The 57,671-nt window shown below is 71.6% G+C and carries 44 protein-coding genes and 1 riboswitch (1 of these 45 running past the window's edge); of the genes, 10 read left to right on the top strand and 34 right to left on the bottom strand.

The features are described from left to right. From UK12_RS12485 to UK12_RS12475, 3 genes are all read left to right on the top strand, one after another. Positions 1-2,448, top strand: partial view of a YfhO family protein gene (locus tag UK12_RS12485; RefSeq protein ID WP_197084793.1) — the 3' portion only. It extends 87 nt beyond the left edge of the window; 2,448 of the gene's 2,535 nt are visible here — the last part of the coding sequence; its start codon lies beyond the left edge, outside the window; its stop codon occupies positions 2,446-2,448. Between the two features lie 63 nt (positions 2,449-2,511). After that, the gene (locus UK12_RS12480) at positions 2,512-3,495 is read left to right on the top strand and encodes a glycosyltransferase family 2 protein (RefSeq protein ID WP_045302940.1); all 984 of its coding nucleotides are present in this window, start codon (positions 2,512-2,514) and stop codon (positions 3,493-3,495) included. Continuing rightward, the gene (locus tag UK12_RS12475) at positions 3,492-3,953 is read left to right on the top strand and encodes a GtrA family protein (protein WP_045302938.1); all 462 of its coding nucleotides are present in this window, start codon (positions 3,492-3,494) and stop codon (positions 3,951-3,953) included. The genes UK12_RS12480 and UK12_RS12475 overlap by 4 nt, the downstream gene beginning before the upstream one ends. Here UK12_RS12475 and UK12_RS12470 read toward each other — a convergent pair. The 21 genes from UK12_RS12470 to UK12_RS12375 all read right to left on the bottom strand — a co-directional run bounded on the left by UK12_RS12470 (position 3,894) and on the right by UK12_RS12375 (position 34,894). Continuing rightward, positions 3,894-7,268 (bottom strand): S8 family serine peptidase, encoded by a 3,375-nt coding sequence (locus UK12_RS12470; RefSeq protein ID WP_052681828.1) that lies wholly within the window; start codon positions 7,266-7,268, stop codon positions 3,894-3,896. The genes UK12_RS12475 and UK12_RS12470 overlap by 60 nt on opposite strands. Positions 7,269-7,471: 203 nt before the next feature. Beyond that, complete coding sequence (locus UK12_RS39615; RefSeq protein WP_156178684.1) at positions 7,472-7,624, bottom strand: hypothetical protein; 153 nt, start codon at positions 7,622-7,624, stop codon at positions 7,472-7,474. Positions 7,625-7,975: 351 nt separating this feature from the next. Continuing rightward, positions 7,976-8,599 carry an LURP-one-related/scramblase family protein gene (locus tag UK12_RS12465; RefSeq protein WP_052681827.1) on the bottom strand — a complete coding sequence of 208 codons (624 nt, stop codon included), beginning with the start codon at positions 8,597-8,599 and terminating at the stop codon, positions 7,976-7,978. 143 nt (positions 8,600-8,742) lie between these two features. After that, positions 8,743-10,338 (bottom strand): phosphoglycerate dehydrogenase, encoded by a 1,596-nt coding sequence (gene serA / locus UK12_RS12460; protein WP_197084792.1) that lies wholly within the window; start codon positions 10,336-10,338, stop codon positions 8,743-8,745. A gap of 201 nt (positions 10,339-10,539) precedes the next feature. Next, complete coding sequence (gene ilvC / locus UK12_RS12455) at positions 10,540-11,538, bottom strand: ketol-acid reductoisomerase (protein WP_045302936.1); 999 nt, start codon at positions 11,536-11,538, stop codon at positions 10,540-10,542. Positions 11,539-11,691: 153 nt separating this feature from the next. Then, positions 11,692-12,216 (bottom strand): acetolactate synthase small subunit, encoded by a 525-nt coding sequence (ilvN, locus tag UK12_RS12450; RefSeq protein ID WP_045302966.1) that lies wholly within the window; start codon positions 12,214-12,216, stop codon positions 11,692-11,694. A gap of 90 nt (positions 12,217-12,306) precedes the next feature. Further along, positions 12,307-14,079, bottom strand: coding sequence for an acetolactate synthase large subunit (locus UK12_RS12445; RefSeq protein ID WP_231591167.1), 1,773 nt, complete (start codon positions 14,077-14,079; stop codon positions 12,307-12,309). A gap of 387 nt (positions 14,080-14,466) precedes the next feature. Then, entirely contained in the window at positions 14,467-17,553 is a 3,087-nt protein-coding gene (locus UK12_RS12440; RefSeq protein WP_197084791.1) for a putative bifunctional diguanylate cyclase/phosphodiesterase, read from the bottom strand. Between the two features lie 310 nt (positions 17,554-17,863). Next, entirely contained in the window at positions 17,864-20,983 is a 3,120-nt protein-coding gene (locus UK12_RS12435) for a helix-turn-helix transcriptional regulator (protein WP_197084790.1), read from the bottom strand. A gap of 164 nt (positions 20,984-21,147) precedes the next feature. After that, the gene (locus UK12_RS12430) at positions 21,148-21,336 is read right to left on the bottom strand and encodes a hypothetical protein (protein ID WP_045302930.1); all 189 of its coding nucleotides are present in this window, start codon (positions 21,334-21,336) and stop codon (positions 21,148-21,150) included. A 213-nt stretch (positions 21,337-21,549) separates the two neighbouring features. Further along, a complete protein-coding gene (gene gatB, locus UK12_RS12425) occupies positions 21,550-23,058 on the bottom strand; it encodes an Asp-tRNA(Asn)/Glu-tRNA(Gln) amidotransferase subunit GatB (RefSeq protein WP_045302929.1) in 1,509 nt (502 codons plus the stop codon). A 38-nt stretch (positions 23,059-23,096) separates the two neighbouring features. Continuing rightward, the gene (locus tag UK12_RS12420; RefSeq protein ID WP_045302927.1) at positions 23,097-23,354 is read right to left on the bottom strand and encodes a hypothetical protein; all 258 of its coding nucleotides are present in this window, start codon (positions 23,352-23,354) and stop codon (positions 23,097-23,099) included. Further along, the gene (gene gatA / locus UK12_RS12415) at positions 23,351-24,844 is read right to left on the bottom strand and encodes an Asp-tRNA(Asn)/Glu-tRNA(Gln) amidotransferase subunit GatA (RefSeq protein WP_045302925.1); all 1,494 of its coding nucleotides are present in this window, start codon (positions 24,842-24,844) and stop codon (positions 23,351-23,353) included. The genes UK12_RS12420 and gatA overlap by 4 nt, the downstream gene beginning before the upstream one ends. Before the next feature lie 5 nt (positions 24,845-24,849). Next, entirely contained in the window at positions 24,850-25,146 is a 297-nt protein-coding gene (gene gatC, locus UK12_RS12410) for an Asp-tRNA(Asn)/Glu-tRNA(Gln) amidotransferase subunit GatC (RefSeq protein ID WP_045302923.1), read from the bottom strand. 281 nt (positions 25,147-25,427) lie between these two features. After that, positions 25,428-27,092 carry a putative bifunctional diguanylate cyclase/phosphodiesterase gene (locus UK12_RS12405; RefSeq protein ID WP_052681826.1) on the bottom strand — a complete coding sequence of 555 codons (1,665 nt, stop codon included), beginning with the start codon at positions 27,090-27,092 and terminating at the stop codon, positions 25,428-25,430. A 322-nt stretch (positions 27,093-27,414) separates the two neighbouring features. After that, positions 27,415-29,652: an NAD-dependent DNA ligase LigA gene (ligA, locus tag UK12_RS12400; protein ID WP_045302963.1), complete on the bottom strand. Its 2,238-nt coding sequence runs from the start codon at positions 29,650-29,652 to the stop codon at positions 27,415-27,417. A 31-nt stretch (positions 29,653-29,683) separates the two neighbouring features. Then, positions 29,684-30,694, bottom strand: a complete 1,011-nt coding sequence (locus UK12_RS12395; protein ID WP_231591166.1) for a methionine synthase — start codon at positions 30,692-30,694, stop codon at positions 29,684-29,686. Between the two features lie 250 nt (positions 30,695-30,944). Further along, entirely contained in the window at positions 30,945-31,634 is a 690-nt protein-coding gene (locus UK12_RS12390) for an SDR family oxidoreductase (protein WP_045302921.1), read from the bottom strand. 59 nt (positions 31,635-31,693) lie between these two features. Next, a complete protein-coding gene (locus UK12_RS12385; protein WP_045302919.1) occupies positions 31,694-32,218 on the bottom strand; it encodes a TIGR00730 family Rossman fold protein in 525 nt (174 codons plus the stop codon). 76 nt (positions 32,219-32,294) lie between these two features. Further along, positions 32,295-33,386 (bottom strand): tRNA 2-thiouridine(34) synthase MnmA, encoded by a 1,092-nt coding sequence (gene mnmA, locus UK12_RS12380; RefSeq protein WP_197084795.1) that lies wholly within the window; start codon positions 33,384-33,386, stop codon positions 32,295-32,297. Positions 33,387-33,709: 323 nt separating this feature from the next. Beyond that, on the bottom strand, positions 33,710-34,894 hold the full coding sequence (locus UK12_RS12375; RefSeq protein WP_045302915.1) for a cysteine desulfurase family protein: 1,185 nt from the start codon (positions 34,892-34,894) through the stop codon (positions 33,710-33,712). Between the two features lie 133 nt (positions 34,895-35,027). Between UK12_RS12375 and UK12_RS12370 the strand changes: the two genes are divergently transcribed. Then, on the top strand, positions 35,028-35,849 hold the full coding sequence (locus UK12_RS12370; protein WP_045302913.1) for an IclR family transcriptional regulator: 822 nt from the start codon (positions 35,028-35,030) through the stop codon (positions 35,847-35,849). Here the strand turns inward: UK12_RS12370 and UK12_RS12365 are convergent. The 8 genes from UK12_RS12365 to UK12_RS12330 all read right to left on the bottom strand — a co-directional run bounded on the left by UK12_RS12365 (position 35,785) and on the right by UK12_RS12330 (position 45,263). Beyond that, positions 35,785-36,444 carry a trimeric intracellular cation channel family protein gene (locus UK12_RS12365; RefSeq protein WP_045302911.1) on the bottom strand — a complete coding sequence of 220 codons (660 nt, stop codon included), beginning with the start codon at positions 36,442-36,444 and terminating at the stop codon, positions 35,785-35,787. The two genes, UK12_RS12370 and UK12_RS12365, sit on opposite strands and share 65 nt — an antisense overlap. Positions 36,445-36,533: 89 nt before the next feature. Then, positions 36,534-37,658, bottom strand: a complete 1,125-nt coding sequence (locus tag UK12_RS12360; protein ID WP_045302909.1) for an ABC transporter ATP-binding protein — start codon at positions 37,656-37,658, stop codon at positions 36,534-36,536. Between the two features lie 29 nt (positions 37,659-37,687). Continuing rightward, the gene (locus tag UK12_RS12355; protein WP_045302907.1) at positions 37,688-38,773 is read right to left on the bottom strand and encodes an ABC transporter ATP-binding protein; all 1,086 of its coding nucleotides are present in this window, start codon (positions 38,771-38,773) and stop codon (positions 37,688-37,690) included. Beyond that, positions 38,770-39,762, bottom strand: coding sequence for an ABC transporter permease (locus tag UK12_RS12350; RefSeq protein WP_231591165.1), 993 nt, complete (start codon positions 39,760-39,762; stop codon positions 38,770-38,772). Before UK12_RS12350 ends, UK12_RS12355 begins: the two co-directional genes overlap by 4 nt. A 122-nt stretch (positions 39,763-39,884) precedes the next feature. After that, positions 39,885-41,651, bottom strand: coding sequence for an ABC transporter substrate-binding protein (locus tag UK12_RS12345; RefSeq protein ID WP_045302903.1), 1,767 nt, complete (start codon positions 41,649-41,651; stop codon positions 39,885-39,887). Between the two features lie 119 nt (positions 41,652-41,770). Next, positions 41,771-42,757, bottom strand: a complete 987-nt coding sequence (locus UK12_RS12340; protein WP_045302901.1) for an ABC transporter permease — start codon at positions 42,755-42,757, stop codon at positions 41,771-41,773. Between the two features lie 565 nt (positions 42,758-43,322). Then, entirely contained in the window at positions 43,323-44,120 is a 798-nt protein-coding gene (locus UK12_RS12335; protein ID WP_045302899.1) for an enhanced serine sensitivity protein SseB C-terminal domain-containing protein, read from the bottom strand. Between the two features lie 354 nt (positions 44,121-44,474). After that, positions 44,475-45,263 carry an enhanced serine sensitivity protein SseB C-terminal domain-containing protein gene (locus UK12_RS12330; RefSeq protein ID WP_045302897.1) on the bottom strand — a complete coding sequence of 263 codons (789 nt, stop codon included), beginning with the start codon at positions 45,261-45,263 and terminating at the stop codon, positions 44,475-44,477. Between the two features lie 228 nt (positions 45,264-45,491). Next, positions 45,492-45,596, top strand: a riboswitch (glycine riboswitch). Positions 45,597-45,766: 170 nt separating this feature from the next. On the opposite strand from UK12_RS12330, the gene gcvT reads away from it, so the two are divergent. From gcvT to UK12_RS12310, 4 genes are all read left to right on the top strand, one after another. After that, positions 45,767-46,885 (top strand): glycine cleavage system aminomethyltransferase GcvT, encoded by a 1,119-nt coding sequence (gcvT, locus tag UK12_RS12325; protein ID WP_156178683.1) that lies wholly within the window; start codon positions 45,767-45,769, stop codon positions 46,883-46,885. Positions 46,886-46,981: 96 nt separating this feature from the next. Continuing rightward, entirely contained in the window at positions 46,982-47,356 is a 375-nt protein-coding gene (gene gcvH, locus UK12_RS12320; RefSeq protein WP_045302895.1) for a glycine cleavage system protein GcvH, read from the top strand. An 85-nt stretch (positions 47,357-47,441) separates the two neighbouring features. Then, positions 47,442-48,710: a serine hydroxymethyltransferase gene (gene glyA, locus UK12_RS12315; protein WP_045302893.1), complete on the top strand. Its 1,269-nt coding sequence runs from the start codon at positions 47,442-47,444 to the stop codon at positions 48,708-48,710. 152 nt (positions 48,711-48,862) lie between these two features. After that, a complete protein-coding gene (locus tag UK12_RS12310; RefSeq protein ID WP_045302890.1) occupies positions 48,863-50,230 on the top strand; it encodes an L-serine ammonia-lyase in 1,368 nt (455 codons plus the stop codon). A 187-nt stretch (positions 50,231-50,417) separates the two neighbouring features. Here the strand turns inward: UK12_RS12310 and UK12_RS12305 are convergent, their stop codons facing one another. After that, the gene (locus UK12_RS12305; RefSeq protein WP_063838247.1) at positions 50,418-50,909 is read right to left on the bottom strand and encodes an Lrp/AsnC family transcriptional regulator; all 492 of its coding nucleotides are present in this window, start codon (positions 50,907-50,909) and stop codon (positions 50,418-50,420) included. Between the two features lie 187 nt (positions 50,910-51,096). Between UK12_RS12305 and UK12_RS12300 the strand changes: the two genes are divergently transcribed. Then, positions 51,097-52,815 carry a hypothetical protein gene (locus UK12_RS12300; protein WP_052681825.1) on the top strand — a complete coding sequence of 573 codons (1,719 nt, stop codon included), beginning with the start codon at positions 51,097-51,099 and terminating at the stop codon, positions 52,813-52,815. Positions 52,816-52,941: 126 nt separating this feature from the next. Here the strand turns inward: UK12_RS12300 and UK12_RS12295 are convergent, their stop codons facing one another. After that, entirely contained in the window at positions 52,942-54,411 is a 1,470-nt protein-coding gene (locus tag UK12_RS12295; RefSeq protein WP_197084787.1) for a non-ribosomal peptide synthetase, read from the bottom strand. 61 nt (positions 54,412-54,472) lie between these two features. On the opposite strand from UK12_RS12295, the gene UK12_RS12290 reads away from it, so the two are divergent. Then, a complete protein-coding gene (locus UK12_RS12290; protein ID WP_045302886.1) occupies positions 54,473-54,796 on the top strand; it encodes a TetR/AcrR family transcriptional regulator in 324 nt (107 codons plus the stop codon). A gap of 279 nt (positions 54,797-55,075) precedes the next feature. Here UK12_RS12290 and UK12_RS12285 read toward each other — a convergent pair whose 3' ends face one another. From UK12_RS12285 to UK12_RS12275, 3 genes are all read right to left on the bottom strand, one after another. Then, positions 55,076-55,621, bottom strand: a complete 546-nt coding sequence (locus UK12_RS12285; RefSeq protein WP_082119545.1) for an ATP-binding protein — start codon at positions 55,619-55,621, stop codon at positions 55,076-55,078. A gap of 126 nt (positions 55,622-55,747) precedes the next feature. Continuing rightward, positions 55,748-56,638 carry a L,D-transpeptidase gene (locus UK12_RS12280; RefSeq protein WP_052681824.1) on the bottom strand — a complete coding sequence of 297 codons (891 nt, stop codon included), beginning with the start codon at positions 56,636-56,638 and terminating at the stop codon, positions 55,748-55,750. Between the two features lie 41 nt (positions 56,639-56,679). Further along, the coding region (locus UK12_RS12275) for a L,D-transpeptidase (RefSeq protein ID WP_045302884.1) at positions 56,680-57,671 on the bottom strand (992 nt) is incomplete at its 5' end.

The raw sequence follows: 57,671 nt of genomic DNA, 5'->3' as shown, positions 1-57,671 counted from the left end.
TACTGCCTGGCGATGGCGATCCGCGGGACGTATCCGTTCGGCGCCCGCTCGCGGGCCGTGAACGACCTGGGCAACCAGTTCGTCCCCTTCCACGCCCACCTGTGGGACCTCCAGCACGGGAACACCACCGGTGACCTGGTCTTCAACTGGAACAGCGGCTTCGGCGCGCCGTTCCTGGCGGACTTCTTCACCTACCTGATGAACCCGTTCTCCTGGCTGGTCGGGCTCTTCCCGCGCGACGCGGTGAACTTCCCGGTCTTCCTGGTCACCCTGCTCAGCATCGGCCTCGGTGCGGCCGTGATGACGTACTTCCTGGGACGCCTGCACCCCGGTTCGCCGTGGCTGCGCGCGCTGCTCGGCGTCGGGTACGGGGTCTGCGCCTGGGTGCTGAACGACGGCTCCCCCGACCCGATGTGGATGTGGGGCCTGGTCTCGCTGCCGCTGGTCGGGATCGCCTGCGACTGGTGTCTGGCCGGCCGCCGGTGGGTGCTGGGCACGCTCTTCGTGGCCGTCGCCTGGGCCGGGAACTTCTACACCGGTGCGATGGCCACCATCGGCGCCGGACTGGTGCTGCTGGTGCGGGTGGTACTGGCCGCCGACCGCCCGGTGCGGGCCAGGCTGCTGGTGCTCGGCCGGGCGGCGGGCATGGTCGTGACCGGGGTGCTGCTGATCGCGCCGGTCATGTTCGTCGGCCTCAAGGCCAGCAAGTCCTCCCAGCCCGCGCCACTGGCCACCTACGGCGGCCCGCCCGGACTCACCGACTACCTCGCCCAGCTGCTGCCCGGCGGACGCTCCGGCCTGAGCGTGCCGAACATCTTCATCGGCGTGCTCGGACTGCTGCTGGTCGCCTCGCTGCCGTTCAACCGGCGGGTGGGCGTGCGCGAGCGGGTGGTCTGGTACGCGCTGCTCCTGCTGGTCGCGCTCAGCTTCGTCTGGGAGCCGACCATCCTGCTCTGGCACGGTCTGGCGATCCCCAACGGCAGCCCCTACCGGGCCGCCTTCGTGCTCAGCGGGATGCTGACGATGGCCGCCTGGGTCTCGCTCTCCCGCCGCCCCGACCTGTTCGCCCTGCTCGGCGGTGCCGGAGTGGTCGCGCTGGTCGCCCTGGTCGGGCACGACCGGAGCTCGGTCCACTCGACGACCTGGGTGCTGGTCGGCGCGGGCGGCGCCCTCGCCCTCGCCGTCCTCTGGGCACTCGACCGGTGGCACGGCGACCGCCGGGTGGGTCGGCTCGCCGTCCTGGTGCTCGCCTTCGGGGTGGTGGCCGGGACCACCCTGTCCACCTACTCGGCCACGGTGATCCGCGACCGGCTGCCGTTCTTCGTCCCCCGGCCCACCATCAGCGGGCCGAGCCTGGCCGCGTACGACGTGCTCCGGCAGCACGACGACTGGCCCGCGACCCGGACCGACCCGGGCCCGCACGAGTTCGCCTCCAACGACCCGATGCTGCTGGCCGGCGAGGGCGGCTCGTACTACAGCAGCTACCTCCCGGCCACCACCGCCGAGCTGCTGCACGACCTCGGCGCGGGCTGGTTCATCCAGGGCCGGCACACTCTCAGCCCGGCCGACCCGGTCGGCCGGGCGCTGTTCGGGGTCACCACCTACCTGGACAGCAGCTCGGACCCGGACGGCTTCACCGCCAAGCACGCCGCCGCCGCGCCGCTGGTCACCGTGCACCCCTCGGCCAAGCCGGACACCGGCTCGGTCTGGTCCCGCCAGGAGTCGCTGCTCGGCGCCAAGGTCTACGAGATCCCGCAGCTGACCCCGACCGCCGGGCCCCGGCCGACCTCGCACGGCAGCAGCGGCTGGTCCGTCCCGGCCACGCCCAGGGGCAGCGCCTGGACCACCTTCACCGGCAGCTGCACCCCCGGCACCACCGCGTTCTTCTACGGGCCCTGGTTCGGCGGCACGGTGATGGGCATGGGCGCCAAGTACGAGAGCTACGGCAGGCAGTCGATGACCGCCATGCCGATCAGGGCGCTCGGCCCGGTCGGCGCGGACGGCAGGGTCCAGGTGCAGCTGCGCGCCCCGGCCGCCGCCCAGATCCCGGCCGCACCCGTCGGCTGCTTCGACCAGGCCGCGCTCACCAGGGCACTCGGCGGGCTCAAGGGCGCCACCGCGGTCAGCTCGGGCGGGCACACCCTGAGTGCCGAGCTGCCCGCCGGGTCGAGCGGTACCGCGCTGGTCGCGGTGCCCGCCGTCACCGGCTGGCAGTGCTCGGTGGACGGCGGCGCCGAGCACCCCGTGCAGTCCGTCCTCGGGATGATCGGGGTGCCGCTCGGCAGCGGCGCCTCGCGCATCTCCTGCACCTACCGCACGCCCGGCCTGACCGCCGGCCTGGCGGTCGGCGGGGTCGGCCTTGCGGTCCTGGCCGGGGTGGCCGTCACCGCTAGGCTGCGGCGCAGGCACCACGCGGAAGAGCCGGTCACCCCGGTACCATCTACGTGATTATCGGGACAAATATGGTCGTGCGATCAGCCGCCCTGTGTGCCCACTACCGGAGGTGAGCCCGTGCGACTGTCGGTCGTTGTCCCCTGCTACAACGAAGAAGACGTGATCGATCTCTTCGACAGGTCGATCCGTGCCAACCTGGACGAACTGTCGATCGACTACGAGCTCTGCTACGTGGACGACGGCAGCAGCGACCACACCCTGGAGCACCTGCGCAGGCTGGCCGCCGAGCACCCGGGCAGCACCCGGTACGTGTCCTTCAGCCGCAACTTCGGCAAGGAGGCCGGCATGCTGGCCGGCCTCCGCGAGGCCACCGGCGACGCCGTGGTGCTGATGGACGCCGACCTCCAGCACCCGCCGGAGCTGATCGAGCGGATGCTGGAGCTCTACGACCGCGGCCACGACCAGGTGATCGCCCGCCGCACCCGCGAGGGCGACAAGGCCGTCCGCAGCGCCGCCAGCCGGCTCTACTACCAGCTGATCAACAAGTGGGTGGACGTCGAGATCGAGGACGGCGTCGGCGACTTCCGGCTGCTCTCCCGCAAGGCCGTGGACGCGCTGCTCTCGCTGCCGGAGTACAACCGCTTCTCCAAGGGCCTGTTCTCCTGGATCGGCTTCGACACCGTCACCTTCGACTACAACAACGTGGCCCGCGAGGCCGGCGAGACCAAGTGGCGGTTCGGCGCCCTGCTGAACTACGGCATGGACGGCCTGATCTCCTTCAACAACCGCCCGCTGCGGATCGCCATCTACCTCGGCCTCGTCCTGGTCGGCCTGGCCGTGCTGTACGCGGCGTGGATCACCGGAGTGGCCCTGGTCGACGGCATCGACTCCCCCGGCTACGTCACCCTGATCGTGGCCATAGTCGGCCTCGGCGGTCTGCAGATGGTGATGCTCGGACTGATCGGCGAGTACATCGGCCGGATCTACTACGAGACCAAGCGCCGCCCGCACTTCCTGGTCAAGGAGACCAACGCGCCCCGGGCGACCTTCAAGGCCGAGGGCTACCGGGGCTCCCAGGGCTCCCCGGAGGAGGAGCGGTGAAGCCCCAGCTCTGGCAGATCGTCAGGTTCGGCCTGGTCGGCGCCGCCAACACCGCGACCTTCTACCTGCTCTACCTCGCGCTCCATCCCTTCATGCCGTACTTCGCGGCGTTCACCGCGGCCTTCCTGCTCAGCATGGTCGGGTCGTTCTTCCTGCACACCTACTTCACCTACCGGACCAGGCCGACCTGGAAGAAGTTCCTGCTCTTCCCGCTGCCCAACATCACCAACTACCTGGTGCAGAGCTTCGGGGTGGTCGCCCTGGTCCAGTGGCTGCACCTGGACAGCAGGATCGCGCCACTGGTGGCTTCGGTGGTCGCGATCCCGATCACCTTCGTGCTGTCGAAGATCATCCTGACCGGGCGGGCCGGGGAGCCCGCCCCGGCCGGGCGGGACGGCTCAGTGCGGGTCGACCAGCTGAACGCGGCTGCCGTCCCGGTTGAGGTGGTGGACAAGTAGCAGCCTGGAGCGGTCGCCCGCGGTGCGGCGCAGCTCCAGGACGCTGCCCGGCTGCTCCTGCGCCAGGACCGCGGCAGGGCCGCCGACCCCGCTGCGGACGTCCAGGGCCGGGTGCAGCACGTCGATGCCCAGGGTCGGCTTCTCGCCGTCCATGCCGATCGAGGAGAGCGCGTCCAGCGCACTGGGCAGGCCGCCGGTGGCGAAGCCGGTCCACAGTCCGTAGCGGATCCCCGCGGCGCTCTGCTTCAGCCGGGGCAGCGTCGCCAGCCGGACCGGCAGCACCACCGCGTCGCTGTCCAGCAGGCCGGTGTCGGTGTCGCCCCAACGGGCGTTCAGTGGCTGGACGTCCAGCTCCTTGCCGGTCCTGGCATCCAGGGTGCGGGCCACCAGGACGTCGCTGCCGGGCAGCCGGTCGGCGACCACGACCGCATCGGTGACGCCGTCCCCGTCGGTGTCCAGCGAGGCCCGGACCGCGAAGTTGCCGACCGGGGTGGCCGCCGGGGCCCAGAAGGCCGCGGCCAGGTAGAGCGTGCCGCCGGAGGCCGCGGCGTCGGTGGCCGCACCGGCGTACCGCAGGTCGGCCGCCCGGTCGCCGTCGCTGGTGACGCACGGCCCCGTGTCCTTGGCACCCGGCGTCTGCTCGCCCTCCTGGTGCAGGGCATCGGTGGCCCCGTCCGGGCAGGTGGGCCAGCGGGTGCCCGCCCCGCCGAAGGTGAAGGCGCTGACCAGCCCGCCGCCGCCCTCGACCGGGGCGGCGGCGCCGTTCAGGGCCAGCAGGGTGCTGGACTGCGAGGCGCGGACCTGCGCCCCGGCGGACAGTTCGGAGGCCGGGCGCGGCGCGGCGAACAGCGGCACCCGCAGCGCGGGCAGCTGCCCGTCGGCGGGTGTGAGCAGCAGCCGCCCGGAGAGCTCGGCCCGGTAGCTGCGGGCCCGCCCCGCCTGGAGCAGGTCGATGGTCGGGTCGGGCGTCCGCCCGAGCTGTCCGGGAACGTGCAGCGTGACGGTGACCCTGGTGCTCCCCTCGGCCGGCACCGTGACCTGATCAGGCGTCATCTCGAAGGAGGCGCCGGGGACTTCGGTGGACGACTGGTAGCCGGTGGCGTAGTCGACCGGCCGGGACGAGAAGTTGCGGATCTCCACCTCCCGGCGGAGCGAGGTCGGGCCGGTCACGGGCACCGGACCGAAGGAGACGCCGACCGCGCCCTCCACCGCCCCCTCCCCCGCCGCGTACGCCACCGCGGGCGTCCGCACGGCCTGGTCCGCCCGGACCCGTCCGGCGCCCGCGCGCTCGGGCCCGTACACCGGGCCGGTGTGGTTGTCGCCGAGCCAGGTGTCGCCCGCGGTGTTCATCAGCGCCGCTTTGACCTCGGCCGCCGTCCAGCCGGGGTGGGCGGCGCGGACCAGGGCGGCGAGCCCGGCGATGTGCGGGGTGGCCATCGAGGTGCCGTCCTCGCGCATACCGCCGCTGCCGCTCCCCGCCTTGGCCGACCAGATGGTCTCGCCGGGCGCCGCGAGGTCCGGCTTCACCAGGCCCGGCAGGCCGATGCCGCGCGAGGTGAAGGAGGTGAGGGTGTCGGCGCGCTGCGGCTGGTCCTGGGCCACCGCGCCGTGCAACGGGTTTCCCTTGGTGGCCAGTTGGACCCTGACCGGACCGGCGCCCATGGCCCGGACCAGCCGGTCGCCGTCCTCCTTCGCCAGGATCGCGACGGGGATCCGGTCGTCACCGGCGAGTTCGCCGAGGTGGTCGCCGTCGGCGGCGAAGAGCGCACCGACCGCGCCGGCCGCCGCCGCGTGGTCCGCCCGCAGCGCGGAGCCGCAGGCCCGGTCGGCGTCCTTGGTCCGCCAGGACAGCACGGCGACCTTGCCGCGCAGCCGTTCGGCGTCGGCCGCACCGAACGGTGTGCAGCCGTCCGACTGGTCGGCGGGCAGGGCGAGTTCGGCGTCGACCTCCTGGGTGGACCAGCCGAGGTACTTGGCGCTCCAGTGCGCCGGGACCAGCCCGGCCAGGGCCTGCGGGGCGAGCACCCGGACACCGTCCGCGTCACCGTGCGGATCCACCGCGGCGGCCACCGCGACGGCGCGCGCGGCGGTGCCGGGGCTGCCGCCGATGCCGTACACGTCGCCCTCGTTGCCGATCGCGGCGACCACCACGGTCCCGAGCCCGGCCAGCCGGTCGGCGGCGATCGCGTCGGCGTCGTCCGGGCCGCCGAAGCGGTCGCCGAGGGAGAGGTTGACCACGTCCAGCCGGTCCGTCAGGTCCCCGTTCCCGTCGGGGTCGGCGGCGAGGTCGAGGGCCTGGGCGAGCTGGTCGGTGGAGCCCTCGCAGCCGAAGACCCGGATCGCGTACAGCTTGGCGCCGGGGGCCGCGCCGGGCCCGACCTTGAAGCCGGCCGGGTCGAGGCCCGGCCGGTAGGGACCGGGGTAGGTCCGCCCTGCCGAGGTGACGCCGAGGCCTGCGGCGGTGCCCGCGACATGGGTGCCGTGGCCGTTGGCGATGCAGTCGATCGGGTTGTCGTCGGGGTGCGGCACGGGCTGCGGGTGCTCGGCGGAGGGGTCGGGGTCGTAGTCGTCGCCGACCAGGTCCTTGCCGCCGACCACCTTGGCGCTGGGGAAGAGCCCGGCGGGGGCGGGCTTGGCACCGTCCACCGAGCGGAACGCCTGCTCGGTGCCGGGACCGCCGAAGTCCGCGTGGGTGTAGTCGATCCCGGAGTCGATGATGCCGATCCTCACCCCCTCGCCGGTGTTGCCCGGCAGCCCGGCGGTGCCCGACCAGAGGGCGGGCGCGCCGGTGAGCGGGACGGAGTACCCGTTGGAGCGCTGCTTGAGGGTGATCGGATGGACCGCCCTGACCCCGGGCAGCCGCCGCAGCGCGGCCAGTTGGGCGGGCGGCGCGGTCACCGCGATGCCGGTGAGCAGGGTGTGCGTGCGGTAGAGCTCGCGGGCGCCGGGGGCGGCCCGGCGGACGGCACCGCCCACCCGGTCCAGCGCCCGGTCGGCGCGGCGGCGCTGCCCGGCCCCGGCCTCGGCGGCGGCCCGGCGGACCTCGGCCGGCGAGCGCTCGGCCCGCCGCGCCGAGCTCTCGGCCCGGCGCCAGGCGGCGGCCGCGGGTTCGGTGTCGAGCTCCAGCAGGACGCGCTGCGGCGGTTCGGCCCGGCCGGCCGCCCGCCCGGGCCCGGCGGCCGTACCGGCGGGCGGCGCGGCGACGAGCCCGGCGCAGCCCGCCAGGACGGCGAGGGCGACTCCCAGCCCGGTCAGCCCCCTGGGGTGCGGGTTCCGGGCAGAGGGGTGTCGGCGGGAGGCTGGTGGGGTGCGCACAGATCCGTCCTTCCCCGGCAGGGGCGGACAGATCTCGCTGCCGCCCGCGCCGTGCGGACGTCGATCACCCCTCCGGAGCGCTCAAATTACGATCATGGCGCCGGCAGGAGCGAGCGAACTCCCTCGTTCGGGGAGGGAGTGCACTCCTGTGAGTGATGCACCGTCAGGCTTTCGGCCCAACCTCGGGGCCGGGTCGGCGTGTCTCAGAGGTGGCCGGTGGCCCCGCCGTTGTCGCGGCGGTCCAGGGCGCGCTGGAGCGCGGCGGCGGCGTGCGGGTCGGGCTCCGCGCGGCGCCGGCGGCGCGGCGGGCGGACGGCGTCGGTCGGGGCGGCGTGGCGGTCTGCGGTGGGGGGCATACCGGACTCCTTGGGCGGGGGGCACGCGCACCGGCGCGCCGGGGATTCAGGAGGACTCAGGGGAGGCCCGCGCGCGGCACGCCGCTGGAGGGGTGGCGGCGGGCGGCGGGACGGCACACGCCGGACAGGGATCGCCTGCCGGTCTGCGTACGGCGCGCACGGGCCCAGCTCCCCGCTTGTCGGGGGCGGCCGATCGTGCGGCTCTTTCACGGTACGACGCCGGCGGGGCGCTGTCTGCACGAATAGTTGGATTTCCTAGTATCTGAGACGACGTTCACCTGGGACGCGCACCCAGAACGCGCACAAGGGGCCGGACCGTGGCGGTCCGACCCCTTGCCGACGGGCGGAGGATCAGTCGTCCAGCACCATGGCCTCGGCGCAGGCCGCGATGGTGAGCAGCAGCGCGTCGTCCTGGCCGGGGACGATGGTGACGCCGTAGTGCTCGCTCAGCAGCGACCACTTGCGGTCGATGTGCGCGACCTCCTGCTCGCCGTAGGTGATGGCGTACTGGTGGTCGGTGATGTTGCCGGTGACGTGCAGCTCGGCACCGTTCTCGAAGGTCACGGTGAACTTGTAGACCAGCGGCGAGAACAGGGCCTTCTTGACGGTCGCGATCCGCTGCTCACCACGCTGGATGTAGCGGATGTCACGGAGCGTCATGATCTTCTCGGAGATCCGGTACAGCTCGTTGCCGTCCACGTCCTGCAGGGCGATGACACCGCTGAAGCTGAACATCCGCTCGTCCACCTGGAAGACGCGCTCACCGCCGCGCTTGATCCAGAAGTCGTGGGTGGGCGAGAAGAACTTCTCGTCGATCTCGTAGGTCACACCGTTCTGCACCGGCTCGTGACCGTCCAGCAGCCGCTGGCTCAGGCCCTGCAGGAAGTTGTCGTGCTGCTCCCCGTGGCCCTGCTGCGGTGCGCCGCCGAGCAGCTGCTGGGCGATGCCGAACAGGCCACCGAAACCGTCGCTCATGTGGGATTCCCCTCTGGGTGGTGCGATCGTTCGACATGACTGTAGAGGGCGTCCCTGAGAAGCCGACAGCCCTCCCCGGTCCTGTTGCACAATCAGCACAACAGGCGGAGAGGGCTGTCGAAAAGGAATCAGCCGAACGGGTGTCAGCCGAGGTTGACCGACCGCGCGAACCGGGCGCCGATCGCACCGGAGATCTCGGCCAGCACCTCCTGGGACACCTCGGTGTCCACGGTGATCGAGGCCAGCGCGCAGCCGCCGTCCCGGGCGACCTGCATGCCCGCGATGTTGATCCCGGCGTCGCCGAGGATCCGGCCGAGGGTGCCGACCACGCCGGGGCGGTCCTCGTACTTGAAGAAGGCCATGTGGTCGGTGAGCGCCACGTCCACGTCGAAGGCGTCCACGCCGACGATCTTCTGGGTCTGCTTCGGACCGGAGAGGGTGCCGGAGATGGCGGTCTCGCTGCCGTCGGCCAGGGTGCCGCGCACGGTGATCACATTGCGGTGCTCGGGGCTCTCGCTGGAGGTGGTCAGCCGGACCTCCACACCGCGCTCCTGGGCGAACAGCGGGGCGTTGACGTAGGACACCGTCTCAGCCACGACGTCCTCGAACACGCCCTTCAGCGCGGAGAGTTCGAGCACCTTGACGTCGTGCTGGGTGATCTCGCCGCGCACCTCGACGTCGAGCCGGACGGCCACCTCGCCGGCCAGTGCGGTGAAGATCCGGCCCAGCTTCTCGGCCAGCGGCAGACCCGGGCGGACGTCCTCGGCGATCACGCCGCCCTGGACGTTGACCGCGTCCGGCACCAGCTCGCCGGCCAGCGCGAGGCGGACCGACTTGGCCACCGCGATACCGGCCTTCTCCTGCGCCTCGTCGGTGGAGGCACCGAGGTGCGGGGTGGCCACCACGTTGTCGAAGGCGAACAGCGGCGAGTCGGTGCACGGCTCCTTGGCGTAGACGTCCAGGCCCGCACCGGCCACCCGGCCGTCACGCAGCGCGCTGACCAGCGCGGCCTCGTCCACGATGCCGCCGCGCGCGGCGTTGACGATGCGGACGGTCGGCTTGACCTTGTGCAGCGCCTCGTCGCCGATCAGGCCGATGGTCTCCGGGGTCTTGGGCAGGTGGACCGTGATGAAGTCCGAGACCTGGAGCAGCTCTTCGAGGGTGACCAGCTTGACGCCCATCTGGGCGGCGCGGGCGGCCTGGATGTAGGGGTCGTACGCGACGATCTTCATCCCGAAGGCGGACATCCGCTGGGCGACCAGCACGCCGATCCGGCCGAGGCCGACCACGCCGAGCACCTTCTCGGAGAGCTCGACGCCGGTGTACTTGTTGCGCTTCCACTCGCCCTGCTTCAGCGCGGCGTTGGCCGGCGCGATGTTGCGGGCGACGGAGATCAGCAGGCCGCAGGCGAGTTCGGCGGCGGTGACGATGTTGGAGGTCGGGGCGTTGACGACCATCACGCCGGCCTTGGTGGCGGCGGAGACGTCCACGTTGTCCAGGCCGACCCCGGCGCGGGCGACGACCTTGAGCTTCTTCGCGGCGGCCAGCGCCTCGGCGTCCACCCTGGTGGCGCTGCGGATCAGGATGGCGTCCACGTCCGTGATGGCGGTCAGCAGTTCGGTGCGGTCCCCGCCGTTGCAGTGGCGGATCTCGAAGTCCGGGCCCAGTGCGTCGACGGTGGCCGGGGACAGCTCTTCGGCGATCAGTACGACAGCGCTCTTAGATGTCACAGTGCTCACGACAGTGTGTGTCCTTAACTGTCCGGTTCCCCCGGCACGGAGGTGGCGTGCCCGGTCGAGGGGAAGGTGGCATGCCGCGTAGCTAGACGCACGACGCTGTGGGCCTGACGCGCACTCCGAAGTCTATCGACGGCCTGGGTGCCGGGCTGCTCCCGTCCGGCGAAATCACCCGGACGGGAGCAGCCTGGTTGTACAAGGCAGTTACGCCTCCTCGTCGACCCAGCTCATCAGCTTGCGCAGCTTCTTGCCGGTGGTCTCCAGCAGGTGCTCGGAGTCCGCGTTCTTGTACTCGTTGTACTTCGGCAGGCCCGCCTTGTACTCGGCGATCCAGGTGTTGGCGAAGGTGCCGTCCTGGATCTCCGCGAGGACCTTCTTCATCTCGGCCTTGGTGACGTCGGTGATGATGCGGGGGCCGGTGACGTAGTCGCCCCACTCGGCGGTCTCGGAGACCGACCAGCGCATCTTCTCCAGGCCGCCCTCGTACATCAGGTCGACGATGAGCTTCAGCTCGTGCAGGCACTCGAAGTAGGCGATCTCCGGCTGGTAGCCGGCCTCGACCAGGGTCTCGAAACCGGCCTTGACCAGGGCGGCGGTGCCACCGCAGAGGACGGCCTGCTCACCGAACAGGTCGGTCTCGGTCTCCTCGGTGAAGGTGGTCTTGATGACGCCGGCCTTGGTGCCGCCGATGCCCTTGGCGTACGACAGGGCCAGGTCGAAGCCGCCACCGGTGGAGTCCTGCTCGACGGCCACGATGCACGGAACGCCGCGGCCCTCCTCGTACTGGCGGCGGACCAGGTGGCCCGGGCCCTTCGGGGCGACCATGCAGACGTCGACGTCGGCCGGGGGCTTGATGAAGCCGAAGCGGATGTTCAGGCCGTGGCCGAAGAAGAGGGCGTCGCCCGCCTTCAGGTTCGGCTCGATGGCCTCCTTGTAGACGTCGGCCTGGATCGGGTCCGGCACCAGGATCATGATGACGTCGGCCTCGGCCGCGGCCTCGGACGGGGTGGTGACGCGCAGGCCCGCCTGCTCCGCCTTGGCACGGGACTTGGAGCCCTCCAGCAGACCGACGCGGACGTCCACGCCCGAGTCGCGCAGGGACAGCGCGTGGGCGTGGCCCTGGCTGCCGTAGCCGATGACCGCGACCTTGCGGCCCTGGATGATGGACAGGTCGGCGTCGTCTTCGTAGAACAGCTCGGCCACGGGGGCACATCTCCTTGCGTGGTGGTGGTGCCGGGTACTGCGATTCCTACCGTAGTTGGACCCGGCGGGGTGTGGGGCAGTGCTTCAGGGGGTGAGACAGCGGACGGCGTCGCGCGCCGGGGGTCCCCCCGGCCGGAGGCCGGGGAGGCCGTCCTACGCGGAGCGGTCCAGGGCGCGCAGCGAGCGGTCGGTGATCGACCGGGCACCGCGCCCGATCGCCACCAGGCCGGACTGCACGAGCTCCTTGATGCCGTACGGCTCCAGCATCTTGAGCATCGCCTCCAGCTTGTCGGAGCTGCCGGTGGCCTCGATGGTCACCGCGTCCGGCGAGACGTCGACGGTCTTGGCCCGGAACAGCTGCACGATCTCGACGATCTGCGAGCGGGTCTCGGCATCCGCGCGGACCTTGACCAGGACCAACTCCCGCTGGACGGCCTGGGTCTGGTCCAGCTCGACGATCTTTATCACGTTGATCAGCTTGTTCAGCTGCTTGGTGACCTGCTCCAGCGGAAGGTCCTCGACGTTGACCACGATGGTCATCCGGGAGATGTCCGGGTGCTCGGTCGGGCCGACGGCGAGGGAGTCGATGTTGAAACCCCGACGGGAGAACAGGGCGGCGATGCGGGCCAGCACGCCGGGCTTGTTCTCGACCAGGACGGAGAGGGTGTGCTTGGACATGGTGGTCATGAGCTCTCTATCGGGTCGACTCAAGAGGGGCTCCGGCGGGGCCGGACCCGACACGGGTGGGGGTGGGAGACGGGAGGGCGGTCAGTCGAGGTCGTCGCCGAAGTCGGGGCGCACGCCCCGGGCGAACTGGATCTCGTCGTTGCTGGTGCCTGCCGCGACCATCGGCCAGACCATGGCGTCCTGGTGGACGATGAAGTCGATCACCACCGGGCGGTCGTTGATCTCCATCGCCTGCTCGATCACCGCGTCCAGGTCCTCGGGGCGCTCACAGCGCAGGCCGACGCAGCCCATCGCCTCGGAGAGCAGGACGAAGTCCGGGACCCGGGTGCCCTGGGCCGGCGGCGAGATGCCGTCGTGCTCCGGGCCCGCGTGCAGCACGGTGTTGGAGTAGCGCTGGTTGTAGAACAGGGTCTGCCACTGACGGACCATGCCCAGCGAACCGTTGTTGATGATCGCGACCTTGATCGGGATGTTGTTCAGCGCACAGGTGGCCAGTTCCTGATTGGTCATCTGGAAGCAGCCGTCGCCGTCGATCGCCCAGACCACCGCCTCCGGCCTGCCCGCCTTGGCGCCCATCGCGGCCGGGACGGCGTAGCCCATGGTGCCCGCGCCGCCGGAGTTGAGCCAGCTGGCCGGCTTCTCGTAGGTGATGAACTGCGAGGCCCACATCTGGTGCTGGCCGACACCCGCGGCGTAGATCGCGTCGGAGCCGACGATCCGGCCGATCCGCTCGATCACCTGCTGCGGGGAGAGCTCACCGGCGGGGGCGGGCTCGTAGCCGATCGGGTAGGTCTTCTTCCACTCGTTGAGCTTGACCCACCAGTCCGCGTAGTCGCCCCGGTGCCCGGCGTCGAACTCGGCCTGGACGGCCACGATCAGGTCGGCCAGCACCTCGCGGGCGTCACCGACGATCGGCACGTCGGCCGGGCGGTTCTTGCCGATCTCGGCCGGGTCGATGTCGGCGTGCACGACCTTGGCGTACGGCGCGAAGCTGTCCAGCTTGCCGGTGACCCGGTCGTCGAAGCGCGCACCGAGGGTGAACAGCAGGTCGGCCTTCTGCAGCGCGGTGACCGCGGGGACGCTGCCGTGCATCCCGGGCATGCCCAGGTGCTGCGGGTGGCTGTCCGGGAAGACGCCCAGCGCCATCAGCGTGGTGACCACCGGCGCGCCGGTCAGCTCGGCGAGGATCCGCAGCTCGGCGCTGGCCTGCGCCTTCAGCACGCCGCCGCCGACGTACAGCACCGGGCGCTTGGCGCCCACCAGCAGCTTCGCGGCCTCGCGGATCTGCTTGGCGTGCGGCTTGGTGACCGGGCGGTAGCCGGGCAGCGAGGTCTCCACCGGCCAGCGGAAGGTGGTGGTGGCCTGCAGGGCGTCCTTGGCGATGTCGACCAGGACCGGGCCAGGACGGCCGGTGGCGGCGATGTGGAAGGCCTCGGCGATCACCCGGGGGATCTCGGCCGGGTCGGTGACCAGGAAGTTGTGCTTGGTGATCGGCATGGTGATGCCGCAGATGTCCGCCTCCTGGAAGGCGTCGGTGCCGATCGCCTTGGAGGAGACCTGGCCGGTGATCGCGACCATCGCGACGGAGTCCATGTAGGCGTCGGCGATCGGGGTGACCAGGTTGGTGGCGCCCGGCCCCGAGGTGGCCATGCAGACGCCGACCTTGCCGGTCGCCTGGGCGTAGCCGGTGGCGGCGTGCCCGGCGCCCTGCTCGTGGCGGACCAGGATGTGGCGCACCTTGCTGGAGTCCATCAGCGGGTCGTACGCGGGAAGGATGGCCCCGCCCGGGATACCGAAGACGGTGTCCGCGCCCACGGCCTCCAGCGAGCGGATGAGCGACTGCGCGCCGGTCATCGTCTCAACAACAGCCTGGGGTCCCGGAGCATGGGCGGCCGGGTTGTCCCCGCGGCGGGGGGATGCGGCGTGCTCAGTCATCTGCCTGTCTCTTCTCGGGTTCTGTCGGCCCCGGCGTCCCCTGGCGATCCAGGAGGGTCACCGTGCTGGTGGGCCGGTCTCCGGCTCTGCCTCAATCGTCCCGATTTGCGGGGATAGAAGCCAGTGTTCTTGCGGTGGTCGAGCAGTGTCAGTGCAACAAAAAACCCCTCGTGCCCAGGGCATGCGAGGGGTGGCGCGTCGGTCTCTCACGAGCGGGACTCCGTGGTCCGCTCAGCCGACGCGCCTGCCAAGTACGAGAATTCGGGTGCGCATGGGACCGACCTTCCTCCTCGGCGGTGCTGGGTGTCAAGTGGGTGGGACGGCCGTCTCGCTATGCGGACCGGCGTTCGGACCGGTGCAGGACCCTGGCACCGCACGGCGTTCGGGCAGGTCCAGGGCGGCGTGATGGTGCACGACCCGTCCCCCGCCCGGCTCAGCGCGGCCACCCGATCGGGTGTCCCCGGCGAGGTACGCGCGCCGCGCCGAGAGCGAGCCGACCGGCCGCGGCAGCGGGTAGACCCGGCGGGCCAGCGCCCGGCGCAGCCGGTGCTCGTCCAGCGGCTGCGCGAAGGCCAGGCCCTGGCCCTGGCGGCAGCCCAGCTCCTGGAGCACCGTGACCTGGCGGGGCTGGTCCACCCCCTCCGCCGTGGTGACCAGACCTAGGTCCCGGCCGATCCGCAGCGCGTGCCCGGCCAGTGCTCTGGTGAGGGTGGACTCGGCGAGGTCCTGGACCAGGCTGCGGTCCAGTTTGAGCGCGTCGAACGGGAGCCGGGCCAGCGCCCCCAGCGAGCCGCCGCCCGCCCCGAACCCGGCGACCGAGGTCGACACCCCGAGCAGGCGCAGCGCGGCCAGCCGGCGGCCGATCTCGTCCGCCCCGCTGTCCGGCCCCGTCCTGGCCAGCTCGATCACCAGCTGCTCGGTGGGCAGCCCGGTCTCCCTGAGGACGCCGGCGATGGTCTCGTAGACGCCGGGCGCACAGAGCCGCTCGGCGCTCAGCCGTACGGTGACCGGAACGGCGTGCGGTGCGCCGACGGCCTGGCGGCGGGCGGCGGCCGTGATGACGGCCTCCTGGAGCATCCAGCGGGCGAACCGGGTCGCCGCGTCGCCCTGTTCGGCGGTGCGCAGGAACTCCGCCGGGGTGAGCACCAGGCCCTGGGCCGAGCGCCATCGGGCCTGTGCCTCGACCGCCGTGACCGCGCCGGTGACGAGGTCGACCACGGGCTGGTGGAGCAGGGTGAAACTGCCCTCCCGGACGGCCAGCCGAAGCCGCTCCTCCAGCTCCGCCCTGCGGTCCAGCTCGGCCCGCATGGCCGCGGTGTAGAGCACCACCCGGCCCTTTCCCTCGGACTTCGCCCGGTACATCGCCAGGTCCGCGTTGCGCATCAGCTCGTCGGTGGCGGCCTTGGGGTCCGCTTCTGCCGTACCGGCGGCACGCGCCTGGCCGCGCGGGCCGAAGGCGATGCCGATGCTGGCGGCCACGCCGAGTTCGGCGCCGCCGATCCAGTACGGCTCGGAGAGCGCGGCCCGGACCCGCTCGGCCAGGTCGTGGACCTGGGAGCGGCCCAGCCGCCCGCAGACCAGGGCGGCGAACTCGTCACCGCCGAACCTGGCCACCGTGTCCCCGGCCCGCACCGCGCCCTGGAGCCGGCGGGCGGCCTGGACCAGCAGTTCGTCGCCGACCTGGTGGCCCGAGGTGTCGTTGACCGCCTTGAAGCCGTCCAGGTCGAGGAAGAGCACGGCCACGGTGGGCTCGGCGGACTCGGGGTGCTCGCGGGCGCCCTCGGCAGGCCACTCGCCCGGACGGGCGCCGGGGCGCTCACCGAGGGCGGCCCGGACCCGCTGCGCGAACAGCGCGCGGTTGGGCAGGTCGGTGAGCGGGTCGTGGAAGGCGTTGTGGTGCAGCTGGGCCTGCAGTATCACCCTTTCGGTGACGTCCCGGCTGTTGAGGATCAACCCGTCCCGGTAGCGGTTGACGGTGGACTCCACGTGCAGCCAGTGGCCGTCACCGGAGCGGATCCGGCACTCCACCCGGGCCGAGGGCTCGGTACCGGCCGCGTCGGCGCCGCGCCGGCCCGAGTGACGGACCATCAGTCGCCTGACCTCGCCGAGCACCCGGTCCACGTCACCCGGATGGACCAGGTTGAGCAGATTGCCGCCTACCAGCTCCTCGGGATCGCGGCTGTAGACCGTGAGGGTGGCCGGACTGACGTACGAGAGCACGCCGTTGGCGTCCGCGATCATGATGACGTCGCTGGAGCCCTGCACCAGGGAGCGGAAGTGCGCCTCCTTCTGGGCGAGCTCCTGCGCCAGCGAGAGGTTGTCCAGCAGCATCACCCCCTGGCGCACCAGCAGGACCAGGCCGAAGGTCGAGGCCGAGACGATCATCACGCGGTCCAGCGGCCGGCCGCCCATGGCGTTGTAGACGATGCCCGCGACGCAGACCGCCGCCGCCACGTACGGGGTGAGCGCGCTGAAGGTGGTGGCCACCCGGCGGCGCGGGGCGCCGCCGGTGGACGGGTGCTCCCGGTGCGGGCGACTGCGGTCGGGCGACCAGGGCGCCCAGGCGAGCAGCACGCTGCCGGCGAACCAGCCCGCGTCCAGCAGCTCGCCGGAGTGGTAGCTGCTGCGCAGCTCGGGCGAGGTGAACAGGGCGTCGCAGACCACCGTGACGGCCAGCGCGACCATCGCGGTGTGCACGGCCGCCCGGTTGCCGTCCCGGCCCCGGAAGCGCAGGCCCATCACCAGGCTGACCAGCAGGATGTCCAGTACCGGGTAGGCGAGGCCCAGGGCGAGCCGGAGCGGGGAGTCGCCCTCCCCCGCCGCCACCCGGCCGAGGGCCAGGCTCCAGCTGAGCGTGAACAGTGAACTCGCCACCAGCCAGCCGTCCAGCAGCAGGCAGAGCCAGCCGGCCGCCGTCCTCGGGCGCTGCGCGAGCACCACCACGCCGGTGATCGCCAGCGGGGCGAAGAGCAGAAAGGCGTACTCGGCGGCGGAGTCCGGGGGGAGGGCGGTGCACAGCACCACCTCGTACCAGCCCCAGGTGCCGTTGCCGAAGGCCACCATCGAGGAGGAGAGGCCGAACAGCAGCCAGGCCGGCCGGGACGGTCCGCCCACCGTGCAGCCGTGCAGCAGACACGACAGCGAGGCCGCCAGCGCCGCTCCGGCCAGCCCGAAGTCACCCATGAAACGCGCCAGTTGGGGAGAGCCCCAGCCGAGGGCGGCGCCGACCGCATAGCCCAGACAGAGCGTGATCAGGACGGCGCCGGGGAGCCGGCCGCGGGTGTCGTCGCCGCGCGCGCCCTCACCCTGCGCGCCGCCGAGGGGGTCGTCGCCGCAGCGGCCTCCGTGGTCGGCCGGGGGCGCGGCGGGCAGCACCGCATCGGTGGAGTTCACTCGACATCTCCCCCTCCGGCCCGGGGCGTGCACGCACCCGGGCCTCGGCCGTGCCACCGCGTGAAGTGGTCTGACGCCACGTCACTGCAGCATCCCCGCAGGCTGGTTCCGGTACCCACCGGGGCGTCGGACGGAGCCGTTCCGCTACGCCGTACCGGTGTTCCCACCCGGGACACTACACCACTTCGGTCACTCAATGACACGCACACTCAACTTAGAGTAATGGCCTGTGCGTGGTGATGTGCCCCGTTCTCAGGGGGATCGCCCCGGTTGGCAGCGGCGCACGACCGGGGCGCACGGCCCACCGGGGCTACGCCCCTGCGGGCACCAACTCCTGGTCGGCGAAGAGCCGGAGGCGGTGTGCGAGGGCCGCCGCCTCACCCCGCGAGGCGACCTCCAGCTTGGCCAGGATGTTGGAGACGTGCACGCTGGCGGTCTTGGGCGAGATGTACAGCTCCTGCGCGATCTGCCGGTTGGTGCGGCCCAGCGCGAGCTGCCGCAGCACGTCCCGCTCGCGCGGGGTGAGGCCGAAGGTCTCGGCCGGATCGGGCCGCCGCCCCGCCGGGTCGGATCCGCGTTCGGTCGCACCGGCTGCCCGTTCGACCTGGCGGAGCTCCGGGGCGAGCCCGGCTCGATCCGCCAACCTTGCGATCTCCCACTCCAGTTGGCGGTCACCGCGGGCCACCGCCAGCTCGCACGCCTCGCGCAGCAGCCCGGCCGCCACCGCCCGCTGTCCGGCGGCGGCCGCCGCCTCGCCGCCCCGGTACAGGGCGAGCAGCAGCGGCTCGCTGGGACCGTCCCCGCGCAGCACCTCGATCGCGGCCGCCCAGTGCGCCGGGGTGTCCGTTCCCTGTGCCCGGGCCAACTCCCCCTCCAGGAGTCGCAGCCAGCCGATGTGCAGCGCGATCCCGGGCCGGAGCCGGGCGGCCGTGGCGGCGATCCTGGCGAGCGCCTCGGGCCGGCCCCCTGCCGCTGCGGGCAGGCCCCTGGTGTCGGCCTCGATCGCCGTCCCGTCGACCAGCACCGGCAGCAGCCGGCCCGCACCGCCGTCCAGGAGCTGCCCGGACGCGGCCGCGTACCGCTCGACACTGGCGTCCAGGACGGCCAGCAGCTCGGCCCTGGCCTCCAGCGGGCGGCCGGTCCGAGCGGCGATCCGCATCGCCAGCCGGGCGGTGGGCAGCGCGTGCTGCGAGTCCACGGACCTGGCCGTGGACCTGGCCTTGGCCAGGTACCTGGCGGCGGAGTCCAGTTCGCCCCGGCTCAGGGCCAGCTCGCCGCGCAGCCGGTCCAGGAACTCGTGGTGCCCGACCGAACCGAGCCGGTCGTCCCAGGCGGCCAGCAGTTCGGCGGCCTCGGCGGGACGGCCGAGCAGCATCAGCGCCTCGGCCAGGTTGCCGGTCAGGATCGCCCCGGTGTTGGCCAGCAGACCGGTGCTGCCGGCCGCCTCCAGACCCTGCCTGGCCAGCTGCTCGGCCTCGGCGGGACGGCCGAGCCCGAGCAGCTGGCTGGCCAGGTTGTTCAGGCCCCGGCAGTACACGTCGGCGCCCAGCTTGCGGGACTTCTCGACCGCGTCGGTCAGGAGTGCGACACCCTCGTCCAGGTTGCCGAAGTGTGCGTGCAGGCCGCCCAGCGTCATCCGGGCGTGCTGCTCCACCCCGGCCGCGCCGGCCGCTCTGGCGATCTCCACGGCCTGCTCGGCGAGCCCGATGTCCGCCTCCGTCGGGCGGCCCAGCATCGCGTGCGCGGCGGCCAGCGCGAACACCTCCGCCCGTACGGCCGACGGGCGCAGGTTCTCCACCAGCCGCTGGGCGCGCTCGATCTCCTCGTCGCCGCCGCTGCGGTGCAGCTGGGTGAGCAGTCGTGAGCGGTGCATCCTGAACCAGGCCGCCCGCTCCGGGCTCTGCTCCTCGTCGACCAGCTTCAGGGCCGTCTTGGCCAGGCTCAACCCGCGTTCGCGGTCCCCGGCGCGGTGGGCGGCCACCACGGCCTCGGCGAAGACGTCCACCAGCCGGAGCCGGTCGCACCCGGAGTCGTGGGTGCCCGGGTCGCAGCTGCACGAGGGGTAGGTCTCGGCCCAGTCGTACGGGCGCAGGGTACTCTCCAGCACCTCCTCGGAGACCTCGTCCCAGAGCTCCAGGGCCCGCTCCAGCATGCGCAGTTGCTCGGCGAAGGCGTTGCGGCGGCGGGCCGCCCTGGCGGCGTCCAGCGCGGTCGGCAGGGCCCGCGCCGGATTGTGCGCGTGGTACCAGTAGTTGGCCAGCCTGGCCGGGCGCTTCTCGCAGCCGACCAGGAGCTCGTCGGCCTCCAGCGCGGTGGCGTAGCGGCGGTTGATCCGGTAGCGCTCGCCGGGCAGCAGGTCGTCGGAGACCGCCTCGCGGACCAGGGCGTGCCGGAACCGGTAGCCCTCGCCGTCGGTGTCCGGGCGCAGCACATTGGCGCCGACCGCGGTGCGCAGCGCCTCGATCAGCGTCTCCTCGCCCTCGTCCAGGACGGCGGACAGCAGTGCGTGTTCGACGTAGGAGCCGCCTTCGGCGGCGATTCTGACCACCCGCTGGGTCTCGTCCGGCAGCGCCTCGACCCGGACCAGCAGGATGTCGCGGAGCGAGTCGGTCAGCCCGGCGGGGCTGCCGTCCAGGTACGCGGTGGCGAGCTCCTCGATGAAGAACGGGTTGCCCTCGGAGCGGCGGTGGATCCGGTCGATCAGGTCGCGGTCCAGGGTCTCGGCGCTCTCGCTGCCGAGGATGCCCGCCAGCTGTGCGGCGACCTCGTGCGGCCCGAATCTGGCCAGTTCCAGCCGCTGGATGGTGCGCAGCCGGTCGAGTTCGGCCAGGAAGGGGCGCAGCGGGTGGCGGCGGTGCAGGTCGTCGCTGCGGTAGGTGGCGATGATCAGGACCCGGGAGCGGTGCAGGGTGCGGACCAGATAGGCGAGCAGTTCACGGGTGGAGCGGTCGGACCAGTGCAGGTCCTCGACGGCCAGCACCAGCGTCCGGTCGGCGGTGAGGCGTTCGAACAGCCGGGCGGTGTGCTCGAAGAGCCGGGCCCGGCCGAACTCGTCGTTGGGCTCGGTGCCGGTCTCGCCGAACTCCGGCAGCAGCCGCGCCAGATGGCCCTCCATGCCCTCGGCGGCCCGTTCGAGTTCGGCACCGAGCGCTCGGTGCAGACGGCGCAGCGCGGTGGCCAGCGGCGCGTACGGCAGGCCCTCGGCACCGACCTCCAGGCAGCCGCCGAGCGTGGTGACCACGCTCCCCCCGGCCCCGCCGCAGGCGGCCGCCAGGAACTCCTCCACCAGCCTGGTCTTGCCGACCCCCGCCTCGCCGCCGATCAGGACGGTCTGCGGCTCCCCCGCCTCCGCCCGGCGCAGCGCCGCGTCGAGCACGGTGGTCTCGGTACCGCGGCCGACGAAGACGGGACTGATCGATATCTGCTCCACACCGGGGAGCATGCCACAGGCCCCCGACGCCGGTGCAGCGGTTATCCCAGGGGCCGGACAGCCCGAGGGGGAGGCGCCGTCGGCGTCCTCCCCCTCGTCCCCCCGGCCCGCCGGCGTTCCCGGCTCCGCGCTGCCCGGGTTCGCACCCGGGCCGTGCTCGGCCGTCAGCATTCGCCGAGCTGCGCGGCGCGCGGGCGGGCGACCGGGCGCCGTACGCCGCGGGCCAGCCGGGCCACGGCGCCGGTGCGCTGACGGGCCGTACGGGCGGCTCGGGCCTCCCGGACCAGGCGGTCGTGCTCGGCTTCGCGGTGCAGCTCCGCGACCCGGTTCTGGATGAGCTCGTACTCGAACATCTCGGATCCCCCTCCGATCGGACGATCGTCGGCCCCTTCGGCCGGCCCTCCCTCGTCCTGAGTACAGACTCCTCTCCCAGCGGGGTGCGCCACATCGGGAGCATGCCCGATCCCGCCGGGCCCCCGGACCTTAGAAAGCCCGTGCCCCCTCCCTGGTCGGGAGGGGGCACGGGCTCTGATACCTAAGTAGGCAGCGGTTTGGGCTAAGGATCCTTAGGCCTGAACGCCGAGGCGCTCAAGAATCAGGTCCTTCACCCGGGCCGCGTCGGCCTGGCCGCGGGTGGCCTTCATGACCGCGCCGACCAGGGCGCCGACCGCGGCGACCTTGCCGTCACGGATCTTGGCGGCGATCGCCTCGTTCTCCGCGATGGCCTGGTCCACGGCCGCGCCGAGCGCCGAGTCGTCGGAGACCACGGCCAGGCCGCGCTGCTCCACGACCGCGTCCGGCTCGCCCTCGCCGGCCAGCACGGCCTCGATGACCTGGCGGGCCAGCTTGTCGTTCAGCTTGCCCTCGGCGACCAGGGTGCAGACCCGGGCCACCTGGACCGGGGTGATCGGCTGCTCGGCCAGGTCGGTACCGGTCTCGTTGGCGCGACGGGCCAGCTCGCCCATCCACCACTTGCGGGCCTGGTCGGCGGGGGCGCCGGCCGCGATGGTCAGCTGGATCGGCTCCACCGCACCGGCGTTGAGCACCGACTGCATGTCCTTGTCGGACAGGTCCCACTCGGCCTGCAGCCGCGCCCGGCGCACCCGGGGCAGCTCCGGGAGTCCGGCCCGCAGCTCCTCGACCCACTCCCGCGAGGGGGCGATCGGCACCAGGTCGGGCTCCGGGAAGTACCGGTAGTCCTCGGCGTTGTCCTTGATCCGGCCCGAGGTGGTGGTGCCGTTGTCCTCGTGGAAGTGCCGGGTCTCCTGGACGACGGTGCGGCCGTCGTTCAGCAGCGCGGCGTGCCGCTGGATCTCGAACCGGGCCGCCCGCTCCACGCTGCGCAGCGAGTTGACGTTCTTGGTCTCCGAGCGGGTGCCGAACTTCTCGGTGCCGTTCGGACGCAGCGACAGGTTGACGTCGCAGCGCATCTGGCCCTTGTCCATCCGGGCCTCGGAGACGCCCAGCGCCTTGATCAGCTCGCGCAGCTCGGCGACGTACGCCTTGGCGACCTCGGGGGCACGCGAACCCGCGCCCTCGATCGGCTTGGTGACGATCTCGATCAGCGGGATGCCGGCCCGGTTGTAGTCGAGCAGCGAGTGCGTCGCACCGTGGATGCGGCCGGTCGCGCCACCGACGTGGCTGGACTTGCCGGTGTCCTCCTCCATGTGGGCGCGCTCGATCTCGACCCGGAAGGTCTCCCCGTCCTCCAGCTGGACGTCGAGGTAGCCGTTGAAGGCGATCGGCTCGTCGTACTGGGAGGTCTGGAAGTTCTTCGGCATGTCCGGGTAGAAGTAGTTCTTCCGGGCGAACCGGCACCACTCGGCGATCTCGCAGTTCAGCGCGAGGCCGATCTTGATCGCCGACTCCACGCCGATGGCGTTGACCACCGGCAGCGAGCCGGGCAGGCCGAGGCAGGTCGGGCAGGTCTGGGTGTTCGGCTCGGCCCCGAGCTCGGTCGAACACCCGCAGAACATCTTGGTCTTGGTACCCAGCTCCACATGGACCTCAAGGCCCATCACCGGGTCGTACGAGGCAAGAGCTTCCTCGTACGGGACCAGGTTTTCGACGCTCACAGCGTCCCCTTCACTAAAAGTCTTGGCGGTACGGGCCGTCAGCCCAGGAGGACGTCGTCGTCGCCGAGCTGCTTGAGCTCGCGCAGCAGCAGGGCGGTGCCGGTGACCAGGGCCACGGCGCCGACCACGGCGTTGATCAGCTTGAGCGTGTCCTGCTCCAGGCGGGCCTTCTTGACGTCCTTGACGATCGAGACCGCGCCGAAGGCGCTGGTGCCGATGGACAGCCACAGGCCGGGCTTGCTGTGCTTCCACCCCTTGATCGAGACGGGGGCCTTCGCCTTTGCCACGGTGCTCACAGTGCCGGTGCCTCCTCCAGCAGGGGGTGTCCCCACTTGTCGTTGAGTGCGGCCTCGACGGCGCCGCCCACCCGGTAGAGGCGGTCGTCCGCCATCGCGGGGGCGATGATCTGCAGGCCGACCGGGAGATTGTCCTCCGGGGCCAGGCCGCAGGGCAGCGACATGGCCGCGTTGCCCGCGAGGTTCGAGGGGATGGTGCACAGGTCGGCCAGGTACATCGCCATCGGGTCGTCGGCGCGCTCGCCGATCGGGAAGGCGGTGGTCGGCGTGGTCGGCGAGATCAGGACGTCCACCCCGGCGAAAGCCGCGTCGAAGTCGCGCGAGATCAGGGTGCGGACCTTCTGGGCCGAGCCGTAGTACGCGTCGTAGTAGCCCGAGGAGAGCGCGTAGGTGCCCAGGATGATGCGGCGCTTGACCTCGGGGCCGAAGCCGGCCTCACGGGTCAGCGCGGTGACGTCCTCGGCGCTGCGGGTGCCGTCGTCGCCGACCCGCAGGCCGTAGCGCATGGCGTCGAAGCGGGCCAGGTTGGAGGAGGCCTCGCTCGGCGCGATCAGGTAGTACGCGGGCAGTGCGAGGGTGAAGGACGGGCAGGAGACCTCGACGACCTCGGCACCCAGCTCGCGCAGCAGCTCGACGCTCTCGTTGAACCGCTGCATCACGCCGGCCTGGTAGCCCTCGCCGGCGAACTCCTTCACCACGCCGATCCGCATGCCGCGCACGTCGCGCAGCTTGGCGGCCTCGACCACGGCCGGGACCGGCGCGTTGATCGAGGTGGAGTCCATCGGGTCGTACCCGGCGATCGCCTCGTGCAGCAGGGCCGCGTCGAGGACGGTACGGGCGCACGGGCCGCCCTGGTCCAGCGAGGAGGAGAAGGCGACCAGACCGTAGCGGGAGACCGAACCGTAGGTCGGCTTCACCCCGACGGTGCCGGTGACGGCGCCGGGCTGGCGGATCGAGCCGCCGGTGTCGGTGCCGATGGCCAGCGGGGCCTCGAAGGCGGCCAGCGCGGCGGCCGAGCCGCCGCCGGAGCCGCCGGGGATCCGGGAGAGGTCCCACGGGTTGCCGGTCGCGCCGTACGCCGAGTTCTCGGTGGAGGAGCCCATCGCGAACTCGTCCATGTTGGTCTTGCCGAGGATGACCACACCGGCGTCCTTCAGACGCGAGGTCAGCGTGGCGTCGTACGGCGGGATCCAGCCTTCGAGGATCTTGGAGCCGCAGGTGGTCGGGACGCCCTTGGTGGTGAAGACGTCCTTCAGCGCCAGCGGGACGCCGGCCAGCGGGCCCAGCTCCTCGCCCTTGGCGCGCTTGGCGTCCACCGCGCGGGCGGCGGCCAGGGCACCCTCGGTGTCGACATGCAGGAAGGCGTTGACCTTCTTGTCCACGGCGTCGATACGGTCCAGGTGGGCCTGGGTCACCTCGGCCGCGCTCACCTCGCCCGTGGCGATGGCGGCGGCGGTCTCGGCAGCGGTGTAGCGGATGAGATCGGTCATCTCGGTCAGTCCTCCCCGAGGATCTGCGGCACTCGGAAACGCTGCTCCTCGGCGGCCGGGGCGCCGGAGAGCGCCTGGTCCGGGGTGAGCGACGGCCGCACCTCGTCCGCCCGCATGACGTTGGTCAGCGGAAGCGGGTGGGAGGTCGGCGGGACGTCCTGTCCGGCGACCTCGGAAACGCGGGCGACCGCGCCGATGATCACGTCGAGCTGCTCGGCGAAGTGGTCCAGCTCTTCGGCCTGCAACTCAAGACGCGACAGCCGAGCGAGGTGGGCAACCTCCTCGCGCGTGATGCCAGGCATGCAGCGATCCTCAAGGTGAGTTCTGGAGTGGGCCGGGCAGCGGGCGCCCGACCCGGGCGGGGGCTCTTGGGGCACACCCGTCCTCTTGGTCTAGGCACATCCTATTGGGTACCCGGTAGGCACCGGCTGCGGCGGAACCCGCACGGCGCCCGGCGCTCCCCACGCGGGCCGCCCGTACGACGCCCCGGTGGCACGGGGAGCCGCGCGATCGGACCGCCTCGCGGTGCACGGCCGGTCGCGCGGCCCGCGCGCCGCCGGGCGGTTCGACCCCGCCCGGGGCGTCACTCCGGCTGGACGACGATCGGGACGGCCTGGCCGAGTGCCGGGCGCGGCTTGGGCACCGGCGGTGCGGCCACCAGCTCGACCGGCGCGACGGCCTGGGTGCGGTGCACCATCAGCCAGGCGGTGGCCTGGTCGGCGGGCAGCGCGGCGGACACCAGCCAGCCCTGGACCGCGTCCACGCCCAGGCTGTGCAGCCGCTCCCAGGTCTCGTCGTCCTCGACGCCCTCGGCGACCACGGTCAGGCCGAGCGAGTGCGCCAGCTCGACCGAGCAGCGGACCACCGCCGCGTCGTGGTGGTCCGCGACCATCCGGGAGACGAAGGAGCGGTCGATCTTCAGCTCACCGACCGGCAGGCTGCGCAGCCGCACCAGCGAGGAGTGCCCGGTGCCGAAGTCGTCCAGCGACATGCCGACGCCGTACCGGCGCAGCTCGGCGAGGGTGTCGGCGGCCAGCCGGGAGTCGTCCAGCAGCAGCCGCTCGGTGATCTCCAGTTGGAGCGCGTGCGCGGGGACCTGGTGCCGGTCGAGGTGGTCGGCGACCCGGCCGGCGAAGCCCGGGTTGAGCACGTCGCGCGGTGAGACGTTGACGGCGACCTGGACCTGGAGGCCCTGGGCCCGCCAGGCGGCGAGCTGGCCGACGGCCGCCTCCAGGACGTAGTCGGTCAGCCGGGGCATCAGGCCGCTGGACTCGGCCAGTCCGATGAACTCGTCCGGCGGCACCTTGCCCTGCCCGGGGCGCTCCCAGCGCAGCAGGGCCTCCAGGCCGACCACCCGGCCGTCGAACGCCACCTTCGGCTGGTAGTGCAGCAGCACCTCGCCGGTCTCCAGCGCCCGGCGCAGGTCGCCCAGCAGACCGATCCGGTACGGCGTGTCGATGTCGCGGGCCTCGTCGTACTGCTCGACGCCGCTGCGCCGGTGCTGGGCGTGGCCCATCGCCACGTCGGCCCGGCGCAGCAGGGCCTCGGCGTCCTGGGCGTGCTCGGGGTAGACGCAGACCCCGGCGCTGGCCTCCAGGACCAGCAGCAGGCCGTCCAGCCTGATGGGCGCGGCGAGTTCGGCGATCAGCGCCTTCGCGACCCGTTCCAGGGTCTCGGGCCGGCCGACGCCGGGCAGCAGGACGGCGAACTCGTCGCCGCCGAGCCGGGCCACCACCGGCCGGCCGCCGTTCTGCATGGTCGGCGGCAGGCTGGAGAAGACGTCCTCCGGGTCCTCCCGGCCGGGGTGGTGGGTGCCGGTGCGCAGCGCCCGGTGCAGTCGGCGGGCGATGTGCACCAGTAACCGGTCACCGGCCGTGTGCCCCAATGCGTCGTTGAGCGATCGGAAGCGGTCCAGGTCGAGCAGGATCAGCCCGACGCTGTAGTCCTCCTCGCCGTCGTGCTCGGCGATCGCCTCCTGCGCCGCCAGCAGCAGGGCGTGGCGGTTCGGGAGATCGGTGAGCGGGTCGGTCAGTTGGTCCCGGGCGCGGTCCCGCGCCATCCGCCAGGCGGCGACCAGTACGGCCAGCGGCACCGCGAAGAGCGGCAGCAGCTCGGGCTCGTACCGGTAGACCAGAACGGCCAGCGGTATGAGCGGCGCGGCGCCGGCCAGCAGCACGCCGAGCAGCAGGACCGCACCTGCCACCCCCTGCGGCGGGCGTGTGGGCGCACCGCCGGTCGTACGATCCATATGCCCTGTCCTCCGTCGGGCCCGCCCCGTCAGGCCGCCTTTCGGTGCGGCACCTGCTGGTGCCGGTGGGCGCCAGTGACGGGGCGTCCCCTGCGGAACCGGCCGGTAAGGCCGATGCCGCCAACCCCTGCTGACACTCTGTTGCGCACCAGGGTATTCCGGCGTACGCCGAGAGGGCGGACTTTCGGACATCCCTGAGCGCGCCACCCGTCATGAATGCCGCTCAGTGACAGAATGCCCTCTTTCCCGGACAGGAACCCGGGTGACGCGGCATCAGGACGGTAACGGGGATCGGCCCCCTCCCCGGCGCCCGGCCGGGAGGTCACCGCCCCAGGTGGGCGCGGGCGGCCTCCGGGCCCTGGTCGAGCAGGACGGCGAAGCCGGCGTCGTCCAGCACCGCGAGGCCGAGCTGGACCGCCTTGTCGTACTTGGAACCCGGGTTGTCACCGGCCACCACAAAATCGGTCTTCTTCGAAACCGACCCTGTCACCTTCGCGCCGCGCGAGGTCAGCGCCTCCTTGGCGCCGTCCCGGGTGTGGCCGGCCAGGGTGCCCGTCACCACCACGGTCAGGCCCTCCAGCGGACGCGGCCCCTCGTCCTCGGCCGCCTCCTCGGTGAAGCGCACCCCGGCGGCCCGCCACTTCTCCAGGATCTCCCGGTGCCACTCCTCCTCGTACCACTCCTTGATGGAGCGGGCGATGATCGGGCCCACGCCCTCGGCGGCGGCCAGCTCCTCCTCGGAGGCGGCGAAGATCCGGTCCAGGTCGCGGAACTCGCGGGCCAGCGCCTGGGCGGCGACCGGGCCGACATGGCGGATCGACAGGCCGTTGACGTAGCGCCAGAGCGGCTGCTCCTTGGCCTTGTCGAGGTTCTCCAGGAGCAGCGTGGTGGTCTTCTTCGGATCGCCCTTGAGATTGGCGAAGAAGGTCACCACCTTCTCCTCGCCCGTCTGGTCGTCCAGCTTGGGCATGCCGGACTTCTGGTCGCGCACCTTCACCTTGATCGGGAGCAGCTGCTCCTCGGTCAGGCCGAAGATGTCCCCCTCGTTGCGGACCGGCGGCTGTGCGGGCTCCAGCGGCTGGGTGAGCGCGGTGGCCGCGACATAGCCCAGGCCCTCGATGTCCAGCGACTCGCGGCCGCCGAGGTAGGCGATCCGCTCGCGGATCTGGGCCGGGCAGGACCGGGCGTTGGGGCAGCGCAGGTCGATGTCGCCCTCGGACATCGGGCGCAGCTCGGTGCCGCACTCGTGGCAGTGCGAGGGCATCACGAACTCCTCCTCGGTGCCGTCCCGCAAGTCCTCCACCGGGCCGAGGATCTCGGGGATGACGTCCCCCGCCTTGCGCAGCACCACGGTGTCGCCGAGCAGCACGCCCTTGGCCTTGACCACCTGCTGGTTGTGCAGGGTGGCGTACTGGACCATCGAGCCGGCCACCTTCACCGGCTCGGCCAGCACCGCGAACGGGGTGGCCCGGCCGGTGCGGCCGATGCCGACCTGGATCCGCGCCAGCTTGGCGGTGACCTCCTCCGGCGGGTACTTCCAGGCGATCGCCCAGCGCGGCGACTTGGAGGTGGCACCGAGCCGGCCCTGCAGGGCGATCTCGTCCACCTTGACGACGACCCCGTCGATCTCGTGCTCGACCGAGTGGCGCCGCTCGCCGTACTGCTTGATGAACGCCCGCACCTCGTCGAGCGTGGCGACCACCCGGTTGTGCCGGGCGGTGGGCAGGCCCCAGTCGTGCAGCAGCCGGTAGGCGTGCGACTGGCAGTCGATGTCGAAGCCGGCCCGGGCGCCGATGCCGTGCACCACCATGTGCAGCGGACGGGAGGCGGTGACCAGCGGGTCCTTCTGGCGGAGCGAACCGGCGGCGGCGTTGCGGGGGTTGGCGAAGAGCTTGACCAGCGCCTGCGGGCGCCTGCCCGCCGCCGCCCGCTGCTCGTTCTCCGCGCGGCGGCGCTCGTTCTCGGCGGCGAGCGAGGCGTTCAGCTCCTCGAACGCCTCGGTGGGCAGGTAGACCTCGCCGCGGATCTCCACCAGCTCGGGGACGCTGTCGCCCTTGAGCTGGTGCGGGATCTCCTTGATGGTGCGGACGTTGGCGGTGATGTCCTCGCCGACCCGCCCGGTGCCGCGGGTGGCGGCCTGGACCAGCCGGCCGTGCTCGTAGGTGAGGTTGACCGCCAGGCCGTCCACCTTGAGCTCGCACAGGTAGTGGTACTCCAGGCCGTCCAGCTCGCGGGCGACCCGCTCGGCCCAGGCCGACAGTTCCTCGTCGTCCATCGCGTTGTCCAGGCTGAGCAGCCGCTCACGGTGCTCGACCTTCGCGAAACCCTCGGTGGGCGCGCCGCCGACCTTCTGGGTGGGCGAGTCGGGGGTGACCAGCACCGGGTGCTCGGTCTCGATCGCCTCCAACTCGCGCATCAGCGCGTCGAACTCGGCGTCGCTGACCGTCGGAGCGTCCTGCTCGTAGTACCGGACGCGGTGCTCCTCGACCTCGACCGCGAGCTCGGCGTGCCGCTTGCGCACCTCCGTCGGCACGTCTTCCCAGCCCTCGACAGCAGCCACCACGCCGCCCTCCTACGTCTCAACTACCGTCTCACTCCGGGTTGTCCACCAGGCTCTGCGCCGCCTTCACGCTCAGTGACAGCGCCCGGCGCGCGTACGAGGGGCTCGCCCCCGCCAGCCCGCAGGTCGGTGTCACCAGCACCCGGCGGCCCAGCAACTCCGGAGCGAACCCGAGCCTGCGCCACAACCTCCTGACACCCTGGACACTACCGGCCGGGTCCGACAATCCCTCGTCAGTGGAGGGCACCACACCGGCGAGGATCACCGTGCCCGCCTCCACCGCCTCACCCAGGTCCTCGTCCTCACGCTCCGTCAACAGCGAGAAGTCGAGCGAGACTCCGGCCACCCCGGCCCGGCGCAGCAGCGGGATCGGCACCTGCGGGGCGCAGCTGTGCACCACGACCGGGACGTCCAGGGCGCGGACGAGGTCGCGCAGCTGCTCCTCGGCGACCTGGCGGTCCACCGCGCGCAGCCGCTGGAAGCCGCTGGCGGTCTTCACCGCACCGGCCAGCACCGCGGGCAGCGAGGGCTCGTCCAGCTGCAGGACGAGCTGCGCGCCCGGCACCCGCGTGCGGACCTCGGCCAGGTGGCGGCGCAGGCCCTCGGTGAGCGACCCGGCGATGTCGCGGCAGGCACCCGGGTCGGCGAGCGCCTTCTCGCCGTGCCTCAGCTCCACGGCGGCCGCCAGCGTCCACGGACCGACCGCCTGCAGCTTCAGCGCTCCCTGGTACCCCTGGGTGAACTCCTCCAGGGCGTCCAGGTCCTCGCCGAGCCAGGAGTGCGCCCGCCGGGTGTCCCGCCCCGGCCGGTCGGCGAACCGCCACCCGCTCGGCTCCACCTGCGCGAACAGCTCGACCAGCAGACCGGCGCTGCGGCCGATCATGTCGGCGCCGGGCCCACGGGCCGGCAGCTCCGGCAGATGGGGCAGGTGCTCCAGCGCACCGACGGCGGTCTTGGCGGCCTCACGGGCGTCGGTGCCCGGCATCGACCCGACGCCCGTCGCGGCGCCGGTCAGCTCGGGGAAGGGAAAGTCGCTACTCACGGGGTCGAGCCTAGGCCCTGCCGGAGCCCCTTCGGGCCTCAGCTGCACGGAACCCTTCAGGGCAGTCGGGAACATCCTCAGGGGCACGGGGAACTGCGCGAAACGGAAGACACCCGCCTGCACTCATCCGCCGAAGAGCAACCCCACCCGGGGCTTTCGGGGTGCAGCCGGCCCGCCGGGCCCGAGCGACGGCGGTCACCTTCCGCAGCGCGCAGTTCCCCGTGCCCCTCGCCGGCCCTGCCCCCGGGGCCTAACGGCCCGGGCGGACGGTGAGGTTGGTGATCTCCGCGTCGCGGGGCAGGTCGAGGGCGGTCAGGACGGCGGTCGCCACCGACTCGGGGTCGATCCAGCGGGACGGGTCGTAGTCCTTGCCCTCCTGCTGGTGCACCTGGACCTGCATCGCGGTCGCGGTCCGCCCCGGGTACACCGAGGTGACCCGGACGCCGTGGCCGTGCTCCTCCTGCCGCAGCGAGTCGGCGAGCGCGCGCAGACCGTGCTTGCTGGCCGCGTACGCGCCCCAGGTGGCATGCGCGTCGAGCCCGGCGCCGGAGTTGACGAACACCACGTGGCCCTTGACGAGCCGCAGCGAAGGCAGCAGCAGCCGGGTCAGCTCGGCGGGGGCGACCAGGTTGACGTTCAGCTGCTCCTGCCAGGCCTTGACCGGCAGTTCGCCGATCTCGCCGAGCTGGACCACACCGGCGATGTGCAGCAGCGAGTCCAGTTCGACCGGCAGCTCCTGGTGCCCGAACGCCCAGGACAGCTTGGCCGGTTCGCCCAGGTCGCCGACCAGCGTGCGGGCTCCGGGGAAGCGCTCGCGCAGCTCGGCGGCGCGCCGGGCGTCGCGGGCCAGCAGCCAGAGCCGCTCGCCGCGTTCGGCGAGCCTGGTGGCGACGGACGCGCCGATGCCGGACCCGGCGCCGGTGATCAGATGTGCACCCATGGCAGGGCTCCTTCGAGGTGGTGGGTTCTTCGAGGGGCTGGGCCGGGCCGGCTGTCGGCTCAGGCTTCGAGGTGGGCCAGGGCCTCGGCCGGGTCGGCGGCGAAGGTGATCAGCTCGGCGAGCGGGCGGGGCAGGAAGCCCTCGGCGTCCATCCGCTCCAGCTGGGTGCGCAGGCCCTGGTAGAAGCCCTCGGTGTCGAGCACCACGACCGGCTTGTCGTGCAGGGCGTGCTTCTTCAGCTCCAGCACCTCGGTCACCTCGTCCAGCGTGCCGAGTCCGCCGACCAGCACCACCACGGCGTCCGCCCGCTCCAGCAACTGGGCCTTGCGCTCGGCGAGATCACGCGTCATCACCAGCTCGTCGGCGCCCTCGTACGTCTTGTGCGCGAGCAACTGGACCGAGATCCCGACCAGTCGTCCGCCGGCCTCCTTGACGCCGTCGGCGAGCAGCCCCATCAGCCCGGCGTGCGAGCCGCCCCAGACCAGGGTGTGGCCGTGCTCCCCGAGCAGCCGGGCGAACTCGGCGGCCGGGGCGGTGTAGCGCTCGTCGAGGGAGTACGCGGAACAGAAGACAGTGATGTTCATAGTGCCCACAGGTCTACCACCTCGCGGTCCGCCGAGGCACGGGGGACCTGCCCGCGTCCAGGACGGACCCGCCGGGTCACGCGCCGACCGGGCGCCGCTCGGTGCCGGCGATGGTGGCCGAGCCGACCACCCGGGTGCCGTCGTAGAGCACCACCGCCTGGCCGGGCGCGATCCCCCGGGCCGGGGTGGCGAGGCGCACCCGCAGTTCGCCGTCGGCCAGCGAGGCGGTCACCGGGACCTCCTCGCCGTGGGCGCGCAGCTGCGCGGTGTACTCGCCCTCGCCGACCGGCTCGGCGCCGCACCAGCGCGGCTTGATCGCGGTGAGCGCGAGCACGTCCAGCCCCTCGGCCGGGCCGACCGTGACGGTGTTGTTCACCGGCGAGATGTCCAGGACGTAGCGGGGCTTGCCGTCGGCGGCCGGGCGGCCGATCCGCAGGCCCTTGCGCTGGCCGATGGTGAAGCCGTACGCGCCGTCGTGCTCGCCGAGCTTGGTGCCGTCGGCGTCCAGGATGTCGCCCTTCGCGGTGCCGAGGTGCCGGGCCAGGAAGCCCTGGGTGTCGCCGTCCGCGATGAAGCAGATGTCGTGGCTGTCCGGCTTCTTGGCCACCGCCAGGCCGCGCCGCTCGGCCTCCTCGCGGATCACGTCCTTGGTCGTGTCGCCGAGCGGGAAGAGCGAGTGGGCGAGCTGGTCGGCGTCGAGCACGCCGAGGACGTACGACTGGTCCTTGGCCATGTCCACCGCGCGGTGCAACTCCCGCTCACCGGACGGGAGATCGACGACCCTGGCGTAGTGCCCCGTGCAGACCGCGTCGAAGCCCAGGGCGATCGCCTTGTCCAGCAGCGCGGCGAACTTGATCTTCTCGTTGCAGCGCAGGCAGGGGTTCGGGGTGCGGCCGGCGGCGTACTCGGCGACGAAGTCGTCGATCACGTCCTCACGGAAGCGCTCGGCGAGGTCCCAGACGTAGAACGGAATGCCGATCACGTCGGCCGCCCGGCGGGCGTCCCGGGAGTCCTCGATGGTGCAGCAGCCGCGGGCGCCGGTCCGGAAGGACTGCGGGTTCGAGGAGAGCGCCAGGTGCACCCCGGTCACCTCGTGACCCGCCTCGGCGGCTCGGGCGGCGGCTACGGCGGAGTCCACCCCGCCGGACATCGCCGCCAGCACACGCAGTCGACGGCCGTCGTTGGGACCAGTGGGGGCGCCAGGGAACTCAGTCATGATGCACCCAGCCTACGTGCTCGCCGCAACTCTTCCGGGCCGGTCCTCGCAGCGGCACGGTGCGGCGTTTCGGGGCGGAACAGAGTGCACCGCCCCTGCCGGGAGCAAGGTGCACCGGCCATTACGGGCGACGAAGTGCAGCCGGGCCGTCCGGGTCCACTGACCGCAGGGAGCCTTCCGCTTCGCGCAGTTCCCCGCGCCCCTGGAGGGATTCCCACTCGACCTGGGGCGTTGGGCCGATGTCAGCGCAGTTCCCCGCGTCCCTGGGGGTGCGGTCAGCGGCGGGCGGCGGCTGCGAGTCCTGCGTTGCGGGCGCGGCGGACGGCAGGCTCGATCGCGTCGAGCAGGGCTTTGACGTCGGCGCGGGTGGAGGCGTGGCCGAGCGAGAAGCGCAGTGAGGCCCGGGCCAGCAGCGGGTCCGCGCCCATCGCGAGCAGGACGTGACTGGGCTGCGGCACCCCGGCCGAGCAGGCGGAGCCGGTGGAGCACTCGATGCCCTGGGCGTCCAGCAGCATCAGCAGCGCATCGCCCTCGCAGCCGGGGAAGGAGAAGTGCGCGTTGGCGGCCAGCCGCCCCACCGGGTCCGGGTCTCCGTTGAGCACGGCGTCCGGTACGGCTGCCAGGACCCCGGCGACCAGTTCGTCCCGCAGGCCCGCGACCGACTCCGCGTGCTCGGCCCGCCGTTCGACCGCGATGGCCGCCGCGGCGGCGAACCCGGCGGCAGCGGGGACGTCCAGCGTGCCGGACCGGACGTCGCGCTCCTGGCCGCCACCGTGCAGCAGGGGTACGGGAGTTGCGCTGCGGGACAGCAGCAGGGCGCCGACCCCGTACGGCCCGCCGATCTTGTGTCCGGTGACCGTCAGCGCGTCCAGCCCCGACTCGGCGAAGGAGACCGGGACCTGGCCCAGCGCCTGCACCGCGTCGGCGTGCATCGGAATCCCGAACTCGCGTGCGACGGCGACGAGTTCGGTGATCGGCTGAATGGTGCCGACCTCGTTGTTGGCCCACATCACGGTGATCAGCGCCACCGTGGCGGGGTCGCGTTCCACAGCCTCGCGCAGCGCCTCGGGGTGCACTCGGCCGTACGCGTCGACCGGCAGGTACTCGACCAGGGCGCCCTCGTGCTCGGAGAGCCAGTGCACCGCGTCCAGCACCGCGTGGTGCTCGACCGGGCTGCACAGCACCCGGCGCCGCGCCGGATCGGCGTCCCGGCGCGCCCAGTACAGGCCCTTGACGGCGAGGTTGTCCGATTCGGTACCGCCACCGGTGAGCACGATCTCGCTCGGCCGCGCGCCCAGCGACAGGGCCAGCGACTCCCGGGACTCCTCCACCACCCGCCTGGCCCGGCGGCCGGCGGCGTGCAACGAGGACGCGTTGCCGACGACCCCGAGGTGCGCGCCCATGGCTGCGATCGCCTCGGGCAGCATCGGGGTGGTGGCTGCATGGTCGAGATATGGCATAGCGGGTCCAGTGTAGGGGCATCCCCGCGCCGTGATCCCGACGCCCGCGCACGGGTCACGATTTGGCCATTGCACGCCCTGCAACGCGCCGTTAGCCTCCTGCCCACTGCTGGGGCACGGAGGGGTGGACGGTATGTCGCAGACAGTGGACCGGGCGCTGACGATCCTTGCCTCGCTCGGGGAGGGCCCGGCCTCGCTGGAGCAGGCGGCGGCCCGGATCGGCGTCCACAAGTCGACGGCGCTGCGGCTGCTGCGCACCCTGCAGGAACACGGCCTGGTGCACCGGCAGGCCGACCACCGCTACCGGCTCGGCGGGCGGCTCTTCGCACTGGCCCAGCAGGCCCTGGACGGTATCGACGTCCGCCAGGTCGCGGCCCCGTACCTGGCCTCGCTCAACGAGCGGTACGGGCACACCGTGCAGCTGGCGGTGCTGGAGGAGGGCGAGGTGCTCTACCTGGACAAGGTGGAGAGCCGCTACCCCGAACGCCCGGGCTCCTGGCCCGACCCGGCCGGGCGGATCGGGCGCCGGGTGCCCGCGGTGGCGACGGCGGTCGGCAAGGTGCTGCTGGCGGATCTGCCGGAGGATCAGCTGGCGGGTTTCCTCGCCGAGCAGGACTTCCCCGCCCGCACCCGGCACAGCATCCGCTCCGCCGAGGAGTTCCGCACCGAACTCGCCTCCGTCCGGCGCCAGGGGTGGGCGGTGGACCGGGCCGAGTACCAGGAGGCGGTCAACTGCCTGGCCGCGCCGATCGTCGGCACGGACGGCAGGGCGATCGCGGCCTGTTCCATCTCGGCACCCGTCCGGCTGGCCCCGATCGGCGAACTGAGCCGGTTACTGCCCGAACTGCTCTGCACGGTCGAGGCGATCTCGCTGGCGTACGGCGGCTCGCCTACTCCTCGCTGGTGCGAGAACCGTTGCGGTGCCAGGCCCGCGGTGCGCGCCAGCCGTACTTGAGCGCGAACATCCGCAGGACGAAAGCGGTCAGCGCGGCGGCCGAGGCGGTGAGGGTGCTCAGGCGGCCCATCCCGATCAGGACGGCGACCATCCCGGCGCCGACCAGCGCGGGCACGGCGTAGATCTCCCGGTCCCAGCGCAGCAGCGAGGGCATCTCGCTGGCCAGTACGTCGCGGATCACGCCGCCGCCGGCGGCGGTGAGCATGCCCAGGGCCACCGAGGCGACCGAACCGAGTCCGTAGTCGTGCGCCTTGGCGGTACCGGTGACGCAGAACAGCCCGAGCCCGAGCGCGTCCAGGGTCTGCACGCTGCGGTTGATCCGCTCCACCTCGGGGTGCAGGAAGAACACCACCAGGCCGGCCGCCAGCGGGGTCACGAAGTACCCGAGGTTGGTGAACGCGACCACCGGTGTGGCCCCGATCACCAGGTCGCGCATCACCCCGCCGCCGAGTGCGGTCGCCTCGGCGAGCACACAGATGCCGAAGATGTCCATGTTCTTGCGGACGGCCAGCAGGCCGCCGGACAGGGCGAAGACGAAGATGCCGATCAGGTCCAGCGCCTGCTGGACGTCGGGCGGGAAGAGCTGCGAGGTCACCGTCAATTCTTACCTGCGCCGCGACCCCGGCGTGCCCCGGGCGCCCGGTGCGGCGCCCACGGCCCGCGGGCGGCGCACCGGGTGCCCTGTCAAACCGCCGGGTTCTCGGGGCTCTGCCGGCTCTCGGGGCTCTGCTGGTTCTCCGGGCTCTGCTGGTTCTCCGGGCTCTGCTGGTTCTCAGGGCTCTGCTGGTTCTCAGGAAAATGGCAGGCCACCTGGTGCCCCGCCACCGCCGCCACCAGCGGCGGCTCCTCGCTCGCGCAGACGTCCTGGGCCTTCCAGCAGCGGGTGCGGAAGCGGCAGCCGCTGGGCGGGTTGATCGGCGAGGGGACGTCGCCGGTCAGCAGGATGCGCTCGCGGCGTTCCTTGCGGCGGGGGTCCGGCACCGGGACGGCCGACATCAGGGCCTTGGTGTACGGGTGCATCGGAGCCCGGTACAGCGAGTCGCGGTCGGCGATCTCGACGATCTTGCCCAGGTACATCACCGCGACCCGGTCCGAGACGTGCCGGACCACCGAGAGGTCGTGCGCGATGATCAGGTAGGTCAGGCCCAGCTCCTGCTGGAGGTCGTCCAGCAGGTTGACCACCTGCGCCTGGATCGAGACGTCCAGTGCGGAGACCGGCTCGTCCGCGACGATCATCTTGGGCTTGAGCGCGAGCGCGCGGGCGATGCCGATCCGCTGGCGCTGGCCGCCGGAGAACTCGTGCGGGTAGCGGTTGTAGTGCTCGGGGCTCAGCCCGCAGAGTTCCAGCAGGTCCTGGACGGCCCGCTTGGTCCCGTGCTCGGTCTGCACCTTCTGGAGCCGGAACGGCGCGCCGACGATGGTTCCGACGGTGTGCCGGGGGTTCAGCGAGGAGTACGGGTCCTGGAAGATCATCTGGATGTCGCGGCGCAGCGGCCGCATCGCGCCCACCCCGAGGTGGGTGATGTCCCTGCCCTCGAACTCGACGGTCCCGCCGGTCGGTTCGGCGAGCCTGGTGACCAGCCGGCCCATGGTGGACTTGCCGCAGCCGGACTCGCCGACCACGCCGAGGGTCTCCCCGGCGTTCACGGTGAAGTCGATCCCGTCCACGGCACGCACCGCGCCGCTCTGGCGCCGCAGCAAGCCCTTGGTGATCGGGAAGTGCTTGGTGAGGCCGGTCACCCTGAGCAGCGGCTCGCGATCGGAGGCCGGCGCGGGCTCGGGGACCGTCACCGTCTGACTGTCCGTCATAGCGGTTTCTCCTGAGGGGTGGTGCGGGCTCACAGCCGGGGCGCGATCTCTTCGGCGAAGATCCGGTGCCGCTCGGCGATCGGCAGGTGGCAGGCGGCGTGGTGCTTGGGCGCGGCCTCGGTCAGCACCGGCACCTCGGTCGTGGACCGGTCACCGGTCAGCTCCGCGTACGGGCAGCGCGGATGGAAGGCGCAGCCGGACGGCACGTTGATCAGGCTGGGCGGGGTGCCCTTGACCGGGACCAGCCGGTCCTGGAGCTCCCGGTCGAGCCGGGGCATCGAGCCGAGCAGGCCCCAGGTGTAGGGGTGCTCGGGCGCCTCGAAGAGGGTCGCGGCAGGTCCCCGCTCGACCGACTTGCCGCCGTACATCACCAGGATGTCGTCGGCCAGCTCGGCGACCACGCCGAGGTCGTGGGTGATGATGATGACGGCGGAGCCGAACTCCCGTTGCAGGTCCCGGATCAGGTCGAGGATCTGCGCCTGCACGGTGACGTCCAGGGCGGTGGTCGGCTCGTCGGCGATCAGCAGCGAGGGGTCGTTGACCAGCGCCATGGCGATCATCGCGCGCTGGCGCATCCCGCCGGAGAACTCGTGCGGGTAGGCGTCAACCCGCTTGTCCGGCTGGGGGATTCCCACCCGGTCGAGCATCTCGACGGCGCGCTTGCGGGCGTCCTTCTTGCCGACGCCCGGGTGGTGCGCCCGGTAGCCCTCGATGATCTGGGCACCGACCGTGTAGTACGGGTGCATCGCGGTCAGCGGGTCCTGGAAGACCATGGCCATCTTCTGGCCGCGCAGCCGCCGGACCCGGTCGGGGTCGGCGCCTACCAACTCCTCACCGTCCAGCCAGACTTCGCCGCTGATCCGGGGGGCACCGCGCTTGGTGCCGGTGCGGTGCAGACCCATGATCGACAGCGAGGTGACGGACTTCCCGGAGCCGGACTCGCCCACGATGCCGAGCGTCCTGCCCTTCTCCAGGTCGAAGGTCAGGCCGTCGACGGACCTCACCAGGCCGTCGTCGGTGGGGAAGTGCACCCGCAGGTCACGGACGGAGAGGAAGGGCTTGTCCCCGGAGGCCCGTTCGGAGGCAGGGGTGGGGGCCTTCTCGGTCTTGCTCATGCCAGCCTCACCCGAGGATCGACAACGGCGTACAGAACGTCAACCAGCAGGTTGGCAATGATGATGAAGAAGCCGGCGAAGAGCGTCACACCCATGATCACCGGCAGGTCGCTGGAGCTGATCGCCGCGACCGCCTCGTAGCCCAGACCACGGAAGTTGAAGGTGGACTCGGTGAGCACCGCGCCGCCGATCAGGGCGCCGAGGTCCATACCGAAGACGGTGAGGATCGGGGTGAGGGTGGAGCGCAGGGCGTGCTTGCCGATCACCCTCCGCTCGTTGAGGCCCTTGGCCCGGGCGGTACGGATGTAGTCCTCGCCGAGCACCTCCAGCAGGGTGGCCCTGGTGAGCCGGGCGTAGGTCGCCGCGTACAGGAAGGCGAGGGTGATCCAGGGCAGGACCAGGTTCTGGAACCAGGCGACCGGGTCGTCGGTGAGATTGACGTAGTCGTGCGGGAACCAGCCGAGCTGGTAGACGAAGATCGCGCTGGCCAGCATGCCGGTGAAGTAGATCGGCAGCGAGACACCGGCGAGCGCGGTGGTCATGGTGATCCGGTCCAGCAGGGTGCGGCGGCGCAGGGCGGAAACCACACCGGTGGCGGTGCCGAAGAGCAGCCAGATCACGGAGGCACCGGCGGCGAGCGAGGCGGTGACGCCCAGCCGGTCGAGCAGCACCGGCCAGACCTCCCGCTCGGTCTTGAAGGAGTACCCGAAGCACGGCGCCGAGCAGTGGGTGACATCCACCCCGGTGCTGTAGTCGCGCCCGACCACCAGGCCCTTCACGAACAGGACGTACTGCTCGGTGATCGACTTGTCGAGGCCCATCTTGTGGCGGATACCCTCGACCGCCGCCTTGTCGGCGATCTTGCCGACGTAGAGCAGCGCGGGGTCGCTGCCGGTGAGCTTGGGCACCATGAAGAAGATGCCGAAGGTGACCGCAGAGACCACCAGCAGCATGACGACGACGTTGATCAGCCGTCGGATGAGATACACGAGCACTGCGGTCGGCGCCGCCCGGGGCCGGCCGGCGGACCCCGGTAGGGGTGCCGGCCGGCCCGGACGGAGCCTTCACCTGCCCTTCGGACTAGCGGAGCGAACTACGGACGCGGAGCGGATCACTTGCCGTCGGAGACGCCGAGGGCCTGGAAGTCCACTTCCTGGAGGGCGTCGTTGAAGTAGACGTTGGTCAGGCGCGGGTTGCGGTAGTTCAGCGCCTTGTCGTCGACGATCGGCAGCCAGGTCGCGTTGTCCGTGATCTTGTGGTTGATCTGCTTGTAGATCTCGGCCGCCTTGGCCTGGTCCTGCTCGCCCGCCGCCTGGTCGAACCAGGCGTTGATCTCCGGGTCGTCGGTCTCCGGGTAGTTGGCGTTGCCCGTCTTGGTGATGAACCGGCCGTCGGCCTGCGGCTGCAGGAAGCCGGCGCCGTTCGGGAAGTCGGCGCCCCAGCCCATCACGATCAGGCCGTAGCCCTTCTGGTGGACCACGTCGGGCGCGCCGATCACGGACTGGTACAGCTTGCCGTCGTACTGGTCCACGTTGACGGTGACGTTGATGGCCTTCAGCGCGGTCTGCAGGGCAACGGCGGTGTTGACCTCCTTGTCCTTGTTGCCGCGGACCGCGATGGTGGTGGTGAAGCCGTCCGGCTTGCCGCATGCCTGCAGCTCCGCCTTGGCCTTGTCGAGCTGCGGCTTGCCCTGGGTCAGGCCGTACGGGTCGTAGTTGTCATAGCCCGCGATGTTGGGCGGCAGCATGTTGCCGCTGATCGAACCGGCGTAGGAACCGCCACGGGCGGTCTGCAGCGCGGTGGCGTCGGCGGCGTACATCACGGCCTTGCGGCAGTGGATGTTGTCGAAGGGCGCGACCTTCGGGACGATCGAGATGAAGCGGATGAAGCCGGTGAACGGGTCGTCCGTGTTGGCCTTCAGCTTGGAGTCGGCGAGGACCTTGGCCTGGGCGGCCTGGGAGAGACCGGTCTGGGAGTAGTCGATGTCCGCGGTGCCGTCGAGCAGACGGGAGTCCATGTCGTCCGAGTTGGTGGTGACGGTCAGCTTGACCACGTCCGGCAGCGCCTTGCGGAACGGGTCGCTGGTCGGGTCCCAGTTCTCGTTGCGGACCAGCTCGACGCCCTTGCCGGGCTCGATCGACTTGAACTTGTACGGGCCCGAGGAGACCGGGTGGTCACCGTACTTGGCACCGGTGTCCAGCTTCTGCGGGACGGGCGCGGCGGGGCCCATCGCGAGCAGGTACGGGAACGAGGAGTCCGGCTTGGCCAGGTGGAAGACGATGGTGGAGTCGTCCGGCGTCTCGACCGACTTCAGGCCCAGCTTGTTGGGGTCGCTGTCGGTGTAGGGGCCCTTGTAGTTCTGGCCCTGGTCGAGGTCGTTGACCAGGTAGGCCGGGCCACCCGCGACCACGTCGGCCGCGAAGGGCCGCTCGATGCCGTACTTGATGTCCTTCGAAGTGATCGGGGAGCCGTCCTCGAACTTCAGGCCGCTCTTCAGCTTGAAGGTGTAGGTCTTGCCGTCGGCGGCGATCTCGGGCTGCGCGGCGGCCAGGTCCGGCACCAGCTTCAGGCCGTCCTTGCCCGGCTTGGCGTCGTAGGACAGCAGGGTGCGGGTGTAGAAGCGCTCCATGTTCCAGACCGAGGCGTAGTACGCGCGGCCCGGGTCCCAGGAGTCGGCGTCGGTGCTGGTCCAGAGGTTGAGGGTGCCGCCCTTCTTGTCGGAGGCGTTGAGCACCTTGTCCACGGCGGCGTTGAAGCCCCCGCCGCTGCCGCTGGCGCCATCAGTGCCGCCGCCACCCTTCGTACCGCCGCAGGCGGAGACGGTGAGGGCCAGTGTCGCCACCAAGGAGGCGGCTGCGAGCGTCCGGTTTCGCTTCATTGGTACGGGATCCTCCTGAAGATGCGCGGGCCTGAGCGGTCCGCCGGGGGCTGTGGGCACCCGAGTCGGGTGGGGCCGGAAGTGGGCGGCCGGCCCAGGGAGTTGGGTGGTGCGCGGGCTCAGTTGCCCTTGGGGTCGAGCGCGTCGCGCAGACCGTCACCGAAGAGGTTGAAGGCGAGCACGGTGATGAAGATCGCCAGACCGGGGACCACCATGTAGGTGGGATCGACCTGGTAGATCTTGGTCGCGTCGGAGAGCATCTGACCCCAGGAAGGCGTCGGCGGCTTGACACCGGCGCCGAGGAAGCTGAGTGCCGCCTCGCTCAGGATGTTGGTGGGGATGATCAGGGTCGCGTAGACCAGGATCGGCGCCACCAGGTTCGGGAGCAGCTCGCGCAGCAGGATGTGACCACTGCCCGCACCGAGGCTGCGGGCCGCGTCCACGAACTCTCGCTCGCGCATCGACATGGCCTGGCCTCGGACGATGCGTCCGATGTACGGCCAGCCGAAGAAGCCGATGACCAGGACCAGGATGGCCATCCGGACGCCCGTACCGGTCAGTCCGAGCAGCGAGTTGGGCATCACGGAGACCAGCGCGATGCTGAACAGCAGCTGGGGGAAGGCCAGCAGGACGTCCATCACCCGGCTGATCACCGCGTCCACCCAGCCGCCGAAGTAGCCGGCGGCGATGCCCATCAGCACGCCGATCACCACCGACACGGCGGCGGACAGGAAGGCCACGGTGAGCGAGATCTGCGCACCGTAGACGATGCGGCTGAAGACGTCACGGCCGAAGACCGGGTCGACGCCGAGCAGATAGCCGCCGCTGATGCCGCCGAGGGGGTTCTTCGGAAGGCCGGTGTCCGCGTTGATCTGGTCCGGATGCGGCTGGTCTGTCGGATGCCCGAACAGCGAGGTCAGCACCGGCGCGAAGATCGCCGCCAGGATCAGCAGGATCACCACGACGCCGCCGGCCATGGCGATCTTGTCGCGTTTCAGTCGACTCCAGGCGATCCGGCCTGGTGAACGGCCCTCGATCCGCTTCGACGGGGCCTCGGCGGGTGCGGCCTCAGAGGCGGACCCGGTGGTCTCGGTGGGTGTGCTCATGTGTCAGTTCGTTCCCCTCGCCGACGGTGGCCGGCCCACGGTCCTGGCCGCACACGGAGTGACCGGACCCGGTCGGGGCCCGGGCCGAGGACGGTCCGGTTGTCGCGACATATGCGGTGTGGTGCGGTGCGTCGGTGCGGTGGTGCCCGGTGCGGCAGTGAAGAAATGTTCGGGGGTGCACTTGGAACACCGCGCGAGAAGTCGAGAAGTGGGGCACGCGGTGGAAGCGCGAACGGTGCAGGGTGGTACGGGAGTTGCGCTCGGAGCAGGAGGTGCCGAAGTGCTGCCGCGCAGCGTGCACAGCGCGCGGGGTCGGGCAGTCGGCGCGGTGTTGCCCTTGTGGGGCAGGCGCCGTGATTACTTGCGCAGACTCTCCGTCATTCGGACAGGCTTGCGCCAGCCCTGCCAACCGAAGGATGCCAAGCTGTGATCTGCGGGCATGCATCGTGGATCTTCCCGCATAAGGATCTTCACCTGGACGAAACATCCGGCGGAAAGGACACTGGGCCGTACCCGAACTGACATACCGTCAGTGATCACCCGCCAGCCCTGGTACGGTCCCCGGCTAGCGGGTCGGGTACGACTGCCAGCCCGGCTGGTCGCGGTCGAAGAACGGCCGGGCGCAGGCCCGCAGCCACATCGCGACCGGGTCGTACTCGTCGGCCATCAGCACGGTGGAGACCGCCAGGCCCTCGGGCGCGTGGGTGGCCGCCCGCTGCACCAGCGCCCGGGCGGCCTCGACGGCCGGCGGCGAGGTGTCGTAGAGGTCCAGACCGATGGCCAGGTACGGCTCACCGAGGGCCGGACGCACCCAGGCCCGGCGCAGCGAGCGCAGTGGGCGCACCTCGGCGGCCTGCTGCTCCAGCACGGCGTAGAACTGCGGCGCCTGCACCTGGGGTTCGCCCAGCTGGAGCGGCCCGGCGGGCAGCCGGTCCAGACCGGCCGCGATCCGGCGCAGGTCGGCCCAGGGGACGCCGACCCCGCCGCCCGGCACATGCGGGTTGAGCCACAGGCCCCAGCGGGCGCGGTGCAGCGCGTGGGCGATCTCCTGCCCGGAGATCACCTCGTGGGCGCGGGCCCAGCCGCTGGCGGCCAGCTGCTCGGGGGAGGTGACGGCGGGGGCGTAGCCGTGGCCGCCGATGTCCATGTTCCCGTACTGGGCGTCGGGGCTGCCGGGGGTGCCGTGCCAGAGCAGCATCCAGACCTGGCCGTCCGCGAGGGCGCGCAGCAGGCCCTCGTACGCCTCCCAGCGCTCCGGTGCGACCTCGCGCAGGGCGCGTTCGATGGCTCCCGGGTCGGCTGCGGGACGTGCGGCCGGGGGCGGGCCCCAGCCCGGAACGCCGCCTGCCGCTCCGCCGTTCATACCCCTGCCTCCGGCCGGACCCGTCGAATGAGCGCTCCGGGCACGACGGATGCGCGCACCCACCGCGCCCCGACCTGGGGGCACCGCCCAGCTTCCGCCGGCCTCAGGCCGGGGTGGGGGCACCTCCCAGCCTCCGCCGGCCTCAGGCTGGGGTGGGGGCACCTCCCAGCCGCCAGGCTGGGGGAGGCCCCGATGCGCTGCTCGCTCACGTCGAGCCCTCTCCGTCCTTGTCCGCCGCCGTCACCCGCGGCCTCTTCCGGGCCGCGGCACGCTCTCCCGACCGTACGCCGCTGCCGGGCAGCAGCCTATGGGTCGGGGCCGACAGCCGTCATACCGCCGTCCCCTACCGGCCGGTCACCCCCGGACGTAGAACGGCTGCACCCGGGTGAGCAGCCACTCCACCACCGGGTCGGCGACCAGGTCGAGCAGCACCAGGTGGACGCCGAAGGGCAGCGGGGTGGTTCCCAGTGCGCGCCCGAGGGCCTCGTTCGCCTGGGCCGGATCGGTCGGCCAGGCGGGGTCGAACTGCACCCCGACGAAGAGCACCGGGGCGTCCCCCTCCACCGAGGCGCAGGCCCGGCGGGCCGTCAACACGCCGGGCAGCGCCGCAAGTTCGGCGGCGGCGGCGGCCAGGAAGGCGTACGGCTCCTCGTACGGCTCGGGTTCGCGCAGCGCGACCTTGGCCCCGTCCGGCTGGCCCTGCCAGCGCTCGCCCTGCGGTCCGCGGCGGAGCTCGGCTACCCCCTCGGGCGGGATCGGGATGCCCACCGGCGCCTCGGGGTTGACCGCGATCCCGATGCCCAGCGGCAGTCCTCGGGCGAACTCCCAGACCGGGGCGATCGCGAACGGCATCCCGGGGGCGTGCTGGAGGAACAGCTCTTGCGAGGAGAACACCGGAACGTAGGGCGCACCGGCCAGTTCGATGGTCGGCAGGTCCAGCGAGGAGCCCTGCGGGTCGGCGCCGGCCGGCAGCGGGATCCACACCTGGCTGCGCGCCAGCACCTCGACCACTCTGGCGGTCGCGCCGGGGTCGCCGAGCGCGGCGGTGAGCACCTGCTCCAGCTCGTTGGCGGGCCAGCCGCCGCCCGTCGGGGCCGCACCGGGCCCGGCCCATGCCTGCGTCTCGCCCGCCGGGTAGCTCATCCGCCCCTGCCCCTCCAACCTGACCGGCCCCCGACCTGACCAGGTCGGCCCGGTCTCCGCCGCTCCGAGAAGGGTAGCGGGACCCGGGCCGGGCACCGAGCGCCCCGACGCACAAGGGTGAACGGCCACCGCCTGCGGAGGAGATGTCCGACCCCTCTCCCCGCGAGGCGGCCGGGCATGCCATGATGAGCGCGCTCATACACAGCGCCCAACTTCATACAGGCCGTTCGAACCCGCGCGGGAGAGTCCGGAGTGCCCCTGGCGGGCACGGGCCGGCGCCGAAGGAGCAAGTCCTCCCCGGAATCTCTCAGGCACCCCTACCGCATGGGCGAGGCACATCTGGAAAGTGGACACGGCCGCGCCGTGCGCCCACCCACGGTGCAAGCCGCCATCCTTGGTTAGCGGTGAAGCTCTCAGGTTGTGACGACAGACGGGGAGACTCCACCCCCGTGTGCCCGTACACAGTACGGGTGCCCCTGAGTGCCCAGCCAAGGAGTTCCGCCGTGTCCCTCCGTCACACCGCGCTCGACGCCCTGCACCGCTCCCTCGGTGCGACCATGACCGACTTCGCCGGCTGGGACATGCCGCTGCGCTACGGCAGCGAGCGCGAGGAGCACGTCGCGGTCCGCACCAAGGCCGGTCTCTTCGACCTCTCGCACATGGGCGAGATCACCGTCTCCGGCCCGCAGGCCGGTGAGCTGCTGGACCACGCGCTGGTCGGCTTCATCTCCGCGCTCGGCGTGCTGCGCGCCCGCTACACCATGATCTGCCGCGAGGACGGCGGGATCCTGGACGACCTGATCGTCTACCGCACCGCGGAGGACGAGTACCTGGTGGTCGCCAACGCCTCCAACGCCCAGGTGGTGCTGGACGCGCTGACCGAGCGCGCGGCCTCCTTCGACGCCGTGGTCCGCGACGACCGGGACGCCTACGCGCTGCTCGCCGTCCAGGGCCCGGAGGCGAACGGCATCCTGGCCTCGCTCACCGACGCCGACCTGCCCGGCCTCAAGTACTACGCGCTGCTGCCCGCCACCGTGGCGGACCGCCAGGTCTGGCTGGCCCGCACCGGCTACACCGGCGAGGACGGCTTCGAGGTCTTCTGCGCCCCCGCCGACGCCGAGCACCTGTGGACCGCGCTCAGCGCGGCCGGTGCCGACAAGGGCCTTCTCCCGTGCGGCCTGTCCTGCCGGGACACCCTGCGCCTGGAGGCCGGCATGCCGCTGTACGGGCACGAGCTCTCCACCGAGCTGACCCCCTTCGACGCCGGGCTCGGCCGGGTGGTCCGCTTCGACAAGACCAGCAACGACGGGCAGTTCGTCGGCCGCAAGGCGCTGGAGCAGGCCGCCGCCGAGGCCGAGACCAACCCGCCGCGCAAGCTGGTCGGCCTGGTCTCCGAGGGCCGGCGGGTGCCGCGCGCCGAGTACGCCGTGGTCGACGCCGAGGGCACCGTGATCGGGCGGATCACCTCCGGCGCCCCCTCCCCCACGCTGGGCAAGCCGATCGCCATCGCGTACGTGGACGCGGCAAACGCCGTGCCCGGTACCGCGGTTGCCGTGGACGTCCGCGGCAGGCACGAGCCGGTCGAGGTCGTCGCGCTGCCCTTCTACAAGCGCGCCCGCTGACCCTCCCGCCGGCCGCCCGTCTCACCATCCCCGCCTGTCCGGTCCGTTCAGCGGACGGCTTCGCCCTACCCTCTTGCGATCCTGGAGAATGACGCCATGAGCAACCCCACGCACCTGCAGTACAGCAAGGAGCACGAGTGGCTGACCGCCGCCGAGGACGGCGTGTCCACGGTCGGCATCACCGAGCACGCCGCCACCGCCCTCGGTGACATCGTGTACGTCCAGCTCCCCGAGGTCGGCACCACCGTGACCGCGGGCGAGTCGGTCGGCGAGCTGGAGTCCACCAAGTCGGTCAGCGACCTGTTCACCCCGGCCTCCGGCGAGATCGTGGAGATCAACCAGGCCGTCATCGACGACCCGGCCCTGGTCAACAGCGAGCCCTTCACGGGTGCCTGGCTCTACAAGCTCCGCGTCACCGACACCGTCGAGCTGCTCGACGCCGCCGGTTACGACGCCTTCATCGGCGCCTGATCCACTGACGCAGGGGCGGCCGCAGCGCGGCGGCCGCCCCTCTCCTCCTGGTCCCCTGCCCCGCCCCACAGGAAGACCCATCTCCATGACGGTTCTGAACCAGTCCCTGCACGCGCTCGACCCCGAGATCGCCGCCGCGGTCGACGCCGAGCTGCACCGCCAGCAGACCACCCTCGAAATGATCGCCTCCGAGAACTTCGCCCCGGTGGCGGTCATGGAGGCCCAGGGCTCGGTGCTGACCAACAAGTACGCCGAGGGCTACCCCGGCAAGCGCTACTACGGCGGCTGCGAGCACGTCGACGTGGTCGAGCAGATCGCCATCGACCGGATCAAGGAGCTGTTCGGCGCCGAGCACGCCAACGTCCAGCCGCACTCCGGCGCGCAGGCCAACGCCGCCGCGATGTTCGCGCTGATCCAGCCGGGCGACACCATCCTGGGCCTGAGCCTGGCCCACGGTGGCCACCTGACCCACGGCATGAAGATCAACTTCTCCGGCAAGCTCTACAACGTGGCCGCGTACCACGTGGACGAGAAGACCGGCCTGGTCGACATGGCCGAGGTCGAGCGCCTGGCCAAGGAGCACCAGCCGAAGCTGATCATCGCCGGCTGGTCCGCCTACCCGCGCCAGCTGGACTTCGCCGAGTTCCGCCGCATCGCGGACGAGGTCGGCGCGCTGCTGATGGTCGACATGGCGCACTTCGCCGGTCTGGTCGCCGCCGGCCTGCACCCGTCCCCGGTCCCGTACGCGGACGTGGTCACCACCACCACCCACAAGACCCTGGGCGGCCCGCGCGGCGGTGTGATCCTCTCCAAGGCCGCCTGGGCCAAGAAGATCAACTCCGCGGTCTTCCCCGGCCAGCAGGGCGGCCCGCTGGAGCACGTGATCGCCGCCAAGGCCGTGGCCTTCAAGGTCGCCGCGTCGGAGGAGTTCAAGGAGCGCCAGCAGCGCACCCTGGAGGGCGCCAAGATCCTCGCGGAGCGCCTGCTCCAGCAGGACACCGTGGACGCCGGGGTCTCGGTGCTCTCCGGCGGCACCGACGTCCACCTGGTCCTGGTCGACCTGCGCAACAGCGAGCTGGACGGCCAGCAGGCCGAGGACCGGCTGCACGAGGTGGGCATCACGGTCAACCGCAACGCCGTCCCGAACGACCCGCGCCCGCCGATGGTCACCTCCGGCCTGCGGATCGGCACCCCGGCGCTGGCCACCCGCGGCTTCACGGCCGAGGACTTCCGCGAGGTCGCCGACATCATCGCCGAGGCGCTGCTGCCCGCCTTCGACGACGAGAAGGCCACCGCGCTCAAGGCCCGCGTCACCGCGCTGGCCGTGAAGTACCCGCTCTACCCGGAGCTGTAGTCCCCCCTCCGGAGTTCCCCTCCGGGTGACCGGCCTCACCCCGCCGCGTCGCCTGGAATTCCGAGGCACCGCGCACACTGGACAGTGGGCGCGGTGCCCCTGCCATGTTCCGCCTGCAAGTCCTTCCACAAGCCCAGACAAGGACGTCCCCCGTGGCCATCAGCGTCTTCGACCTCTTCTCCATCGGCATCGGGCCGTCCAGCTCGCACACGGTCGGCCCGATGCGGGCGGCCCGGATGTTCGCGCGCCGGCTGAAGTCGGAAGGGCAGCTGGCCCGGACCACCGCCGTCCGCGCCGAGCTCTTCGGCTCGCTCGGCGCCACCGGCCACGGCCACGGCACCCCCAAGGCCGTCCTGCTCGGCCTGGAGGGCAACTCGCCCCGCACCGTCGACGTCGACCAGGCCGACCTCGACGTGGAGCGGATAAAGACCGAGAAGCGCCTGCGGCTGCTCGGCGACCACGAGATCGCCTTCGACCCGGACAGCCAGCTGATCCTGCACCGCCGCCGCTCGCTGCCGTACCACGCCAACGGGATGACCCTGGCCGCGTACGACTCCGCCGGGGTGCCGGTGCTGGAGAAGACGTACTACTCGGTCGGCGGCGGCTTCGTGGTGGACGAGGACGCGATCGGCGCGGACCGGGTCAAGCCCGACGACACCGTGCTGCGCTACCCCTTCCGCACCGGCGAGGAGCTGCTGCGCCTGACCCGGGAGACCGGCCTGTCCATCTCCGGCCTGATGCTGGAGAACGAGAAGGCCTGGCGCAGCGAGGCCGAGATCCGGACCGGGCTGCTGGAGATCTGGCACGTCATGCAGGAGTGCGTCTCCGCCGGCATGTCCCGCGAGGGGATCCTGCCGGGCGGGCTGAAGGTGCGGCGGCGCGCCGCCGCGGGGGCCCGGGCGCTGCGCGCCGAGGGCATCGGCCCGGCGAACGCGATGGAGTGGGTCACCCTCTACGCGATGGCGGTGAACGAGGAGAACGCGTCGGGCCAGCGGGTGGTCACCGCCCCGACCAACGGCGCGGCGGGCATCATCCCGGCCGTACTGCACTACTTCCTGAACTTCATCCCGGGCGCCGACGACGACGGCATCGTGCGCTTCCTGCTCGCCGCAGGTGCGATCGGCATGCTCTTCAAGGAGAACGCCTCGATCTCCGGCGCCGAGGTCGGCTGCCAGGGCGAGGTCGGCTCGGCCTGCTCGATGGCGGCCGGCGGCCTGGCCGAGGTCCTCGGCGGCACCCCCGAGCAGGTGGAGAACGCCGCCGAGATCGGCATCGAGCACAACCTGGGCCTGACCTGCGACCCGGTCGGCGGCCTGGTGCAGATCCCGTGCATCGAGCGCAACGGCATGGCCTCGGTCAAGGCCGTCACGGCCGCCCGGATGGCCCTGCGCGGCGACGGCCGCCACCACGTCTCCCTGGACAAGGCGATCAAGACCATGAAGGAGACCGGCGCCGACATGAAGATCAAGTACAAGGAGACCTCCCGCGGCGGCCTCGCGGTCAACGTCATCGAGTGCTAGCAACCCCGGCCGTGCCCTGACGGCCCCTGCGAAACACCCGCCGAATCCCCGGTCAGCAGAGCGCTGACCGGGGATTTCCGGCTTTCAGCCGAGCGGCGGGGCAGCCCGACCGGCCGACCGCGGCACAGTCTCGATTCGCCCGCGGGAGCAGGCACTCGGTACGGGCAGGATCGCGCTGTTCCTGTGATCAGGGGCTCGGGGTCAGGTGTCGGCGGCCGGCGATCTGTTCGAAGATCAGGTTGGTCCGGGTCTGTGCCACTGCCGGATGGGTGGTGAGGTGGTCCACCACGAAGTCGCGCAGGGCGTCGGGGTGGGCGAGGGCGACGTGGAGCAGGTAGTCGTCGGATCCGGCCATGTGGAACACCGCCACGACGCCGGGCATGTCGGGGGCCGTGGCGCGGAAGCTCTCGTTCTGTTCACGGGTGTGGGCCCGGAGCCGGACCGAGATCATCGCCTGGAGCGGCAACCCGATTGCGGCGGGGGCGATTTCGGCCCGGAACGCGCGGATGACCCCGCGCTCGCGCAGGGCGCGCACCCGGGCCAGACAGGTCGAGGGGGCGATGCCCACCGCGTCCGCGAGCGCGTTGTTCGGCGTGCGGGCGTTGTCGGCGAGGATGCGCAGGATCGCCCGGTCCACGTCGTCGAGGGGCGCCTGTCGGGCTTGCGGAATATTCGGCACGACACCCAGGGTCCCTGCTCATGCCGATGATCCGCAAGAGTTTTCCCGGTGATTCCGAATGTTCTGCGGATTGCTTCCATTCCAGCTGTCACATGTTCCATCCTGGCTGCTGATCGGATCGGCCATCGCCAACCCACCGGACGTGCCCGGCGGGTCCTCCGACCCAGCGACCCGGGAGTGCTGTGCCATGAGCCGAACCGACACCCTGACCGTTCACATCGGCCACGACGAGCTCGCGCGGCCGGACGTCCTGATACCGCCCCTGGACGGGCCCGGCCTGTGCGTACCGCAGGGCCCGGCCGAGCCGGACGTCTGCGACTTCGAGCTCCCGGCCGGCGGGCTGGACGACGAGCAGCGCCTGCGCGCCCTCGACACGATGGACGAGTACCTGACGGGCAAGCGCCGCTACCTGCTCGGCTACCAGGCCACCCAGGAGATGGGCGGCAGCGCCTTCGACCTCGGCCGGTTCATGCAGCACAACATCAACAACCTCGGTGACCCGTTCCAGAGCGGCGGCTACAAGCCGAACACCAAGGTCGTCGAGCGCGCGGTGCTCGACTACTACGCCGCGCTGTGGCACGCCAAGGGGCCGTACAACGCGGACGACCCCCAGTCGTACTGGGGGTACGTGCTGTCCATGGGCTCGACCGAGGGCAACATGTACGCGCTCTGGAACGCCAGGGACTACCTGAGCGGCAAGGCGCTGATCCAGCCGCCGACCGGTCCGTCCGGCGCCCTGCGGTACGTCCAGGCCCCGTCCGAGCCGAGCAACCCCAACGCCTACCGTCCGGTGGCGTTCTACTCGGAGGACACCCACTACTCGTTCGCCAAGGCGGTCCACGTGCTGGGCGTCGAGACCTTCCACGCCGTGGGCACGGAGCAGTACCCGGACGAGTGCCCGCTGGCCGGGCCCACCGCGGAGCCGCGCGAATGGCCCGCCGAGGTGCCCTCCCGCAGCGGTCCCTCGGGTCACTCCTGGGACGGCACCGGCGAGATCGACATCGACGCCCTGGCGGTGCTGGTGGAGTTCTTCGCCGCGAAGGGGCACCCGATCTTCGTCAGCCTCAACCTCGGCAGCACCTTCAAGGGCGCCCACGACGACGTCCGGCAGGTCTGCGAGCGCCTGCTGCCGATCTTCGAGAAGCACGGGCTGGTCCAGGGCGAGGTGGTGTACGGCAAGGACCCGGTCACCGGCGAGCCGCTGGTCGACCTGCGCCGGCGCTTCTGGATCCACGTGGACGGCGCCCTCGGCGCCGGGTATGCGCCCTTCATGCGGATGGCCGACGCGGATCCGGCGGGGTTCGGCTGGACCCCCGACACCCGCGTTCCGGAGTTCGACTTCGGCATCACGCTGCCCACCCGGGAGTTCGGCGACCTCGACATGGTCTCCTCGATCGCCATGAGCGGCCACAAGTGGCCCGGCGCACCGTGGCCGTGCGGCATCTACATGACGAAGGTCAAGTACCAGATCTCACCGCCCTCCCAGCCGGACTACATCGGCGCACCCGACACCACGTTCGCCGGGTCGCGCAACGGTTTCTCGCCGCTGGTGCTCTGGGACCACCTGTCCCGGCACTCCTACCGGGACCAGGTGGACCGGATCCGCAGAGCCCAGGAGTTGGCCGCCTACCTGGAGCAGCAACTCCGCTTCCTGGAGCGGGAGAAGGACATCGAGCTGTGGCCGGCCCGGACCCCGGGCGCCATCACGGTCCGGTTCCGCAAGCCCAGCCCCGAGCTGGTGGCGAAGTGGTCGCTGTCCTCTCAGGACGTGCTGCTGGTCCCGGGCGACGAGACCACCCGGCGCAGCTATGTGCACGTCTTCCTGATGTCGTCGGTCGACCGTGCCAAGCTGGACGCCCTGCTGGAGGATCTCGGCAACGACCCCGCCGTCCTCCGGCGCCCCTGACCGCCGCACCCGCACGGGCCCCGGCCGGCCGACCCGGGGCACGGCACCGGCCAAGCCCTGGTGAGGCCTCCGTCGAGAGGGCCCCACCAGGGACTTCGCCGACCGGGTCGGCCGGTGCGGTTCAGCTCACGTGCTCCAGGAGTGCTTGGGCCCCATCAGCGTGTAGTGCTCGCCGGGGACGTCGAGGAACCGGTTGGGCTCGGAGCTGAAGTCGTCCCACCGCCGCAGCTCCCGCTCCAGCCGGTCCTGCTTGGTGCCGCGCAGCGGGATCGCGTAGAAGACGCTCATCGACCGCACGCTGCCGGTCGGCTGGTACGTCCGGCCGAGACCGGTCAGCCCGTCGGCGAGGTCGGCCCAGGCGGCGAACCTCGGCAGGTCGAGGTCGAGTTCGGCCAGGCGCTCCGGCGGCGCCAGCCGGATCAGGTGCGCGAGCTGCTCGTCCCTGCCCAGCGGGCGCAGCTCGGCAGGCAGTTCCTTCGCCTGCTGCTTCGATATCAGCTCCAGGAACATGGCGAGGTTGACGGCGGTCTCGATGTAGTCGAGCTCGTCCATGCGGTACTTGATGTGCGGCGGCAGATTGAAACTGCCCAGGAAGTCGACCCGCTCGCCCTCCGCCTCCAGCAGCTTGGCGATCTCGAAGGCGACCGCCGCACCGAAGGAGTAGTCGGCGAGCGCGTACGGGCCGTGCGGCTGCTTGGCACGGATCGCGTCGGCATAGCTGCGGGCCATCTCCGCGAAGCTCTCGAACGGCTTCTCCCCGGGGTTGAACCCGCGGGCCCGCAGGGCGTAGAAGGGGCGCTCGTGGACGAAGTACTCGGCCAGGTTGACGAAGACGGGAACCTCGCCGACCCCGGGATGGACACAGAGTAGCGGCGTCTTGTCCCCGCTGGTCTGGAGCGGCACGATCGGGTCGTACGCGGCCCCGCCCGGCTGGCCGGCCGCCTGCAGCCGCCCGGCCAGGGCACGGACGCTCGGCGCGGTGAGGATCGCCAACACCGGCAGGTCGTCGGCGCCGAGCCGGACGCCGACGAGCCGCTTCAGGCGCAGGATGTCCAGTGAGGTGCCGCCCAGGTCGAAGAAGCTCGCGGTGGCACTGACCGTCTCCGGCGCCACGTCGAACAGCTCGGCGTAGATGCCCGCCAGCACGGTCTCGACCTCGCCCTCGGGTGCCACGTGGCCGCCGAGTTGACGGGTCACCAGCTCGTCGACCGCCGCCTGCTGCGGAGCGTAGGCGCCGGCCTCCAGCCGGGTGCGCATCAGCGAGCGCTGGATCTTGCCCAGGCTGGTCTTCGGGAACGCCTCCTTCGGCAGCGGCAGCAGCAGGGAAGGGCGGAATCCCCAGTGCATGACGACGCTGTTGCGCACCGCGATCATCAGGCGGTGCAGCTCGGCCTCGTCCGTCGCCGCCGCGGTGGCGGCGACGGCGACCACCAGGTGCTCGGCGTCGCTGCCCTCGGGCCGGGTGGGGAACGCCGCCACGTACGACTTCTCGATCCCGTCGAGGTCCTCCAGCAGCGCCTCCAGCTCATGGCTGAAGTAGTTGACCCCGTTGACGATGATGCTGTCCTTGCTGCGGCGAGCGGCACTCGGCCGCACGCGGGGCCCCTCCTCACCGAGGAGCCGGCCGGCGGTCCAACCACAGTGAGGGAGGAGCGCGGTGACCCGCGTATCTCAAGAACACCACGACGGCCGCCGCCGCCAGATCCTCGACGGCGCCCGTCGCTGCTTCCTGGCCAAGGGCTTCCGCACGGCCTCGATGCAGGACGTCGCCGCCGACATCGGCCTGTCGACCGGCGCCGTCTACAGCTACTTCGCCGGCCAGGACGAGCTGATCGCCGAGGCGGCCGCCGAGGCCCTGGCCAGGACCGTCATCGGCATCCTGCAGGGCCTGCTGGTCCAGCAAGCCCTGCTCGGCCCGTCCGGTGGCGAGGCGTTCCGGGAGGGGTTGCGCGATTTCACCTCGGCGACGACCCGGACCTGATCACGTGAATATTCACAGGCCATGGCGTGAATTTATGCGTATACCAAAGGTAAAATAGGCTACAAACCTTCCAATCGAATTTGCTTACATACTGAGACCATGCAATAGTCGGACATGTCCGGACGCAGTGCGTCCGTCGACACCCACGGCCTTCCATCTGACCCGGTTCGGCCGTCACCACCGTGCGGCACGCACCCCCTTGGCCGGCACGGTGACCATGCAGGGGCCCCCGACGACCACGCACACGTGGGACGGGGGCCCCGCATCGTCTTCCGGGGGTCAGGCCGTGCGCTCGCGGACCTTGAGCTCGAACCAGACGCCCTTGCCGCGCGGCAGCAGATCCGCGCCCCAGCGCTCGGAGAGCGCGTCCACCAGCTTCATCCCGTAGCCGTTCTCGTTGCCCGGCTCGGCCAGGATCAGGCAGGGCAGCGCCCGCGAGGAGTCGCGTACCTCCACCCGCAGCCAGCCCGGCCGCCGGGTGAGCCGGAGGCCGACCTTCCGCCCGCCGGTGTGCCGGACCGCGTTGGCCATCAGCTCACCGGCGAGCAGCTCGCCGACCTCCAGCAACTGCGGCAACTGCCAGTCCTGCAGCACCTTGAGGACGATCCGCCTGACCACCCGGACCAGCTCCGGCCGGGAGGGCAGACAGACCTCCTCCTCGACCCCGACCTGCTCGCAGAGCCGGCCGAAGCACTCCCGTTCGACCTGCTGGGGAGTGAGCAGCTCCAGTGTCTCCAGGATCGAGGACCGGCTGCCCGACTGGTCATCAGCAGCCAGGCCGGCACCCGGATGTGATGCCCATTCCGCTTCGCCCCATCCCGCCATGCGCCAATCATTGCGGAATGCAAGCGGCCGCGTACGGACAATGACGAAACGATCACTATTCATTTGGCATATGCCAGGTGCAAGTCGGGTTGGGCTAACCCGGGTGCCGCAGGGCTCCGCGGAGCTCTACCACTTGCTCCAGCTCGTGTTCCAGCCGCTCAGGCCGTTGTCCGGAGCCACCTTGGCACCCTTGGAGTTGACCACCGTGACCGGGTCGCCGACCAGCGAGGAGTTGAAGAACCTGCCGGCGTTCGAGCTGTCGCTCCCGTGCTCGACGTCCGCCACACCGATGCAGCCGTGGCTGACGTTGCTGTGGCCCATCTTGTCGACGGCCCAGTAGTTGCCGTGGACGTACGTGCCGGAGTCGGTGAGCCGCAGCGCGTGCGGGACGTCCTTCAGGTCGTACTGCTCGCCCTTGGGAGCCCCGTCCGCGGACTTCATCTCGACGTGCTCGTCCTTCTCCGAGATCACCATGACCCCGTTCCAGGAGTCGAAGCCCGTCTTGCCCGCGGTGATCGGGTAGCTGCTGACCTTCTTGCCGCTGCGGACGGTGGTCATGGTGTCCTTGGCGGCGTCGACCGTGGTGCGCTGGTCGCGGCCGATGGTGAAGGTCTGGTCGCTGTCCACCCCGCCGTAGACCCCGGGCGAGACCTGGACGTCCTTCAGCCGGTAGTGCACGGTCACCTTGGTGCCCGGCTTCCAGAACTTCTCCGGGCGGAAGTCCACCCGGTTGCTGCCGAACCAGTGGCCCTTGACCTTGCTGCCGTCGGAGGTGGAGAAGCTGATGGCCTTGTCGACGGCCGCCCTGTTCTGCACCGCCTTCCTGAAGTTGAGCGAGACGATCATCGCCACGCCGTAGGTGCTGCCGCTCTCGACGTTGTCGTACGGGCCCGCGCTCTGCTGCGCGGCCGCCGCCGGCTGGGCCGCGAACGCACTCCCGCCGCCGACCGCCACACCGCCGACCGCGGTCGTCAACACCAGCGCCGTCGCGGCCACCCTTCCGGGTACCAGCCTCATGTCCCCGTCCTCCCCTACGAGTTCGTACCGGCCGTGGCCGGTTACCAGTTCTGCCAGTCCGTGTTCCAGCCGCTGAGGCCGTTGTCCGGGGCCACCTCGGCACCCTTGGAGTTGACCACGGTGACCGGGTCTCCCACCAGAGAGGAGTTGAAGTACTTTCCGGCGTCCGAGCCGTCGCTCCCGTACCGGGCGTCCGCGACCCCGATGCAGCCGTGGCTCGCGTTGTAGGAGCCCATCGCGCCGATCGCCCAGGAGTTGCCGTGCACGTACGTGCCGGAGTCGGTGAGCCGCAGCGCGTGCGGGACGTCGGAGAGGTCGTAGGACTCGGCCGCCGAGACGCCGCTGACGCCCTGTGAGCTCATCCGGGTGCGCTCGGCCTTCTCCGAGATCACCATGGTGCCGTTCCAGGAGTCGAAGCCCGACTTGCCCGCGGTGATCGGCACCGTGTCGACGGTCTCGCCGTCCCGGACCACGGTCATGGTGTCCTTGCGGGCGTCGACCGTGGTGCGCTGGTCGCGGCCGATGGTGAAGGTCTGGTCGCTGTCCACCCCGCCGTAGACGTCGGGCGAGACCTCGACGCTCTTCAGCCGGTAGTGCACGGTCACCTTGGTGCCCGACTTCCAGAACCTCTCCGGGCGGAAGTCCACCCGCTGGCTGCCGAACCAGTGGCCCTTCACCACGGTGCCGTCCGAGGTCTCGAAGCTGACGCCCTTCTCGACCGCCGCCCGGTCCTTCACCGGCTTCCTGAAGTTGAGCGAGACGATCATCGCGACGCCGTACTTGCCGTCGTTGTCGATGTTGTCGTACGGGCCCGCCTCCTTCTCGGGAGTCAGGGTGCCGAAGGTGCTGTCCGCCTGGGTGGCGACGCCGTTGGCGTCGGTGGCCCGGGCGGTGACCCTGTACTGCGAGGCGACCGACAGGTTCGCCGAGGGCACCCAGCTGGCACCGTCCGCGGATATCGCCCCGGCCACCTCCTTGCCGGCCTGGTCCGTCACCGTGACCTTGCTCAGCTTGCCGCTCGCCACCGACACCT

The sequence above is a fragment of the Saccharothrix sp. ST-888 genome (assembly GCF_000955975.1).
In the GTDB taxonomy this organism is placed as follows: Bacteria; Actinomycetota; Actinomycetes; order Streptomycetales; family Streptomycetaceae; genus Kitasatospora.
This window is presented reverse-complemented; position numbering and strand designations above follow the sequence as displayed.

Coding starts and splice junctions, on each gene's coding strand:
- UK12_RS39615 (WP_156178684.1), bottom strand. CDS start 7,624: ATGCCCCCCACCGCAGACCGCCACGCCGCCCCGACCGACGCCGTCCGC.
- UK12_RS12465 (WP_052681827.1), bottom strand. CDS start 8,599: ATGAGCGACGGTTTCGGTGGCCTGTTCGGCATCGCCCAGCAGCTGCTC.
- ilvN (WP_045302966.1), bottom strand. CDS start 12,216: ATGTCCAAGCACACCCTCTCCGTCCTGGTCGAGAACAAGCCCGGCGTG.
- UK12_RS12445 (WP_231591167.1), bottom strand. CDS start 14,079: ATGACCGGCGCGCAGTCGCTCATCCGCTCGCTGGAGGCCGTGGGCGCG.
- UK12_RS12430 (WP_045302930.1), bottom strand. CDS start 21,336: ATGTTCGAGTACGAGCTCATCCAGAACCGGGTCGCGGAGCTGCACCGC.
- gatA (WP_045302925.1), bottom strand. CDS start 24,844: ATGACCGATCTCATCCGCTACACCGCTGCCGAGACCGCCGCCGCCATC.
- gatC (WP_045302923.1), bottom strand. CDS start 25,146: ATGCCTGGCATCACGCGCGAGGAGGTTGCCCACCTCGCTCGGCTGTCG.
- UK12_RS12405 (WP_052681826.1), bottom strand. CDS start 27,092: ATGGATCGTACGACCGGCGGTGCGCCCACACGCCCGCCGCAGGGGGTG.
- UK12_RS12390 (WP_045302921.1), bottom strand. CDS start 31,634: ATGGGTGCACATCTGATCACCGGCGCCGGGTCCGGCATCGGCGCGTCC.
- UK12_RS12385 (WP_045302919.1), bottom strand. CDS start 32,218: ATGAACATCACTGTCTTCTGTTCCGCGTACTCCCTCGACGAGCGCTAC.
- UK12_RS12375 (WP_045302915.1), bottom strand. CDS start 34,894: ATGCCATATCTCGACCATGCAGCCACCACCCCGATGCTGCCCGAGGCG.
- UK12_RS12370 (WP_045302913.1), top strand. CDS start 35,028: ATGTCGCAGACAGTGGACCGGGCGCTGACGATCCTTGCCTCGCTCGGG.
- UK12_RS12360 (WP_045302909.1), bottom strand. CDS start 37,658: ATGACGGACAGTCAGACGGTGACGGTCCCCGAGCCCGCGCCGGCCTCC.
- UK12_RS12355 (WP_045302907.1), bottom strand. CDS start 38,773: ATGAGCAAGACCGAGAAGGCCCCCACCCCTGCCTCCGAACGGGCCTCC.
- UK12_RS12345 (WP_045302903.1), bottom strand. CDS start 41,651: ATGAAGCGAAACCGGACGCTCGCAGCCGCCTCCTTGGTGGCGACACTG.
- UK12_RS12340 (WP_045302901.1), bottom strand. CDS start 42,757: ATGAGCACACCCACCGAGACCACCGGGTCCGCCTCTGAGGCCGCACCC.
- UK12_RS12335 (WP_045302899.1), bottom strand. CDS start 44,120: ATGAACGGCGGAGCGGCAGGCGGCGTTCCGGGCTGGGGCCCGCCCCCG.
- UK12_RS12330 (WP_045302897.1), bottom strand. CDS start 45,263: ATGAGCTACCCGGCGGGCGAGACGCAGGCATGGGCCGGGCCCGGTGCG.
- gcvH (WP_045302895.1), top strand. CDS start 46,982: ATGAGCAACCCCACGCACCTGCAGTACAGCAAGGAGCACGAGTGGCTG.
- glyA (WP_045302893.1), top strand. CDS start 47,442: ATGACGGTTCTGAACCAGTCCCTGCACGCGCTCGACCCCGAGATCGCC.
- UK12_RS12300 (WP_052681825.1), top strand. CDS start 51,097: ATGAGCCGAACCGACACCCTGACCGTTCACATCGGCCACGACGAGCTC.
- UK12_RS12285 (WP_082119545.1), bottom strand. CDS start 55,621: ATGGCGGGATGGGGCGAAGCGGAATGGGCATCACATCCGGGTGCCGGC.
- UK12_RS12280 (WP_052681824.1), bottom strand. CDS start 56,638: ATGAGGCTGGTACCCGGAAGGGTGGCCGCGACGGCGCTGGTGTTGACG.